Below are 57,671 nucleotides of genomic sequence, written 5' to 3'. Positions count from 1 at the left end.
TCCCGCCGCCGACCACCGCCACGACCGGGCCGGGCAGCTGCGTCGGGTTGCGGTACGCGCTGCTGTGCAGCTGGGTGACGCGGAGCCGGCCGGCCACCTCCGGCACCCGGGGCTTGTGGAACGCCCCGGCGGCGACCATCACGCGCTGGGCGTGCAGCGTCCCGGTCGACGTGTCGACGGTGAAGCCGCCCGCCGCGCCGGGGCGGACCGAGGTGACCCGGCAGCCGAGCCGCACCGGCAGGTTGAAGTGCGCGGCGTACGCGGCGAGGTAGTCGGCCACCTCGTCCTTGCCGGGGTGCCCGTCCGGGTCGCCGGGGAACGGCAGGCCCGGCAGGGCGGAGAACCGGCGCGGGGTGAACAGGGCCAGCGAGTCCCAGCGCTGCCGCCAGGCGTCGCCCACCCGGGCGTGCGCGTCGAGGATCGCGAAGGGCACGCCGGCGCGGCGCAGGTGGTGGCCGAGCGCCAGCCCGGCCTGACCACCGCCGACGATCACGGTGTCCAGGTCCATCGGTCCGCCTCCTCCCGCACTCAGGCGACCTGGTGGCCGGCCTCGCCGATCGCGGCCACGACGGCGGCCCGGTCGGCGTCGCCGTCGACCCGGACGGTACGGGTGGCCAGGTCGACGGCCACGGCCCGGACGCCGGCGACCAGGCCGACCTCCTCCCGGATGGCCTCGACGCAGCGGCCACAGCTGATCTTCGGCACGGAGAACACGAGCTGGGGCACGGTTCGCTCCTTCGTTCGGTGGGCCACCCCGTGGCGGCCCGGCAGCTCGAACCGTGCCGGTCGGCGCTGTCCGCGCCCTGTCGCGTACGCCCGAGGGGCCGACGGGTCGCGGACAGCGGGCGGACAGCGGCGGCCGGGAGCGTGGCGTCACCGGCCGCCGGACGGGCGGCAACCAGCCAGGGCGCCTGCGACGCCCGGTACGAGAGGAGCAGTGCGATGACGACACCGACGGTCGTCTCCGGCACGCTGGACATCGGCGGGATGACCTGTGCGTCCTGTGTGCGGCGGGTGGAACGGGCGCTCAGCCGGGTCGAGGGGGTGGCGCGGGCCGAGGTCAACCTGGCGACCGAGACGGCGACCGTGGCCTACGACCCGGCCCGGGTGAACCCGCCGGCGCTGACCGCGGCGGTGGAGCGCGCCGGCTACACGGCCACCGTCCAGGTTGACGAGCCCCGCCGGCCGGACGTCCCGGCCCCCGAGAGCGCGGACGACGACGCCGAGCGGGTCCGGGCCGAGGAGCGGGAGGTCACCCGGCTCAAGCGGATCTGGCAGCTGACCCTGGCCACCGGGCTGGCCATGATGGTGCTGATGTACCTGCCGCTGTCCATCGACGCGATGGACTGGCTGATGCCGGCGCTGCTGGTCGTCGCGACCGTGGTGCAGTTCGGCGCGGGCCGGCCCTTCTACCGGGCGGCCTGGGCGGCGGCCCGGCACGGCGGCGTCAACATGCACACCCTGGTCGCCCTCGGCACCACCGTCGCGTACGCCTACAGCGCCTTCGTCACGCTCTGGCCGGCGGCGGCCGAACGGCTCGGCCTGCCGCTGCACGTCTACTTCGAGATCTCCGTGGTGGTCATCGCGCTGGTGCTCACCGGCCGGTGGATGGAGGCCCGGGCCCGGCGGCAGACCGGCGCCGCGATCGGCGCGCTGCTCGGGCTGCGGCCGCGCACGGCCCGGGTGCTGCGCGACGGCGTGGAGACCGAGGTACCGGTGGACGCGGTCGTGGTCGGCGACCTGGTCCGGGTCCGCCCCGGCGAGAAGGTGCCGGTGGACGGCACGGTCACCGAGGGCGCCTCCACGGTGGACGAGAGCATGCTGACCGGCGAGAGCATGCCGGTGTCGAAGACGGTCGGGGACGTGCTCATCGGCTCGACCGTCAACCGGACCGGCTCGGTGGTGCTGCGGGCCACCGCGGTGGGCCAGGACACCACCCTCGCCCAGATCGTCCGGCTGGTCCGCGAGGCCCAGGGCGCCAAGGCACCCATGCAGCGGCTGGTCGACACGGTCTCCGCCTGGTTCGTCCCGGCGGTGATCGGGCTGGCCCTGCTCACCTTCGCCGTCTGGGCCGTCGCCGGACCCGACGACGGGCGGCTGACCTTCGGCATCGGCACCGCGATCGCGGTGCTCATCATCGCCTGCCCCTGCGCCCTCGGCCTGGCCACCCCGACCGCGATCATGGTCGGCACCGGCAAGGCCGCCGAGCTGGGCATCCTCATCTCCGGCGGGGAGGCGCTGGAGCAGGCCCGACGGATCACCACGGTGGTGCTGGACAAGACCGGCACACTCACCCGCGGCCGCCCGGACGTCACCGTGGTGCACGCCGCCGACGGCGTCGACGCCGACCAGCTGCTGGCGTACGCGGCGGCGGCCGAGACCGGCTCCGAGCACCCGCTCGGGGAAGCGATCGTCCGACACGCCCGCGCCCGCGACCTCGCCGTACCGGCGGCGGGCTCCTTCACGGCGCTGCCCGGACACGGCGTCGAGGCGGAGGTGGCCGGCCGCCGGGTGCTGATCGGCAACCCCGCGCTGCTGCGGCGGCACGGCGTCGACGTCGCCCCGCTGGCGGACGCGGCCGCCGCGGTGGCGGCGCGCGGCGGCACCCCCGTGCACGTGGCCCTCGACGGCCGGCTCGCCGGCGTCGTGGGGGTGGCCGACACCCTGCGCCCCGAGTCCCGGGAGGCGGTCGCCCAGCTCCGGGCGCTCGGCCTGCAGGTGTGGATGCTGACCGGCGACAACCAGGTCACCGCCGAGGTGGTCGCCCGCGAGGTCGGCATCGCGCACGTGATCGCCGACGTCCGGCCCGACGAGAAGGCCGCCCGGGTAGCCGCCCTGCAGGAGCGCGGCGCGGTGGTGGCGATGGTCGGCGACGGCATCAACGACGCGCCCGCGCTGGCCCGCGCGGACCTGGGCGTCGCCATCGGCACCGGCACCGACGTGGCCATCGCGGCCTCCGACATCACCCTGGTCGGCGGCGACCTGCGCGGCATCGTCTCGGCCATCGCGCTGTCCCGGCGTACGGTCACCACGATCAAGCAGGGGCTGGGCTGGGCGTTCGGCTACAACCTGCTGCTGATTCCGGTGGCCGCCGGGGTGCTCCACCCGGCCTGGGGGATCCTGCTCGACCCGTCGCTGGCCGCCGCCGCGATGGCGATGAGCTCGGTCAGCGTGGTCACCAACGCGCTGCGGCTGCGCCGCTTCCGCCGCCCGGAGACCGCCGCCGCGCTGCGGCCCCGGCTGGGCGCCCGGCTCGGCGAGTGGGCGTACCTGTTCGGGGTGGCCGCGCTCGCGCTCGCCGTGGGCGCCGGCTTCACCGCGCTGAGCCGTACCGACACCGCCGCGCGGGGCATGAACGGGGTGCTGGCCTGGACACAGGGCACCGGCATGCCGATGCGGCCGGCGATGAGCACCATGATGACCGCCGAGACGGAACCGGTGCCCGCCGCCGACGCCGGCGTCCGGGTCGACCTGCGGATGCCCGCCGAGGTGCTGCCCGGCCGGCCCACCACCGTGCGGGTCCGGATCACCGACGCCGAGACCGGCCGGCCGATCCGCGACGTGGGGCGCAGCCACGAGGCGTGGATGCACCTGATCGCCGTCCGCGACGACCTGGCCAGCTTCGCGCACGTTCACCCGCAGCCCGCGGGCCGGCCCGGCGAGTTCGACGTCACGCTCACCTTCCCCACCCCCGGGCGCTACCTCGTGCACACCGAGTTCCGCCGCAAGGGCGAGCTGACCGACGTGCTGCAGCGGCACGACGTGGCGGTCGGTGACCCGGCCGAGGTCATCCACCAGGCGGCGACGGTGTCCGGGCGGCAGCAGGTCGTCGACGGCGTCCGGGTGACCCTGGACGGGAGCGCGAAGGTCGGCGGCAGCCGCTTCACCTACCGCTTCGCCGACGCCGTCACCGGCCGGCCGGTGACCGGGCTGCGGCCGTACCTCGCCGCCGCCGGACACGTGGTGATCATGTCGGCGGCGGCTGACAGCTTCGCCCACGAGCACGCCGAGACCGAGGACGCCGAAGGCCGCCCGGTGTTCGCCCTGCCCGGCCAGACCTACGGGCCGGACCTGGACCTGCACGTCGACTTCCCGCGCCCGGGCCGCTACCGGCTCTGGGGGCAGTTCCGCCTCGCCGACGGCCACGTGATCACCGTCCCGTTCACCGTCGACGCCCGCTGATTGTCCGCCCCGCGGCTCCCGGCGTGCCCGGCCGGGAGCCGCCCGCCATCCGCCCCGGGGCGGGCCGGTCAGTGCCGGGCCACGTAGACGGTGTTCGCGGCCTCCCGGCGCTGCAGCGGGTTGGGGAAACGGACGACGTGCGCCACCGAGGTCGGAAACACCGCGGTCAGCACCCGCTGGAACGCCGGGTCGGGCGGGTCGTTCGACCAGAGCGCGAAGACGCCGTCGCGGTGCAGCAGCGCGGCGAGCCGGCGCAGCCCGTCCACCGTGTAGAAGGCGGCGTGGCTGGGGTGCAGCACCTGACGCGGCGAGTGGTCCACGTCGAGCAGCACCGCGTGGAACCGTCGGCCCGGCGACTCCGGGTCGAAGCCGGTGCCGCTGGCCACCGCCGCGAAGAAGTCCGCCCGGACGAACCGGGTACGCGGGTCGGCGGCCAGCCCGGCGGCGAACGGCAGCAGGTCCTGCCGGTGCCAGTCGATCACGTCCTCGATCGCCTCGACCACCAGCAGGGACCGGACCCGCGGGTCCTCCAGCGCGGTCCGCGCCGTGTAGCCGAGCCCCAGGCCGCCCACCACCACGTCCAGGGCGTCCCCGGTCAGCGGGGCCAGCCCGAGCCGGGCGAGCTCGATCTCCGCGACCGGGAACAGGCTGGACATCAGGTACTCGTCGTCGAGCTTCACCTCGTACACGTCGACGTCGAGCGAGGGCTCGCGGCGCCGCCGCAGGCTCAGCTCGCCGATCGGGGTCTCCCGCCAGGCCAGTTCTTCGAATCGCGCGCCCACCGGGTGATCCTCTCCGCCGGTCCCGTGAGGCGGATGTTACCGGCCCGTCCGGGCCCGGCCCGGCCGTCCGCCGGGCGCGGGCCCCTTTTTCCGCCGGCGGTGGCATCGCCCGCGCCACCCCGGGTACGCCTACGGCGACTCCAGCTCGGCTGGCGGCCCAACGCGGCCTCCGCGCCGCCAGGCGGCGCTCCGGACCGGACGCAGGCCGGTCTGACGCCGCGCAGCGACCTGGAGCCGTCGGGGCCGAGGACGGCGGAGGAAGGAGCCGAGCGTGGCGGAGATGCTGGCCGGACGGCTGCACCTGACCGAGCGGGCGCTGCGGATGGAATCGGTGCCGGTGCCCGAACCGGGCCGCGGCGAGGTCCGGATCCGGGTCGCGGCGGCCGGGGTGTGCCTGTCGGACGTGCACCTGATCGACGGCACCCTCACCCCGCTGTACCTGCCCGGCGACGTGGTGACCCTCGGTCACGAGGTGGCGGGCACCGTGGACGCGCTGGGCGAGGGGGTGCGGGGCTGGCAGCCGGGCCAGCGGGTGCTGCTCCAGGCGGGGGAGCGGGACCGGTTCGGCCTCGTGCTCACCCGTGGCGTCGACTACGACGGCGGCTGGGCCGAGTACGTCCTGGCCCGCGAGGACACCCTGGTCCCCGTTCCGGACCTGCTGCCGTTCGAGCAAGCGTGCATCATCCCGGACGCGGTCTCCACGCCTTGGGCCGCGGTGACCGACACCGGGCGGGTCCGGCCGGCGGAGGCGGTCGCGGTGTGGGGCCTCGGCGGCCTCGGCACGCACGCGGTGCAGCTGCTGATGCTGATCGGCGCGGCGCCGGTGATCGCCGTGGACCCGCTGCCGGCGGCCCGGGACCGGGCGGTCGCCCTCGGCGCGGACCTGGCCCTCGACCCGAAGGACGGCGGCTTCAAGGACGCGGTGTTGGAGCTGGTCGGCACCCGGGGGCTCGACGTCGCCTTCGACTTCGCCGGCGTCCCCGCGGTCCGCGAGCAGGCCATGACCGTGCTCGGCCGGCACGGCCGGCTGGTGGTCACCGGCATCGCCAACCAGCCGATCAGCATCCCGTCGGACAGCCGGTTCACCTACAACCGGCAGGCGGTGCTCGGCCACTACGGATCCGAGGCCGAACACGTCGGGCAGTTGGTGACGCTCACCGGGCTGGGCCGGCTCGACCTGTCCGCGTCAGTGAGCGACGTGCTGCCGCTGGCCGACGCGCCGGAGGCGGTGCGCCGGGTCCAGGAGAAGCAGGGCAACCCGATCCGCCTGATCCTGCGCCCGTGAGCCGCGGGGCACCGCCCCGCCGTCCGCGGATCAGGCGGCCGGCCGGGTCGCGACGACGACCGTGTCGAGGGCGTCGACGGTCCCGCCATCGCCGGTGGGCACCGGACGGCGGGCGGTCTCGGCCCGCTGGATGCGCAGCCCGGCGAGCCCGTCGACCACCCCCTCCGGGGTGAGCAGGATCGCCGGGTCCTGCGGGCCGCCGGTGCCGCCGGTGAGGTTGGCCCGGTCGTGCCCGACGACGACCAGGGTGCCGCCGGGCCGCAGCGCCTGCCGCGCCGCGTCGAGCACCCGCGCCAGGTCCTCGGCGGGCAGGTGGAGGTAGGCGATCAGGACCAGGTCGTAGCTGCCCGGCACCGGCCGGTACGTGGTCACGTCCGCGACCCGCCACTCCACCGGTACGCCCCGGCGGGCGGCCAGCTCGCGGCCCCGCTCGACGGCCACCGCCGAGAAGTCCACCGCGGTGACCCGCCAGCCGCGTTCGGCCAGCCAGCTCGCGTTGCGGCCCTCACCGGCCGCCAGGTCGAGCGCGCTGCCGGGGGCCAACCTGTCGACCGACTCGACGACGAACCGGTTCGGCTCAACGCCCCACACCAGATCTGGATTGCTCGCGTAGCGGGCGTCCCAGGCGCTGCTGTCCACTGTGTCTCCTCCTTCGGCGGCGTCGCCCCGCCGCGACGGTGACCGTACCGGCCACCGCCGACGCCGCCGCGGCGGCCAACCCCAGTCCCAGTTCGGGCGGGAGTTGCTGGGCGAGCACGAAGATGCCCATCACCACAACGAACCAGCCGAACGCCCGGCGCAGCAGGTCGGCCGGAACGCGTCCGGCGAGCCGTCCGCCGAGCACGCTGCCGACGATCGCTGCGACGGTGACAGCGAGGGCCAGGCCCCAGTCGATCTGCACGGTGGAGAGGTATCCGGCCAGGCCGGCGAAGGACTTCATCGCGATGACCACGAGCGAGGTGCCGACCGCGGCCGGCATCGGCAGGCCGCCGAGCAGGGCCAGGGCGGGCACCACCAGGAAGCCGCCGCCCGCGCCGACCAGGCCGGTGACCAGTCCGACCACCACGCCGTCGAGGATCACCCGGAAGACCGGCAGCTCGTGCGGCACGGGCCTCCCCTCGGTGGCGCGCCGGCCGCGGATCATCGCGACCGCGGTGGCCAGCATCATCACCGCGAACCCGGTGAGCAGGTACGCCGACGGGATGAACTCAGCGAGCCGACCGCCGGCGTAGGCGCCGGTCATGCCGGCGAGGCCGAAGATCAGGCCGGTACGCCAGCGGACCCGTCCCGACCGGGCGTGCGGCAGCAGCGCCACGGCGCTCGTGGCACCCACCACGAGCAGAGACGTCGCGATCGCCTCCTTCGCCGGCAGGCCGGCGACGTAGACCAGCAGCGGCACGGCGAGGATGGACCCGCCGCCGCCGAGCAGGCCGAGGCTGACGCCGATCAGGACGGCGAGGCCGACCGTGAGGACGACGGCCCCGCTCATGACCGCAGCTGGCCGACGATGGTGTCCAGATCGCAGCTCGCGCCCCGGTTGTACGGCAGCTTGCTCAGCAGCATGCCCATCGCGCAGGTGTTGGTCACCGCGGCGAAGGTGAGGCCGGCGCCGATGAACCCGGCGACCCACTTCAGGCCGGGCACGAGGATGGAGCCCAGGACGCTGGCCAGCACGATCGAGCCGGCGACGAGGCGGACCTGACGCTCCAGATCCCAGCGCTGCCTACCCTGCTTGACCGGAGCGTTCGCCGCCTGCCAGGCGAGCATGCCGCCGTTGAGCACCTTGAGGTTCGGCAGGCCCACTCCGGCGAGCGCCTGCTCGGCCTGGCTGGCCCGGGCGCCCGACCGGCAGATCAGGACGACGTCCTCGTCGAGGTGGTTGCGCAGCTCCGCGCGGTGCTCCTTGAGCAGGTCCAGCGGGACGTTGTAGGCGCCGGGGATGTGGAGGGTCTCGAACTCGGCCGGGGTGCGGACGTCGAGCAGGCGGGGCGACCGTCCCGACTCGATCAGTTCGCGCAGGCTGGTGGCGTCGAGGGTGGCCGGGCGAGTGGTTTCGGAAGCGCTCATTTCTCCTCGTTCAGGGATAAACCGCCATGCTTGACGGCAGGGTGATCCACCGGCCGGCGCGGATCGCGCCGGCCGGAACGGGACACGGGTCAGCTCTGCTCGGCCATCGCGACGCCGGCAGCCGCCGCGCGGTCGAACTTGTCGTCGATGACGACGACCTCGCGGCCGGCGTTCGCCAGCAGCGACGCCGCGGCGGTGGCCCGATAACCGGAGCCGCAGTGCACCCAGAGGACGCCGGCGGGTACGTCCGCGAGCCGCTGGGGCAGGTCGGGCAGCGGAACGTGCACCGCGCCCTCGACGTGGCCGGCGCGCCACTCGTAGGTCATCCGCACGTCGAGGACCACGTCCGGGGCGGGCAGTCCGGCGGGGATGTCACCCGCACGGGCGGCGGCCAGCGCCGAGAAGTCGACCCTCCGCAGCTCGCGCAGCTGGTCGGGCGTGGCCGCCCACTGCTCGGCCGCGCCGGTCGCCTGCGCGGCCGGCCGGTCGATGCCGATCCGGACCAGCTCCCGCTGGGCGGCGGCGACCTGCTCCGGCGTCTCCGCGAGCAGGGTGACCGGCATGCCCCAGTCGATCAGCCAGCCGAGCCAGGTCGACATCGGCCCGTCCAGCCCGAGGCTGACCGTGCCGGCCAGGTGCGAGGCCGCGTACGCCGTGCGGTGCCGCAGGTCCACCACCCACTGGCCGGCGGCGATCCGCTCGCGTAGCTGCGCCGCGTCGGCCCGGGCCACCGGGGTGAGGTCCACCGGGGCCGGCCCGGCGAGGTTCGCCACCCCCATGTGGGCGTAGTACGCCGGGTAGGCGTCGAGCCCGGCCAGGGTCTCGCTCACGAACTGATCCGCGGCGAGCCGCAGCACCGGGTTCGCCTGCTTCTCCCGGCCGATGGTCGAGTCGGGCGCGTCGGCCTGGGCGGCCGAGCAGAAGCTGCCGAAGCCGTGTGTGGGCCACACCTGGGCGCCGTCGGGCAGCAGGTCGGCCAGTCGCTTCGCGGAGGCGTGCTGCTGGTGGGCCAACTGGTGGGCGTGCTCGGGGCCGAGCAGGTCGGTGCGTCCGGTCGTGCCGAACAGCAGTGAACCACCGGTGAAGACCCCCGCGGGCTGCCAGCCCCCGTCGGTGGCCTCGTCGAGGACGTACGACAGGTGGTGGAAGGTGTGACCCGGGGTGGCCACCACCCGGAGGCGTAGGGCGTCCGAGATGGGCACCACGTCGCCGTCGGCGACCGACATCCGGTCGAAGTCGACCTCGTCGTCGGCGGCCACCAGGTAGCGGGCGCCGGTCAACCGGGCCAGTTCGAGCCCGCCCGAGACGTAGTCGTTGTGGATGTGCGTCTCCACGACGTGGGTGATCCGTACCCCCTTCGCCCCGGCGAGGTACAGGACGCGGTCGATGTCCCGTTGCGGGTCGACCACGATCGCGACCTGTCCGTCGGAGGCCAGGTAGCTGCGGTCGCCGAGCGAGGACGTCGCGATGACGGACGTCTCGACTGCCATGTGCCGTTCTCCTTTCCACGCCTTCCACATACCCCCCGGGGTATGTGGAAGGCACACTTCGGCCCCGGTTATGGGCGCGATTACCCGCCCATGCCGCACTCAGGCGGCATGGGCGTCGAATTCTTCGGTCAGGCCAGGGCGAGGAAGAGCTTCTCCAGCTCCTCCTCGGTCATCTCCGGTTGCTCGCCCCGGTCGCGGGCGGTGCCGCAGTGCCGCATCCCGGAAGCGATGATCTTGAAGCCCGCCCGGTCGATCGCCTTCGACACGGCGGCGAGCTGGGTCAGCGCCGCGCGGCAGTCCTCGCCGTTCTCCATCATCTCGATGACGGCGTTGAGCTGGCCCCGCGCCCGCTTGAGCCGGGTCAGCGCCTCGCTGGTCATCTCGGGCTGAAGCTTCATGGCGTTACCTCCCGGTCCCCAATATACCCCGGGGGGTACCCGTCCGCCACCGGGACGTCGTGTGGTCGCTCACCCGGCCCGTGGCCTACCCGGCGCCGCCGGACTCGGCGGCGCGACCCGCTGGGCGGAAACGACCCCCGGGTCCCGGAAGGCGTCGCTGCCTGATTCGCCCGGACCGGGCCCACCGCTGCCACGGAGGGTCCCCGAGAGATCGACGGAGCGCTTATCCTGTGCCCCGACGATCCAGGCGGAAGGGACCCGATGCCGTCGCGGCAGGACCAGCTCCACTCCTACCAGTTCGCCGTCCAGCGGGCGGTCGCCGCGCTGGTGATGCGGGAGACCGACCCCGCGCAGTCGCCCTTCCGGCGGTTGGCCGGTGCCGGCCTCGCCAGTGTGCTGGTCGCCGTGATCGCGCTCGGTGGCGTCGCCCTGTACGGCCTCTTCGCCGGCGGCGGCAGTTCCTGGCGCGACCCGACCGCGGTGATCGTGGAGAAGGAGTCCGGCGCGCGGTTCGTCTACCGCGAGGAGAAGCTCCACCCGGTGCTCAACTACGCCTCCGCGCTGTTGATCATCGGGGCGGAGCGGCCGAAGACCGTGCTGGTCTCCCGCCGCTCCATCGACGGGGTGCCGCGCGGCCTGCCGCTCGGCATCGCCGACGCCCCGGACTCGCTGCCCGCGCCGGGGCGGCTCGTCACCGGAGCGTGGACGGTCTGCTCGGTCAGCGCCACCCAGGCGGGGCGTACCGAGGCGCGGTCGGCGCTGCTGGTCGGGCGGGACGCCACCCGCGGTCGGCCCCTCGGCGAGCAGGCGCTGCTGCTACGCCACCCGGACGGCACCCTGTACCTGCTCTGGCACGACCGGCGCTACCTGCTCCGCGACCCCGACCGGGTGCTGGCCGCGCTGGCCGCGACCCGGGAACGGGCCGTACCGGTCGCCCCGGCGCTGCTGCGCACCGTGCCGGCCGGCGCCGACCTGGCCCCGCCTTCGGTACCCGGCCTCGGCGCGTCCTCCGACCGGGTCGCCGGTGCCACCGTCGGCGACGTCTACCTGGTCCGCAACTCCGGCGGTGGCCGGCAGTACGCGGTGGCCGAGCGGGGCGGGCTGGCCGGGGTCACCGAGCTCCAGGCCGCCTTGCTGCTCGCCCGCACCGGCCAGGGCGACCCGAAGCCGATCACCCTCGGCCGCTTCGCCGCCCTGCCCAAGCTCCCCGACCGGGTGCCCACCGGGCCCACCGCCCCACCGGCCGTGCCGCCCCGTTTGGCCACCGTGGACGGCGGGGCGCTCTGCGCCCGGATCGGCGACGACACCGGCGTACGCGACGTGCGGGTGGGCGCCACCGCGCCGGACCTCTCCGCCGCCACGGGTGGCCGGTCCGGGCTCGCCGACCACCTGCTGGTCGAACCGGGGCGGGGCGCCGTGGTCGAGTCCGTCGCGGCGCCCGGCGCGTCCGGCGGCACGGTGCACGTCGTCACCGACCTCGGCCGGCGGTACGCGCTCCCCGGCTCGGACGTGCTCGGCATGCTCGGCTACGCCGGAGTCCGCCCGGCCTGGCTGCCGGCCAGCCTGGTCAGCCTGGTCCCGGCCGGCAGCCCGCTCGACCCGGCCGCCGCCCGCACGGTCGCCGCCCCCGCCTGAGCGGCCTGCCACCCCCGCCGTCGCGTCCGACACTCGGCGAAGTGGCGGCATCAGGCACGCCGGAAGCCGCCACGTCGCGTCCGCCAGGTCGGCGAAGTGGTGGCTTCTGGGCGCCGCCAGCTCGCCGAAGTCGTGTCGCTCTCGCGAGTCCCGATCGCCGGCGGGGCGCCGGCTGGGGGGTCAGGCGGCCGGCTTGCGCAGGACGCTGACCGCGAAGTCGGCGTCCTCCAGCCAGGGGCGCAGGTCCCAGGTGGCGAAGCGGTGTTCCAGGCGGAGCCCGGCCGCCACCGCGTCGTCGTCGAAGTCGGCGAGCGGGTAGCCGCGGTCGGTGCCGAAGCCGACCACCACGAGCCCGTCCGGGCGGACGTGCGCGCCGATCCGGGTCAGCACCGCCCGCTCGGTGCCGGGGGCGACGAACGCCAGCACGTTGCCGGCGCACACGGCGGCATCGAACTGCTCCGGCTCCCCCTGCGCGGCCAGGTCCAGCTCGGCGAGGTCACCGACCAGCCAGCGCGGCCCGGGGTGGTCGACCTGGGCCGCCTCGATCAGGGCCGGGTCGGCGTCCACCCCGACGACGCGATGGCCGCGGGCGGCGAGGGCGGCACCGACCCGGCCGGTGCCGCTGCCGGCGTCCAGGATCCGGGCGCCGGGCGGGACCAGCGCATCCAGCAGTCGCGCCTCACCGGCCAGGTCGGCCCCCTCGGCCGCGAGCCGGCGGAACCGGTCGATGTACCACTGCGAATGTCCGGGCTGGGTGTCGGTCACCCAGCGGGTCGGCTTGCCCATGCCGCCACCGTAACTGATCTACAGGGTGCCCCCGGCAGGGCCCAGATCCCCGGAAGGGTGGCTGTTCGTCGCCCGGATGGCCGCGCTTTCCGGGAGCCAGACCGCACCGCCAGATGGATTCGGCGGGTTCAGGTGAGGGCGAGGAAGGTGCCGGCGGCGAGCGGGGCGCCGAGGGCGGTGCCGGCGGCGACCTGCGGCCAGGTGTGGTCCCGCAGCACCACCCGCGACCAGGCGACCGCGGCCACCAGCAGCCAGCCGACGTGCAGGGCCGGGCCGTGGAGCAGCACCAGGACGGCCGCGGAGGCGGCGGCCACGGCGGCGTGGATGCTCAGCTTCCACCAGTGGTTCACCAGGGTGCAGGCCGCGCCGACCACGAAGATCACGACGATCATGGCGAACAGTTCGGCCGGGGCGCGCAGCGCGACGAGCAGGCCCATGCCGACCGCCACCGAGGCCAGGCCCGTCAGCAGCGGGCGGGCCCGCTGGGTCCGGTCGCCGACGTGCCGGTCGGTGAGCCGGCCCCGGCGTACGCCGTGGACGATCACGCCGACCGGGATGACCGCGCAGAACAGCAGCGCGGTGCCGGCCCAGCGCAGGAAGCTGCCCAGGTCGTGGCTGGCCCCGGCGGCCACCAGCAGCGGCATCGCGGTCACCAGCACGCTCGGCGCGAGCACCTCGGTGATCAGTCGGGCCAGCCGCCCGCCGACCGTCCGTTCCGCGACCGCCCGCACCGGGCCATCCTGCGGGCCGCACCGGGCAAGGTCAAATCACCCTTTCTCCGCGCCGCTGGTGAGCCCCTCGGTGAGCAGTCGCTCGCTGGCGAAGAAGAGCACCACGATGGGCAGGGTGAGGATCGCCGACCCGGCCATCAGCACCGTCTTCGGGACCTCGACCCCGTCGGAGAGCAGCGACAGGCCCAGCGAGACGGTCCACCGGTTCGGCCGGTCGACGAGGAAGAGCAGCGCGAAGAGGAACTCGTTCCACGCGATCATGAAGTCGTACAGGGCGACCGCCATGACCGACGGCGCGGCGAGGGGGAGGCTGACCCGGCGGATGACGCCGAGGCGGCCGGCCCCGTCGATCGCGGCGGACTCCTCCAGGCTGACCGGGATGGTCTCGAAGTAGTTCTTGAGCATGTAGACCGAGACCGGCAGCGTCTGGGAGATGTAGACCAGCACCAGCCCGACCAGCGACCCGCGCAGCCCGGCCCGGGTGAAGACCACGAACAGCGGGATCGCGATGACGATCGACGGGAACAGGTACACCGCGAGGAAGAGCGCGTGGACCTGCCGCCGGCCGAAGAACCGCAGTCGGGACACCGCGTACGCGCCGGGGATGGCGACCACGAGGGTGAGCGCCGTGGCGGCCAGCGCGACGAGGCCGCTGTTGCGGATGAAGGTGAGGAAACCCTGCCCACCGTCCTCGGTGGCCCTGAGCACCTCGGCGTAGGTGGCGACGGTCAGCTCGCCGACCGGCACCAGCAGCGAGCCCGGGTCGAGCAGCAGCCGCTCCATGGGGCGGACCGAGAGCACCAGCATGTACCAGAACGGCAGCAGGGTGACCAGCAGGAAGACGGCGATCACCAGCCGGCGCAGCCAGCGCAGGCTGACCGTCTCGATCCGGTCCCGGTACATCACACCTCTCCTCGCCGGGCGAAGAAGCGCAGGTAGATCGCGACGAACACGATCAGCACCACGGCCAGCACGACCGCCTGCGCGGCAGCCGCGCCGATGTCGGTACGCGCGGTGAGGAACTGGTAGACCCGGACGCTGACCACCTCGGTGCCGGCCGAGCCGCCGGTGAGCAGGTAGACGTCGTCGAACTTGTTGAACGTCATGATGAACCGCAGCACCCCGAGCAGCGCGATCACCGGCATCAGCTGCGGCAGCAGGATGTGCCGAAACCGCTGGGTCGGGGTGGCCCCGTCGACCCGTGCCGCCTCCTCCAGCTCACCGGGTACGGCCTGGAGCCGGGCCAGCAGGAACAGGAAGGCGAACGGGAAGTAGCGCCACGCCTCGAACGCGATGACCGTCCAGAGCGCGGTGGAGTCCTGGGAGAGGAACGGGATCGGCGCGTCCCAGCCGAGGAACCGCCGTCCCCAGTCGTTGACGATCCCGAGCTGCGGGTCGAGCATCACCTGCCAGACGAAGGCCATCGCGACCACCGGCGCCACGTACGGCAGCAGCATGGACGCCCGGACCACGGTGCGGCCCCGGAACGGCCGGCGGACCACCAGCGCCGCCACGAGCCCGACCAGGATCGACCCGGCGGTGCCGCCGATGCTGTAGACCAGCGTGGTCCAGAGCGTGTCGGCGAAGCCGGGGGTGTGCAGCACCCGGTCGAAGTTGTCCAGCGTCAGCTCGCCGAACAGGCCGGTCCGGCGCAGGGTGGCCAGGCGTACCCGCTGGAAGGCCAGGACGATCGTCCAGACGATGGGGATGCCGATCACCGCCACCACGACGAGCAGTGTCGGGGTGACCAGCGCGAGCCCGGCGCGGGACTCGCGGCGGCGCAGGGTGAGCGGGCGTCGGCCGGGGCGGGGCCGCTCCCGGGTGGGGGAGCGGCCGGCCTCCGGCGCGGTGGTGGTCACTTGACGCCCTTGGCGATCGCCTCGACGTCCTTCTTCGCCCGGCTCGCGGCCGCGGCGGCGTCGGACTTGCCGGCGATCACGTCGGCGAGGGCCTTCGGCACGGGCAGTTCGCCGAGGATCGCCCCGACCAACTTGCCCTGGCCCTGGCTGAGCCCCCAGCGCTGGAAGGTGTCCGGGCTGCGGCGCAGGGTGGCCAGCACGTCCTCGCCGTACACCTGCGACAGCGGCTGCTTGGTGTCCACGCCGGCCTGGCTGGTGTTCCAGGCGGTGAGGAACTTCTCCTTGTCGTCGCCGGTGCCCTTGCGGACCGGGAAGCGGCCCTCGGGGGACATGCCGAACCAGCGCGGGTAGCCGTCGGAGAGCATGTACTCCACGAAGGACTTCGCGGGGTCGGCCGCGCCGTCGAGCACGGCCCACGAGCTGATCTCGCCGTACTGGGCGGGCTCGGTGCCGTTCGGCCCCTTGATCCCGGTGACGAAACCGCTGTTCTTCGCCAGGAACGCCGGGTCCCGCTGGCACTGCGGGCAGGTCGGCTTGGCGTCGTTGCGCAGCCCGGCCAGCTCGTCGAGGATGAACGGCGACCAGATCAGCATGGCCGCCTTGCCGGCGAAGTAGGTGGCCCGCGTGGTGTCCACGTCCTGTGCGCCCTTGACCGAGTGGTCGCGCATCAGCTCGCCGTAGAAGCGGAACGCCTCGACGCACTCGGGGGAGTCCAGCTTCACCGCGCCCGAGTCGTCGGTGAGCTGGCAGTTGTTGGCCAGGGCCAGGTGCTCGAAGGTCTGCTGGGTGAACACGTCGCCGGGGGCGGTGGCCGCGGTGATGCCGGCGACGCCGCCGGTGTTCAGCTTCGCCGCCGCGACGGCGATTTTCTCGTACGTGTCGGGGGCGGGCAGGCCGGCGGCGGCGAACAGGTCCTTGCGGTAGACCAGCAGCTGCCCCCACCCGTCGCTGGGGACGGCGAGCTGCTTGCCGCCGTCGGCGGTCAGCTCCAGTGCCCGCGGCGAGAAGGTGTCCCGACCCAGCTTGTCGACCACCTCCTGGTTGGCGTCCGGGTGCAGCAGTTCGTTGCCGGCGAGGGTGCGGACGCCGGCCAGCGGGACCGCCCCGACCACGTCGGGCAGGTCGCCGGCGGCGGCGCTGGACGCGATGAGGGACGGGAACTGGTCCTCGTTGACGGTGACCAGGTTGACCTTGACCCCGGTCTTCGCGGTGTAGTCGGCGATGATCGCCTTGGTGGCGGTGACCCGGTCGGCCACGTCCTCCAGGCTCCACACGGTCAGCTGGGAACTGTCGGTTTTCCGCGCGTCGTCGCCGCAGGCCACCACGATTGTCCCGGCAAATGCCATGATCAGGGTAGAAGCGAGGATCCGCATCGAGGGTGATGACATCGGTGGCACTCCTCTCGAAGGGTACATCAGGGATCTAACGCCCTCGATTGATCATCTACAAGACATTTACCAATATTTCGGCTTACACTTGGGCCCGGCACTTCCCTCGGAGCGACGCCATGGCCAACTGGGTTGTCTCTCTGGCCGGGCCCCGGCGCGTCAGCCTGGAGCCCTGCCCCCCGGACCCGCTCGGCCCCGGCCAGGTCCGCGTCCGCACCCGCTACTCCGGCATCTCTGCCGGCACCGAGCTGACCCTCTACCGGGGCAGCAACCCCCGGCTCAGCAAGGACTGGGACGCCGCCACCCGGATGTTCGTGCCCCGGCAGGCCGCGCCCGCGTACCCGGTGGTCGGCTTCGGCTACGAGGAGGTCGGCGAGGTCGTCGAGGTGGCCCCGGACGTCGCCGACCGTCGGCCCGGCCAGCTCGTCTGGGGCATCTGGGGGCACCGGGCCGAGGCCGTGGTGCCCGCCGGCACGGTCACCCCGCTCGCCCCCGGGCTCGACCCGCTCGCCGCCGTCTTCGCCCGCCCGGGCGCCATCGCGCTGACCGCCGTGCTCGCCGGCGACCTGCACCTCGGCGACTGGGTCGGGGTCTTCGGGCAGGGGGTGATCGGGCTGCTCGGCACCCGGCTCGCCGTCCTCTCCGGGGCCCGCGTCGTCGCGGTCGACCGGGTGCCGGCCCGGCTGGCGCACGCCGTCGCGCTCGGCGCCCGCCGGGTGGTCGACGCCGCCGTCGACTCGGCCGCCGCCGTGCTGCACGCGGCCACCGACGGCCGGGGCGCGGACGTCTGCCTGGAGCTGTCCGGGTCGTACCCGGCGCTGCACGAGGCGATCCGCGCCACCACCCACGCCGGCCGCGTCGTGGCCGCCGGCTTCTACCAGGGGTACGCCCACGGGCTGGGGCTCGGCGAGGAGTTCCACCACAACCGGATCCAGCTGGTGGCGGCCCAGGTCTCCGGGCCCGCCCCGGCACCCGGCACGGCCGGCCGGTGGACCGGGCCCCGGATCGCCCACACCTTCATGGACCTGGTGGCCGAGGGCAGCGTCGATCCGCTGCCGCTGGTGAGCCACGTCGTCGACGCGGGCGCGGTGGCCGACGCGCTGGCGTTGCTCGACCGCGGTGACGATGCCGTCCTCCAAGTGGTGCTGAGGTTCTGATGGCCATTCCACTCGCCTGCCAGGAGCAGTTGCTTCCCGGCGCCAGCCTGTCCGACAAGTACGCCCTCGCCGTCTCGCTCGGCTACCAGGGCATCGAGCTGCGCGGCCGCGGCGACCTGGCGTTCGCCCGCCGGCTGCCCGAGCTGCGCCGGGCCCGCGCCGACGGCGTGGTGCTGCCCACCGTCTGCGTCGAGATGGACCACTTCATCGGCGACTTCGACCCGGAGCGCTCCCGGGACGCGGTGCGCAACCTGCGCTCCCAGCTCTCGGTGATCGCCGAGATCGGCGGGATCGGCGCGATGACGCCCGCCGCCTGGGGGATGTTCTCCCGCCGGCTGCCGCCGTTCGAGCCGCCCCGCCCGCCCGCCGGCGACCGGCAGGTGCTCGTCGACGCCCTCGGCGAGCTGGGCGAGCACGCCCGCGCCGAGGGGGTGACCCTCTTCCTGGAGCCGCTGAACCGCTACGAGGACCACATGGTCAACCGCCTCGACGAGGCGGTCGCGCTGTGCCGGGCCGTCGGCCTGCCCTCGGTGCGCGTGGTCGCCGACACCTTCCACATGAACATCGAGGAGGACGACGTGCCCGCGGCGCTGCGCGCGGCCGCGCCGTACCTGGGGCACGTGCAGGTCAGCGACTCCAACCGCTACCAGCCCGGGGCCGGCCACCTGGACTGGCCGGAGCTGCTGCGCACCCTCGACGACCTCGGCTACGCCGGCTGGCTGGCCGTCGAGTGCCGGCTGCGCGGGGAGCCCGTCGCCGCGCTGCGCCAGGCGGCCACGGTGCTCGCCCAGGCCCGGCCCCGGCAGGCGGCCGCATGAGCGAGCGTGGTGAGCGAACCATGGGGCACGGCGCTGCTCGTGCGGCTGCCGAGCGGGCGCTGAGGCTCCCCGGCACACTCGCCGAGTCGCGGGCCGGCGACCCCCGCTCGACCGGCCCGGAACGCGCCGCCGCGCTGCGCCGGCTGGCGATCACCACCCTCGACGCCAACTGGGAACACGACCACACCGTGCCGTCGCGCACCCTCTACCCGCACCAGTGGAGCTGGGACTCGGCGTTCATCGCGGTCGGGCTGGCCCACTTCCGCCCGGATCGGGCCTGGCGGGAGCTGCACACCCTGTTCGCCGCGCAGTGGGCCGACGGGCGGGTGCCGCACATCGTGTTCAACCCCGCGCTGCGGGCCGGCTCGTACTTCCCCGGGCCGGAGTTCTGGGACACCGCCCGCGCCGCCGGCGCCCCCGCGGCGGCCACCTCCGGGATCGTCCAGCCACCGGTGCACGCCCCCGCCGCCTGGCTGGTGCACCGCCGCGCCCCCTCCGAGGCGTCGGTGCGGGCACTGCGCGGGCTCTACCCGCGGCTGGTCGCCCAGCAGCGCTACCTGACCGGCGCGCGGGACGTCGGCGGCGCCGGGCTGGCCGCCGTGGTGCACCCGTGGGAGTCCGGGCTGGACAACAGCCCCGCCTGGGACGCCCCGCTGGCCGCGGTGCCCGCCGACGCCGAGGTCATGCGGGCGTACCGCCGGCACGACACCGCGCACGCCGACGCGGCGCACCGCCCCACGGACCTGGACTACGCGCGCTACGTGGCGCTCGTCGACGCCTACCGGGCGGGGCGCTACCGGGACGAGGGCCTGCTCGGCCGGCACCCGTTCCTGGTGGAGTGCCCGCTGGTCAACGCGGCGCTCGGGCTGGCCGAGCACGCGCTGGCCCGGATCGCCGCGGTGGTCGGCGCCGACCCGGGGCCGCACCGGGAACGCGCGGCGCGGCTCACCCAGGCCCTGGTCGACCGGCTGTACGACCCGGCCACCAGCACCTTCCACCCGCGTGACGTGCGCACCGGCCGGCTGATCCCGGCCCGCACGGTGCTCGGGCTGATGCCGCTCATCCTGCCCGACCTGCCCGCCCGCCAGGTGCGGGCGGTGCTCGCCGAGGCGGGCTCGCCCCGGTTCGGGCTCGCCGCCCGGATGGACCGCCCGCTGCCCACCTACGACCGCACCGCGCCGGACTTCGAGCCGCTGCGCTACTGGCGCGGCCCGAGCTGGCTGAACACCAGCTGGCTGCTGTGGCGCGGGCTGCTCGCCCACCACCGCCCCGACCTGGCCGCCGGCCTGCGCGAGTCCATGCTGGCGATAGCCGCCCGCAGTGGCTGCCACGAATACTTCCACCCGGACACCGGGGCCGGGCTGGGCTCGCCGGCGTTCAGCTGGACCGCCGCCCTGCTGCTGGACGCCCTCGCCGAGGGGTGAACCGCCCCGCTGGCTATCCTGCGGCCATGGGTGACGTGCGGGTCCGGGCGATGCGCCCCGAGGACGCCGACCGGGTGCTGGCCATCTACCAGCAGGGGCTGGACGAGGGCGACGCCAGCTTCGAGACGGTCGCCCCCTCGTGGCCCGCGTTCGACGCGGCGAAGCTGCCCGCGTACCGCCTGGTCGCGGTGGACCCCGACGACCGGGTGCTCGGCTGGATCGCCGTCTCGCCGACCTCGACCCGCGCGGTCTACGCCGGGGTGGTCGAGCACTCGGTGTACGTCGACCCGGCCGCCCGGGGGCGGGGCGTGGCCCGCCGGCTGCTCGACGAGTTGATCGCCGCCACCGAGGCGGCCGGCGTGTGGACCATCCAGTCCGGGGTGTTCCCGGAGAACACGGCCAGCCTGGCGCTGCACGAGCGGGCCGGGTTCCGGGTGGTCGGCGTCCGCGAGCGGGTCGGCCGGCACCACGGCCGGTGGCGGGACGTGGTCCTGCTGGAACGGCGCAGCCGGGTGGTCGGCTGACCGCCGGCACGCCGCACCCGACGGCCCGGTCCGGCCGACGCACCCCGCCGGCTGACGCACCCGCCGGGACGCCGCCGGCCGCCTCATCCGGCCGGCACGGCCTCCGTCGGTCGTGGCACCGGCCCGGCCGGATCGTCCGTCGCCTCGCGGGGCGGCGGCGGCACGGCCTCGTCGTCCTGGGGCGGCTCCACCGTCAGCAGCGCGGCCAGCACCGGCTCGACCTCCACCCGGCAGTCGTGGAACGTCGGGGCGCCGCCCAGGTCGGCGTCGCGGACGGCGGTGACCGCGTTGACCGTGGCCCGGCCCGGGCTCAGCCGCGCCCAGTACGCCTTGTAGGTGAACGCCAGCCCGGGCCGCGTGGCGTCGTCCACGGCGACCGCCGCCAGGAACGCGCCCCGGTCGTTGTGGACCCGCACGGCGTCGCCGTCGGCGAGGCCACGCGCCGCCGCGTCGTCCGGGTGCAGGTGCACCCGGGGCGGCCCGGTCCGCCGGGCGTGCCAGGGCAGCGAGGCGAAGGTGGAGTTCATCAGATACCGGCCAGCCGGGGCGACGAGCACCAGCGGGAACCGGCGGGCCAGCGCCGGGTCGGCGGCCTCCACCGGCGGGGTGTAGCCGACGACCGGGTCCACCCCGCGCCGGGCCAATGCGGGGTCGTGCAGCCGGGCCCGACCGTCGGGGGTGGGGAAGCCGCCCTCGGCGTACGGGGCGGACCCGACCGCCACCCCGCTGGTCCGGCCGTACGTCCGCTCGCACAGCTCCTCGAAGCTGACCGGCGTGCCGCGCAACAGTTGCCGGGCCAGGTCCTCGTCGCTGTCCCGCAGCCGGGGATGGTCGATCCCGAGCGCGGCGGCGATCCGGCGGAAGATCTCGGTGTTGGGCAGCGCCTCGCCCGGCGCCCGGGTCACCGGCAGGTTGAGCGTCGTGTAGTGGTGCCCGTAGGAGGAGTGCAGGTCGAGGTGCTCGGGCTGCATGGTGGCCGGCAGCACCACGTCGGCGTAGTCGCAGGTGTCGGTCCAGCGTTGCTCCAGCACGACGGTGCACAGGTCGGCGCGGCGCAGGCCGGTGAGCAGCCGGGTCTGGTCGGGGGCGGTGGCGGCCGGGTTGGCGTTGAACACCACCAGCGAGGTCACCGGCGGGTCGGCCTCCCCGGTGAGCACCGCGGCGAGCCGGCTCATGTTCACCAGCCGGGCTCGCGGCGCGGGCATGCCCGGCGGCCGGATCACCGGTCCCTCGTCGATCGGGTGGTGCCCGCTGGTCGACACGAGCGCGCCGCCGCCCGGGTAGCGGAAATCGCCGGTGACCAGCGGCAGCGCGCAGATCGCCCGGATCGCCTGGCCCGCGCCGTGGTGCCGTTGCAGGCCCAGCCCGACCCGGACGGCGGTGGGCCGGGTGGTGGCGATGCGCTCGCCGAGGCGGCGGACCGCCTCGACCGGCAGGCCGCACTCCGCGGCCGCCCGCTCCACCGGCCACTCGCCGAGCCGGGCCGCCAACTCCGGCCAGCCGACCGTGTGCGCCGCCAGCCACTCCTCATCGGCCGCGCCGGCGTCGAGGACGTGCCGCATCAGCCCCAGCGCCAGGGCCGCGTCGGTGCCGGGCAGCGGCGCGACGTGCTCGTCGCTGCGCGCCGCGCTGTCGGTGCGCAGCGGGTCGATGGTGACCAGGTGCGCGCCGCGCTCCCGGGCCTGCTGCACGAACGGCCACAGGTGCAGGTTGGTGGCGAGCGGGTTGGCGCCCCACAGCACGATGAGCCGGGCGTCCACGATGGATTCCGGCTCGAAGCCGACCGAGCCGCCGTAGATCGAGCCCAGCGCGGCCCGCGAGGCGGCGGTGCAGATGGTGGTGTCCAGCCGTGACGCGCCCAGGTGGGCGAAGAGCCGGGGACCCATCGTCCAGCCCTGCACGTGGCCCATCGTGCCCGCGAAGTAGTACGGGAGGATCGCCTCCGGGCCGTGGCGGTCGATGCTCGCGCGCAGCCCGGCGGCCACCCGCTCGACCCCCTCGTCCCAGCTCGCCGGCCGGTAGGCGACCCGGCCGACGCCCTTCGGGCCGGTCCGGACGTACGGGGTGGTCAGCCGGTCGGGTCCGTTGACCGCGTCGAGGTAACGGTTGACCTTGCCGCACAGCGCGCCCCGGGTGAACGGGTGGTCGCGGTCGCCGCGCAGCGCGACGGCCCGGCCGTCCTCGACCGTGAGCTGCCAGACGCAGGTGTCCGGACAGTCCAGCGGGCAGGCGCCGGGATGGGTGGTGCGGGCCATGCGGGCAGCCTACTCAGCGGGTCCGATAGCGTGGTGCCGCAGCCGAGCCGGGGTTCCGGCTGTTGCCGGCTCAGTATGCATGAGTGCTCAGGAGTGCGCTAGAATGTGGGTGTGAACCTGAAGGAGTGGGCGGCGTCGCAGGGCGTGTCGTATGCGACCGCGCGGCGGTGGTTCGCGGCCGGGAAGCTGCCCGTTCCCGCCTACCAGACCGGCCGGCTGATCGTGATTGGCGAGCCGGCACCCCCTGCGCACGGACGACACGTGGTCGCGGTGTACGCCTGCGTGTCGTCGGTCGATCAGCGCGCCGACCTTGACCGGCAGGTTGCCCGGGTGACCGCCTGGGCTACCGGGCAGGGTCTGACGGTGGACCAGGTGGTCACCGAGATCGGTTCGGCCCTCGATGGGCGACGCAAGAAGTTCCTCGCGCTCCTAGCCGACAAGGCGGTATCCACGATCGTGGTGGAGCATCGGGACCGGTTCGCCCGGTTCGGTGCCGAGTACGTCGAAGCCGCGCTGTCCGCGCAGGGCCGCCGCCTGCTGGTGGTCGACCCGGCCGAGGTTGATGACGATCTGGTGCGCGACGTGACCGAGATCCTGACCTCGCTGTGCGCTCGCTTGTACGGGCGTCGGGCGGCAGCGGACCGGGCCCGCCGCGCGGTCGACGCCGCCACCGGCGGGGAGTGCGCCGCGTGAAGGTGGTGCAGGCGTACCGGTTCGCGTTGGATCTGACGCCGGCGCAGGAGCGTGAGGTGCTCGCCAACGCCGGCGCGGCCCGGGTGGCGTACAACTGGGCCCTGGCCCGGGTGAAGGCCGTCATGGACCAGCGCGCTGCGGAACGCACCTACGGTGTGCCTGAGGAGTTGCTGACCCCAACGGTCGGGTGGAATCTCGCACAGTTGCGCAAGGCGTGGAACCAGGCGAAGCCGGACGTGGCGCCGTGGTGGCCGGAGTGTTCCAAGGAGGCGTTCAACACCGGCCTGGATGCCCTGGCCTGCGGTTTGAAGAACTGGTCCGACTCGCGTACGGGCAAGCGGAAGGGGCGGCGAGTCGGGTTCCCGCGGTTCAAGTCCCGTCGCCGCAGCACGCCGAGCATCCGGTTCACCACGGGTGCGATCCGGGTGGAGCCGGACCGCCAGCACGTCGTACTGCCCCGGCTGGGCCGGCTCAAGCTGCACGAGTCCGCCCGTAAACTCGCCCGCCGTCTCGAGGCGGGCACGGCCCGGATCCTGTCCGCGACCGTGCGTCGTGACGGCGGACGGTGGCATGTCGCATTCTGCGTTGAAATCGAGCGGGCCGATCGGGCACCGTGGCGGCCGCGGGCGGTGCTCGGGGTGGACGTGGGGATCACTCACCTGGCGGTGCTGTCGACCGGCAAGATGATCCCCAACCCGCGTCACCTGGATGACGCGGCCAAGCGGATGCGGCGTCTGGCCCGGCGCATGTCCCGCCGGGTTGGCCCGGACCGGCGTACCGGTCAGCGGCCGTCGCAGCGGTGGGAACGGGCGCGGCGGCAGGTGGCCCGGGCGCATGCGCGGGTGGCGAACCTGCGCCGCGACGGACTGCACAAGCTCACCACCCGCCTCGCCCGCAAGTACGGCACGATCGTGGTCGAAGACCTCAACGTCGCCGGCATGCTGCGCAACCGGCGCCTGGCCCGGCGTGTCGCCGACGCGGGGTTCGGTGAAATCCGCCGGCAGGTGACCTATAAGACCGGATGGAACGGCGGCCGGCTGGTGGTGGCCGACCGGTGGTATCCCTCCAGCAAGACCTGCTCGGCATGTGGCACGGTGAAAGCCAAACTGGCCCTGTCCGCGCGTACCTACAAGTGCACCTCGTGCGGCCTGGTCCTCGACCGGGACCTCAACGCCGCACGTAACCTAGCCGCGATCGCGGCTGAGGCAACCACCGCCGGGAGTGGCCCGGTGGCAGGACGTGGAGCCGACCATAAGACCCGCCCCGGCGGGCCGGTGGCCGTGAAACGTCAACCCGGCACCGCCCAGGCGGGTGAGACCGGGACCGTCCCACCGTCAGGCGGGACTGCCGACCATGTGCTCACCAGAGCGCACTGATAGGTAACGGAGTGCCGTGGGCGAGATCGACAAGGTGGCCTGGATCCGGGTCGAGGACGGCCGGGTGTTGTGCGCCCGGTCCCGGGGAAAGGACGTCTGGTATCTGCCCGGCGGCAAGCGGGAGGCGGGTGAGACCGACCTGGAGACCCTGGCCCGGGAGGTCACCGAGGAACTGGGCGTGGCGATCGTGTCGGAGTCGGCCAGGCACGTGGGCACCTTCACCGCGCCGGCCCACGGGCGCGCCGCCGGGACGCTGGTGCGGATGACCTGTTACGCCGCCGACTACCGGGGCACGCTGCGGCCGGCCAGCGAGATCGAGGAGCTGGCCTGGCTCGGCTACGCCGACCGGCACCGGGTCTCCCCGGCGAACCAGCTCGTCTTCGACCACCTGTGGTCGACCGGCGCGTTGCGGTAGGTCCTAGCCCGGTCAGCCGGGCAGCAGCCAGGCCAGGGCGTGCAGCGCGGTGCGGACGGTGTCGCCGTCGGCGCTGAGGCTGACCCGCAGGCCGGGCGGGGTGGCACGCCGGGCGGCGAACTCGTCGGTGCCGGCGACCGCCACGCCGCGCCGGCGGGCGAGCGCAGGCTGCCACGCCCCCGGCGATGCTGTCCCGGATGACCGCGACCAGCCGGTTCGTGATCTGGGGAGCGATGCCGCTCGGTGCGGCCCTCGGCGGCGCGCTGACCGGGCTGCTGGGGGCGCCGGCGTACCTCGCGCTGGCTGCGGCCGGCATGGTGGGGCGGCGCTGGTCACCCGCTGGTCGCCGGTCTGGCGGACCCGGGATTTCCCGCGCCGGGAGGACCTGCCCCAACCGGCGGAGGCCGAGGCGGGGGTGCCCGCCGGGCGGTGAGCGCCGTTTGCCCCGCCGGGTCGCGGGTACCCACCGACGGCTCCAGATCGTCGCGCGGCGCCAGCCGCCCCGAGCTGGGGTCGTCGGCAACCCGGCGGCGCGCCGGCGACGACAGGAGGGCGGCGTGCGGTTTCCCCGATTCGTCGAGGCGGTGTCCCGCCGCGCCGAGCTGCCCGCCGAGCAGGCGGCCACGATCTGCCGGGCGGTGCTGCAGACGCTCGCCGAGCGGGTGACCGGGCATGAGTCGGCGGAGCTGGCCGCGCAGCTGCCGGACGAGCTGGGCAGCTATCTGGCCGCGCCGGCCGCGCCGGCCGGGGGCGGGGGAGCGGTCGCCTTCGTGCACCGGGTGGCCGAACGGGCCAAGGTGGATCCGGCGGTCGCCGAGGTGGGCACCCGCGCGGTGCTCATCACGTTGCGCGAGGCGGTGACGGTCGGCGAGTTCCAGGACCTGCTCGCGCAGCTGCCGAAGGGTTTCGACGCCATGGTGGACCCGATCCCGCGTCCGCCGTACGATGCGTGAGGAAGCTCCCCGGGATCCGGGTTGAGCAGCGACAGCGGCGCCCTGACGGCGAAGAATCCACGGCGTAGCGATATTTTCACCGGAAAATAACTCGTAGGTAGCCTTCTACGCCGAAAATCGTTTCCGCGCTAGAGGGATGATCGGACGAATTCTGCCGTCCGAGGTTCCAGGCCCTCGTCCCCCCTTCGGCTCGACCCTGATCGATCCCCTTCCCATCGAAAGATTGAGTCATATCCTGCATCCATTGTGTAGTCCTGGGGGGGATCATGATCACAAGCGTGGAACCCTGCGCGCCTGCCGCCTGTAGGGAAACATCCACTCCCTGACATGTCGACGTCGATAATCATCAATCGCTTCGGCGAGATGACGGCACGCCACGGTGATCGTCCGGCCCTGCTCGATGAGACCCACGAGGTCAGCTACGCCGAGCTGGCCGGCGCTGCCGGTGGGCACGCCGCCGCGCTCGCCGCCGCCGGCGTCCGACCCGGCGACCGGGTCGCCCTGCTCACCGCGCACGGCGCGCCGACCGTCGCCGCGCTCCTCGGCGCCCTCGCCGCGGGATGCGCGTACGTGCCGCTGGACCCGGGCTTCCCGGTCGACCGGCTGCGCCACATGCTCGCCGCCGCCGGGGTGAGCGCGATCGCCTGCGCTGCCGGGCACCGGGAGCTCGCCCGCGGGCTCGCCGACGGCCGGACCGTGGTGCCGCTGGACGACGTGCCGCCCGCCCCGCTGCGGCCGGTCCCGGTCGATCCGGACGCGCTCGCGTACGTGCTGTTCACCTCCGGCTCCACCGGGGTGCCCAAGGCGGTCGGGCAGACCCACCGCAACCTGGCGCACGTCGTCGACAACCAGATCGCCGCGCTGGCCATCGGTCCGACCGACCGGCTCAGCCTGCTCGCCTCGTTCAGCTTCGACGCCGCCATCCCGGACCTGTACCCGGCACTGCTCACCGGCGCCGCCGTGATCCCGGTCGACCTGCGCCGGCAGGGGCCCGCGTACGCGGTCGAACAGCTCGACCGGCACCGGGCGACCGTGCTGCACTGCACGCCCACGGTCTACCGGTTCCTGCTCGACACCCTCGGCGACCGGCGGCTCGACGCGGTCCGGGTGGTCCTGCTCGGCGGCGAGCAGGCCACGTACGCCGACGCGGCCCGCGGCCGGGGCCGTTTCGCGCCGGACTGCGAGCTGGTCAACGGCTACGGCGCCACCGAGATGACCTTCGTCGCGCGGTACGCCCTGCCGCTGTCCACCGTGGATCCGGCCGCCACCGGCCCGTTGCCGATCGGCGCCGCGTTCCCCGGCTACGAGCTGCACCTCGCCCCGGACACCGGGGAGATCGTGGTGCGCAGCCCGCACCTCGCCCCCGGCTACCTCAACCAGGACAGCGACCGGTTCACCGTGGCCGCCGACGGGGTGCGCGCGTACCGCACCGGCGACCTCGGCCGGCGGCTGCCCGGCGGCGACCTGGTCTGCCTCGGCCGGCTCGACCGGCAGGTCAAGGTACGCGGGCACCGGGTCGAGCTGACCGAGATCGAGGCGGTGCTCGCCGCCCAGCCCGGCGTGGCCGGCGTACGGGCCATCGCCCGGGACGGCGAGCTGCTGGCGTACGCCCGTCCGGCCGACGGGACCCGGCCGGACGCGGCGGCGCTGCGGGCCGCCCTCGCCGCGGCGCTGCCCGAGTACGCGCTGCCCCGCGCGGTGGTGGTGCTCGACGAGTTCCCGCTCACCGTCACCGGCAAGGTGGACGAGCGGGCGCTGCCCGACCCGGCCCGCGAGGTGCCCGCCGGCGCCGCGCCGACCACCGACACCGAGCGGATCGTGCACGACATCTGGTGCGCGGTGCTCGGCCGCGACGCGGTCGGGCGCGACGACAGCTTCTTCGACGTGGGCGGGCAGTCGCTGCTCCTCGGCCAGGTGCAGCAGCGGCTGGCCGAACACTTCGGGGTGCGGCTGCCGATGCTGCGCCTGTTCGACCACCCCACGGTGGCCGCCCAGGCGGCGCTGCTCGACGCCCCGTCCGAGGCGGTCCGCGCGCCGGTGCTGCCCGTGCCGGCCGCCCCGGCCGCCGCGCCCCGCGAGTACACCGGCGACGAGATCGCCGTGGTCGGGCTCGCCGGCCGCTTCCCCGGCGCCCCCGACGTGGCCACCTTCTGGTGGAACCTGTGCACCGGCGTCGACTCCATCCACGACCACACGGACGAGGAACTGGCCGCGCTCGGCGTCGGGCCGGGGCTGCGCAACGACCCACGGCACGTGCGGGCGGTCGGCCGGCTCGACGGGGTGGCCGACTTCGACGCCGAGTTCTTCGCCTTCGGCGCCGACGAGGCCGCCCGGACCGACCCGCAGCACCGACTCTTCCTGGAGACCGCCTGGGAGGCCCTGGAGGACGCCGGGCACGACCCCGCGCGGTTCCCCGGCCTGATCGGGGTCTACTCGGCCGCCTCCGCCAACCGGTACTTCCTGTTCCACCTGCTCGACAACCCCGCGGTGGTCGGCGACGTGGACCCGGACGACTGGGAGGCGCGGCTGATCGGCCGGCAGTTCACCGACCACCTGCCCGGGCAGGTCGCCTACCGGCTCGGGCTGACCGGGCCCGCGCTGGCCGTGCAGAGCGCCTGCTCCAGTTCCCTGGTCGCGGTCTGCCTCGCCGCGCAGAGCCTCGCCGACTACCAGTGCGACATCGCCCTCGCCGGCGGCGTCACCGTCACCTGGCCCCGGCACCGGCACACCCCGGGCGGGCTGGCTTCCCCGGATGGCCGGTGCCGCGCCTTCGACGAGGGCGCCAATGGGTCCGGCTTCGGCTCCGGGGTCGGCGTGGTCGCGCTGCGCCGGCTCGCCGACGCGCAGGCCGACGGGGACCGGATCTACGCGGTGCTGCCCGGCTGGGCGGTCACCAACGACGGTGCGGACCGGGCCGGCTTCGCCGTCCCCGGCCCGGCCGGGCAGGCCGCCGCCGTCGCGAACGCCCTCGCCACCGCCGAGGTCGCCCCCGGCGAGGTCCGCTTCGTCGAGGGCCACGGCAGCGGCACGCCCCTCGGCGACGCCATCGAGGTGGCCGCGCTGCACGAGGTGTACGCCGGCGGGCCCGCCGAGTCCTGCGCGCTCGGCTCGGTGAAGACCAACATCGGCCACCTCGACGCCGCCGCCGGCATCGCCGGGCTGATCAAGACGGTGCTCGCCGTACGGCACGGCGTGATCCCGCCGAACCTGCACTTCACCCGCCCGCACCCGGAGATCGACCTGGCCGCCGGCCCGTTCTACGTGCCCACCAAGGCACGGGACTGGCCGGAGGGCCCGCGCCGGGTGGCGGGGGTCAGCGCCTTCGGGCTCGGCGGCACCAACGCGCACGTGGTGGTGGAGCAGCCCCCGCCGGACGAGCCGCTGGACGCCCCAGCCGACGGCCCCTGGCTGCTGCCGGTGTCCGCGCGTACCCCGGTGGCGCTGCGGGCCGCGCTGACCCGGCTGCGGGCCCACCTGGCCGGCGCCGTGCCGGCGCTGCCCGAGGTCGCCGCCACCCTGGCGCTCGGCCGGCAGGCGTTCGCCCACCGGGCCGCCGTGGTCGCCGCCGACCTGCCGGGCGCGCTCGCCGCGCTGGACGTGCTGCTCGACACCGACGCCCGGATCGCCGGCGACGGTGGCCCGCTGCGTGAACTGGCGGCCGACTGGGTCGCCGGGCGGGACGTCGACTGGGACGTCCTGCATCCCGAGGGCACGGTCCGGCGTACCGGGCTGCCCACCTACCCGTTCCAGCGCCAGCGGTACTGGATCGACCCCGTGCAGAAAGGTCCACGGTGAACTGGTTCGTCTCCGCCGGAAGCCGACCCCAGGCGCCGGTGCGGTTGTTCTGCCTGCCCTACGCCGGAGCCGGCGCCAGCGCGTTCCGGCGGTGGCAGGAAGGGATCGGCCCGGACGTCGAGGTGCTGCCGGTGCAACTGCCCGGCCGGGAGAACCGGATCAGCGAGGACCCGCGCTTCGACGTGGCCGACGTCGCCGCCGCCATCGCCTCCCGGGCCGACCGCCCGTACGCCATCTACGGGCACTCGATGGGCGGCCGGGTCGGCTTCGAGGTGGTCCGGGAGCTGCGCCGGTCCGGCCGGCCGCTGCCGCTGCGCCTGTACGTCGGCGGCGCCCGCGCCCCGCACGTGGGCGCGCCCAGCCTCTTCGACGGGCTGTCCCGGGTGGACGACGAGGAACTGCTGCGCCGCCTCGGCGAGGGCGGCGGGCTCCCCGCCGAGCTGCTCGACCATCCCGAGCTGGTGGAGCTGCTGCTGCCGCTGCTGCGGGCCGACTTCGGCCGGGTGGACAGCTACCGGTACGTGGCCGGCGAGCCGCTGCCGGTGCCGATCGTCGCGTTCAGCGGCGTCCGTGACCGGGCGGTCACCCGCGAGCACAGCGCCGCCTGGGCGGAGCACACCGCCGCCGGGTTCACCCTGCACGAGATCGACGGCGGGCACTTCTTCCTGCACGACCAGCTCCCCGACGTGCTGGCCGCGATCCGCGCCGACCTGGCCGGCGCGCTGACCGTCGACGCCCCGGCGGTCGGCGGCCCGGCAGCCGGACGGGCCGCCGTCCCCGACGCGCACCGGGTGCCGCTGGGCGACACTGGGTGGTCGGTCTGGCGCGACGCGATCCTGCGCACCACCGGCTTCCCGGCCACCGGCCTCGACCTTCTCTCCGCCCCCCGGGCCGCCGCGGCGGCCGACGAACTACTGGCCACCGGTTCCTGTGAGGACCGGTACGACAAGGAGTTCGACGAGGCCGTCCGGGCCGCCGCCGACCGGCTGACCGAACTGGCCGCCGACCCGCTGCTGCGCGAGGCGGTCACCTGGCAGAACCGGGGTGCGCTGGTGGCGCTGGACGGCCTGGCGCGCGCCGGCGGCGACGCGCCCCGCAACGTGAAGCGCCGCGACCGGGAACGGGCGCTGCTCAAGTACTGGCAGCGCTACTGCGGCAAGAACGAGACGGTTGGCTTCTTCGGGCCCAGCTGCTGGGTCACCCTCGACCCCGATCAGCCGGAGGCCGTCCGGGTACGCGCCGGCGCGCAGCTCACCGCCCGCCGCTGGGTGTGGTTCGAGTCCTGGGCGCTGGCCGCGTACGCCGACCGGATCGGCGCGGACCTCGCGGTGCGCCGCTGGTGGCCACCGATGCTGCTGCCGCAGCTCGCCGTCCGGGACCGGACCGTGCTGCGCCCCGGGCGCCCGCCGCTGTCGCTGTCCCCGGTGGAGGCCGCGCTGCTCGCCGCGGCCGACGGCCGCCGGTCCGCCGCCGACCTGGTGACCGACCCGGCCGTCGGGCTGCGCCGGCCCGAGGACGGGTACGCGCTGCTCGACCGCCTGGTGGAACGGGAACTGATCACCTGGGACGCCGCCCTGCCGGTCAGCCCGGACGCCGAGCAGGTGCTCGCCGCCCGGATCGCCGCGATCGGTGACCAGGCGGCCCGCGCGAGCGCCCAGGCCGGGTTCGACCGGTTGCGCGTCGCGCGGGACGCCGTGGCCGCCGCGGCCGGGGACCCGGACCGGCTGCGCGCCGCCCTCGACGCCCTCGACGCCACCTTCACCGAGCTGACCGGCACCCCGGCCAGCCGCCGCGCCGGGCAGATGTACGCCGGCCGGACGATCTGCTACGAGGACACCGCCCGCGACCTGGCGGTGGTGTTCGGGGCGCCGCTGCTGGACGAGCTCGCCGCCCCGCTGGACGTGCTGCTGCGCGCCGCCCGCTGGATGGCCAACGCGCTGGCCGAGGCGTACGGGGAGGTGCTCCGGGGGCTCTACGAGGAGCTGCGCGCCGAGGCCGGTGGCGGCCCGGTCGCCCTGGCGGACCTGTGGTTCCTGACCCAGGGTCTGTTCTGGGGCGGCGGGGAGCGGCCGGTGGACGCCGTCGCCGCCGAGTTCGCCGCCCGCTGGGCCGGGCTGTTCGGGCTGGACGCGCTGCCCCCCGGCACCACCGACGTGCGGCTGCGCGCGGCCGACCTGGCCGACCGGATCGACGAGGTCTTCCCGGGCACCCGGCCGGACTGGTCCAACGCCGTGATGCACAGCCCCGACCTGCAGATCTGCGCCACCGACGCGGAGGCGTTGCGCCGGGGCGAGTACACGGTCGTCCTCGGTGAGCTGCACGCCGCCTGGTCGTCGTTCGACTGCGCGGTGTTCACCCCCTCGCACCCGGACGTCGAGCGGCTGCGCGCCGCGCTGGCCGAGGACCTGGGCCAGCGGCGGATCCGGCTGCTCTTCCCGAGTGACTGGCCGCGCCGGACCAGCCGTACCTCCGAGTCGCTGACCGGCCCGACCGACCGGCACCTCGCCTTCCAGACGGCCCCCGGCGGCGAGCCGGGTCGGCTGCTGCCCACCGTGGACCTGACGGTCAGCGACGTCGACGGGCAGTTCGTCGCCACCGCCTCCGACGGCCAGCGCTGGCCGCTCACCGAGGTCTTCGCCGAGCTGTTCAGCGCGCACGCGGTGGACGGGTTCAAGCTGGTCGCCGCCGCCCCGTACACGCCCCGGATCACCCTCGACAACGTGGTGGTGGCGCGGCAGACCTGGCGGACCACGGTGGGGGAGAGCGGCCTGGCCACGGTGACCGGCGAGCGGCAGCGGTTCCTCGCCGTCCGGGAGTGGCGCCGCCGGCTCGGCCTGCCCGAGCAGGTGTACGTCAAGCTCGGCACCGAGACCAAGCCCTGCTTCGTGGACCTGAGCAGCCCCGCCTTCGCGAACATGTGCTGTGCCATGGCCCGCGCCGCCCGGGTCGACGGCGGCGACGACGTGTCGCTGGTGGTCAGCGAGATGCTGCCCACCCCGGACCAGGCCTGGGTGCCCGACGCGGCCGGTCGCCGCTACTTCAGCGAGCTGCGGCTGCACATCGTGGACACCCACGGGAAGGAGCAATCGTGACCGCCCCCGCGAGCCACCTGCTGCCGCTCGGGCAGACCGGCTGGTCGGTCTGGCGCGACGTGGTGTTGCGCACGGCCGGTTTCCCGGCGGCCGGGCTCGACCGGTTCGCCGCGCCCGAGGCGGCGGCCGTCGCCGACGCGCTGCTCGCCGGCGCGAGCAGCCCGGAACTGCTGGACAAGACGCTGCGCGAGGCGTTCGCCGAGTCCTCCGCAGTGGCCAACGAGCTGGCCGCCGACCCGCTGCTGCGCGAGGCGGTCACCTGGCAGAACCCGGACATGCTCGTCGCGCTGGACGGCCTGCTGCGCACCGACCCGGAGGTGCGCAACGTACGCCGGCGCAAGCGCGAACTGAGCCTGCTGCGCTACTGGCAGCGCTACTGCGGCAAGGCGGAGACCATCGGCTTCTTCGGCCCGGTCTGCTGGGGCACCGTCGACCCGGAGCAGCCGGGTGTCCGGTTGTCGCCCGGCCCGGCGCTGGTCGACCGCCGGGAGGTGGTCTTCGAGGCGTGGGCGCTGATCGCGTACGCCGACCGGCTCGCCGACGACCTGGCGGTGCGGCGCTGGTGGGCCCCGGCGCTGCAACCGCACTTGACCGTCGAGGGGCGCCAGCTGCTCTGGCCGCTGCACCCGCCGATCGCGCTGACCCCGACCGAGGCCCGGCTGCTCGCCGCCTGCGACGGCCGGACCCCCGCGGTCGAGCTGGCCGAGCGGATGCGCGCTGCCGGCGAGGTGCACGGTGCCGACGACGTCTACCTGCTGCTCGACCGGTGGGTCGATCGCGGCCAGCTCATCTGGGGCGCGAACCTGCCGGTGAGCCCGGACGCCGAGCGGGTGCTCGCCGAGCGGATCGCGGCCATCGGCGACGACCGGGTGCGGGACGAGATGGGGGCGGGCTTCGCTCGGCTCCGCGCGGCCCGGGACGAGGTCGCCGCCGCGGCCGGCGACGCCGACCGGCTCGGCGCCGCCCTCGCCGCGCTGAACACCGAGTTCACCGCCGTCACCGGACGCCCGGCCACCCGGCACAGCGGCCAGATGTACGCCGGCCGCACCGTTTGCTACGAGGAGACGAGCCGGGACCTGGCGTTCGATGTCGGCTCCGCCGTCGTGGACGCGCTGGCCGCCCCGCTCGCCGTGGTGCTGCAGACCGCCCGCTGGTACACGATGGAGGTCGCGGCCCGGTGTGCCGAGCTCTTCGCCGACCTGCACGACGAACTGGCCGCCGACGGCCTGGTGCGGCTGGCCGACCTCTGGCTGCTGGCCCAGGGGACGCTGATCGCCCCGGACGGCCCGATCGGCCGGGCCGGGGTGGCGTTCACCGAGCGGTGGGCGCAGCTGTTCGGCCTGCACGACCTGCCCGCCGAGCAGACGGAGCTGCGGCTGCGCGCCGAGGATCTGGCCGACCGGGTCCGGCAGCTGTTCCCGGCCGGCCGCCCCGGCTGGCCGTCGGCCCGGCTGCACAACCCGGACGTCCAGCTCGGCGCGGCCTCACCCGAGGCAGTTGCTCGGGGCGACTTCCTGCTCGTCCTGGGCGAGCTGCACCCCGCCCACGTCGCCTACGACAGCGCCGTGCTGAGCCCGTTCCACCCCGACCCGGCGGCGCTGCGGGCCGCCCTCGACGCGGACCTGGGCCCGGCCCGGCTGCGGGTGCTCTGGCCGGAGAGCTTCCCCCGGCGGACCACCCGCACCACGTACGCCCTCACCGGGCCCGCGGACCGCCAGCTCGGCATCGACACCGCGCACGGCGCCGACGTCGACCGGCTGGTGCCGGCCACCGCGGTCACTGTCGAGCGTGACGGCGACCAACTGGTCGCGGTGTTCCCGGACGCCACCCGCTGGCCGCTCATGGAGGTCTTCGCCAGCCTGCTCGACTCGCTGCTGCTGGACGCGTTCAAGCTGCTCGATCCGGCCCCGCACACCCCCCGGATCACCATCGACCGGCTGGTGGTGGCCCGGCGTACCTGGCGCACCACGGCGGGCGAGTGCGGGCTGGCCGGGCACGCCGACGAGACCGCCCGCTACCTCGCGGTACGCCGGTGGCGGGCGGCCACCGGCCTGCCCGAGCGGGTGTTCGTCAAGGTCGGCACCGAGATCAAGCCCTGCTACGTCGACCTGACCGGCCCGCTGTACGCGCAGTCGCTCTGCGCCATGGTGGACGCCGCCCACCGGACCAGCCCGGACGTGCCGGTGGTGGTCAGCGAACTGCTGCCCGCCCCGGACGAGGCCTGGGTGACCGACGCGCAGGGACGCGGCTACGTCAGCGAACTGCGCCTCCAGATCACCGATCCAGCCACGGGAGACCACCGGTGACCGACATCCTGACCGCCAGCGCCGCCTCCGGCGAGGCCCTGCCCTGGCCGGACGCGACCCTCGCCGACCTGATCACCGCCCAGGCGGCCCGTACCCCGGACGCGGTGGCCGTCCGCCAGTGGGACGACCGGCTCAGCTACGCCGAACTCGTCGACCGGGCCGCCGGGGTGGCCGCCGCGCTGCGCGAGCGGGGCGTCGGGCGCGCCGACCGGGTGGGTGTCTGCGGCACCCGCACCCCAGACCTGGTGGTCACCGTGCTCGGGGTGCTCCTGGCCGGCGGCTGCTACGTGCCCCTCGAACCGGGCGGGCCGCGCGAGCGGCTGCGCGAGATCGCCCGCGACGCCGGCGTCCGGGTGGTGGTCGGTGACGCCGCCGCGGCCCAGTTCGGCGACGAGCCGGACGTCGAGACGGTCGGGCTGCCCGGCCCGGCCCCGCTCGCGCCCTGCCCGGCACGACCGGGCGACCCCGCGTACGTGCTGTTCACCTCCGGGTCGACCGGCCGGCCCAAGGGGGTGCTCACCACCCACCGCAACGCGGTCGAGTTCGTCACCGGGATCACCGCGCTGACCGGCGCCGACGCCGGCGTCCGCAGCCTCGGCATCGCCTCGCTTGGCTTCGACGCGGCCACCATGGACCTGTTCGTGCCGCTGCTGCTCGGCGGCGCCGTGCAGCTGCTCGGCGCCGACGACCGGGCCGACCCGGTCCGGCTGGCCCGGTTCATCGCCGCGCACGAGGTGACCTGGGGGTTCATCACCCCGACCGTGCTGGCCCTGCTCGATCCGGCGGAGGTGCCGTCCTGGCGGGTGGTGCTCTGCGGTGGCGAGGCGGTCCCGGCCGAGCTGGTCGCCCGCTGGGCCCCCGGCCGGCGTTTCCTCAACGGCTACGGCCCGACCGAGACCACCGTGCTGGCGGTCAGCGGTGACCTCACCGCCGCCGACGCCGACCCGGTGCCGATCGGCCTCCCGCTGCCCAACCACCGGGCGTACGTGGTGGACACCGAGCTGCGGCCGATGCCGCCGGGGGAGACCGGCGAGCTGCTGATCGGTGGGCCCGGCCTGGCCGACGGCTACCTCAACCGGCCCGGCCTCACCGCCGAGCGGTTCGTCCCCGACCCGTTCGGTGACCGGCCCGGCGAGCGGCTCTACCGCACCGGCGACCTGGTCCGCCAGGCGCCCGACGGCCGGATCGTCTACCTGGGCCGGGCCGACCGGCAGGTCAAGGTCCGCGGCCAGCGGATCGAGCTGGGCGAGGTCGAGGCGGTGCTGGCCGGGCATCCCGGCGTCGACGGGGTCGCCGTGGAGGCGGTACCCGGACCGGCCGGCACCGAGCTGGTCGCCTTCCTCATCCCCGCCGACGCCCCCGACGACGGCGCGCTGCGGGCGTACGCCAGGCCCCGGCTGACCACCGCGATGCTGCCGGCCCGGACGGTGCGGCTGGCCGCGCTGCCGGTCAGCCCGACCACCGGCAAGCTGGACCGGCCGGCGCTGCGCGCCCTGGCCACGTCCCTTCCGGATACCCCGGTGGACGACGCCGACGGCGGCGACCCGGTCGAGGCCACCGTCCGGCGGCTCTGGGCCCGGCTGCTCGGCGCGCCCCCACGCCCGGACAGCGACTTCCTCGCCGCCGGCGGCAACTCGATCGCCGCGATGCGGCTGGTCGCCGCGCTCCGCGCCGAGCTGGGCCGGCAGGTCGACACCCGGGACCTGTTCACCGGCCGCACCTTCGCCGCGCTGGTGGACCGGGTTCGCGCCGCCGCCCCCGCCGACGGCGACGGGTTCACCACCGGCAACCCGCCCACGCTCGCCCCGCCGCAGCGGCGGCTGTGGTTCATGGACCAGCTCGCCCCGTCCAGCGCGCCCTACAACATCGCGGTGGCGCACCGGCTGCGCGGGCCGCTGGACACCGCCGCGCTCGGCGCCGCGCTGCGCGCCGTGGTCGAGCGCCACGACGTGCTGCGCTGGCGCATCCCGCAGACCGGCGGCGTGCCGTACGCGGTCCGCGAGGAGCCGACCGACGTGGCCGTGCCGGTGGTGGACCTGACCGGCGCCGCCGACGCCGAGGCGGAGCTGGCCACCATGCTGGCCGCCGGGGCCGGGCACGCGTTCGACCTGGCCACCGGGCCGCCCTGGCAGGGGACCGTCTACCGGGTCGGCGCCGACGAGCACGTCCTCGCCCTGACCATGCACCACGCGGTCTTCGACGGCTGGTCCGAGGCGCTGCTCTACGACGACCTGGCCACCGCGTACGCCCGCGCGGTCGTCGGCGAGCCACCGACCCTGCCCGCGCTGCCCGCCACCTACGCCGACTACGCGGTCTGGCGAGCCGAGCGGGACCGCCGCCGGGGCGCGGCCGACCTGGCCTGGTGGACCGAGCACCTGGCCGGCGCGCCGACCGTGCTCGACCTGCCCCGGGACCGACCCCGCCCGGCCGTGCAGACGTACGCCGGCGCGGAGGCGGCGGTGGTGCTCGCCGAGGACGCCGACCGGGCGGTCCGCGAGCTGGCCGGCCGGCGCGGCACCACGGTCGCCGCGGTGCTGCTGGCCGGCTTCGGCGAGCTGCTGCGCCGGCTCACCGGGGCCGACGACCACGTGCTCGGCGCGATCGTCGCTGACCGGCGGCTGGCCGCCTTCGACGACGTCATCGGCTTCTTCATCGACACCGTGCCGGTCCGCGTCCGCAGCGGCGGCGCCAGCTTCGCCGAGCTGGTGGACCGCTGCGCCGCCGAACTGCACGAGGTCACCACGCACCCCGGCGCCCCGCTGGAACGGATCGTGGAGGCGCTCGGCGTGGGCCGGGACACCTCCCGCGCCCCGCTCGTGCAGGTGCTGTTCAACGTGCTCAACTTCGTGCCGCCCCGGCTCGCCCTGGCCGGCCTGGCCGTCGAGCCGGTGCCGGTGCCGAAGCCCGGCTCGCCCTTCGACATCACCGTCTACGTGGTGGAACGGGCCGGCCGGGCCGGGGTCGAGGTGGTGCACAACCCGGACCTGTTCGACGGCGACCGGATCGACGCGCTCCTGGCGGACCTGGCCGCGCTGGTCGGCGCCCTGGCCGCCGACCCGGACGCGCCGGCCGACCGGGTGGCCGCCGAGCTGCCGCGCCCGGCGGTCCGGGTGGCCGCCCTCGGCGCGATGACCGTCGCCGCCGCCGAGCCGGCCCGCGCCCCGCTGCCCGCCGGGCCCGACGCGCTCACCGAGACCGAGGAGCTGATCGCCGGCATCTGGCGGGAGGTGCTCGGCAAGGACCGGGTCGGGGTCGCCGAGAACTTCTTCGACATCGGCGGCCACTCGATGGCCCTCGCCGCGGTGCACGCCCGGCTCACCGAGGCCACCGGCCGCTCGCTCACCATGCTCGACCTGTTCCGCCACCCGACCGTGCGGGCCCTCGCGGCCAGCCTCGACGGCGCCGTCGACCGGCCGGAACTGGCCCGCGCCGCGTTGCGCGCCGCCGCCCGCCGCGGCCGGGCCCGCCGTACCCCACCCCGACGACCGCACCAGTGACGCCGCAACCCTCCCCGCCGGCCACCCCGGCACCCGCGTAAAGGACGACCCCGATGAACAACGACATCGCCACCGAGCACCCCGCCGACGAGGGAATCGAACCGATCGCCATCGTCGGCCTCGCCGCCCGCCTGCCCGGCGCCGCCGACGTGGCGGAGTTCTGGCGCAACCTGGTCGACGGCGTCGAGTCGGTCACCGAGCTGACCCGCGAGGAGCAGCTCGCCCGGGGCGCCTCCGCCGAGGAGGTCGACGACCCGGGCTGGGTGAACCGGGCCCCGCTGGTCGACGGCTATGACGAGTTCGACGCCGGCCTGTTCGGGATGACCGCCCGCGAGGCCGAGATCACCGACCCGCAGCACCGGCTCTTCCTGGAGAGCTGCTACACCGCGCTGCAGGACGCCGGCTACGACCCGGCCCGCTACGACGGCACCGTCGGCGTGTACGCGGGCACCGGCGGCAACACCTACCTGCACAAGTTCGTGCTGCGCAACAAGCGGGTCGGCGGCAACCCGCACGGCGCGGTCTCCCTCGCCACCGGCAACTCCCCGAACTACGTGGCCACCAACGTGTCGTACCGGCTGGACCTGCGCGGGCCGAGCCTGACCGTGCACACCGCCTGCTCCACCTCCCTGGTCGCGTTCCACCTGGCCTGCGAGGCGCTGCGCAACGGTGAGTGCGACATGGCGCTCGCGGGCGGCGTCAACATCGAGCTGCCGCACGTCGGCTACCTGGGCATGGACGGCTTCACCTCCCCGGACGGCCGGTGCCGCCCGTTCGACGCCGGCGCGAACGGCACGGTGTGGGGCAGCGGCGTCGGGGTGACGCTGCTCAAGCGCCTCTCCGACGCGATCGCCGACGGTGACACCATCCGCGCGGTGGTGCTCGGCAACGCGATCAACAACGACGGCGCCGGCAAGGTGGGCTTCACCGCCCCCAGCATCGACGGCCAGATGGAGGCGGTCGCCCAGGCGGTCGGCATGGCCGGCATCGACCCGCGCACCATCAGCTACGTCGAGGCGCACGGCACCGGCACCGCGCTGGGCGACCCGATCGAGGTCTCCGCCCTCTCCACCGTGTACACGAAGGACACCGACGACCGGGGCTGGTGCGGCATCGGCTCCGTGAAGTCCAACATCGGCCACCTCAGCCAGCCCTCCGGCATCGTCAGCGTGATCAAGACGGTGCTCGCCATGGAGCACGGCCTGATCCCGCCCACCATCAACTACGAGACGCCGAACCCGGCGATCGACTTCGCCGACACCCCGTTCTACGTGGCGAACACGCTGACCAAGTGGGACACCGACGGGGGGCCGCGTCGGGCCGGGGTGAGCTCCTTCGGCATCGGCGGCACCAACGCGCACGTGGTGCTGGAGGAGGCGCCGGCCGCGTACCGGGCCGAGCGGCGGGTCCGCCCGGCGCACCTGCTCCAGGTGTCGGCGAAGACCCCCACCGCGCTGGGCGCCGCGGTGCGGCGGCTCGCCGACCACCTGGAGAACGGCGGTGGCGCCGAGCCGCTGGGCAGCGTCGGAGGCGGCGCTGGGCTGCTCGCCGACGTCGCGCACACCCTGCGGGTCGGCCGCCAGGAGTACGCGCACCGCGCCGCCGTCGTCGCCGGCGACCCGCAGGCGGCGGTCGCCGCGCTGCGCGACGCCCGCAAGGGCCACCGGGGCGCTGCCGACGGCCCCGCGCCGCGGGTGGCGTTCCTGTTCTCCGGGCAGGGCTCCCAGTACGCCGGCATGGGCGCGCAGCTCTACGCCGAGGACCCGGCGTTCGCGGCCACCGTGGACGAGTGCGCCGAGCTGCTCCGTCCCGAGCTGGGCCTGGACCTGCGCGACCTGATCCTCGGCCGGGACCCGGAGGCGGGGGAGAAGCTCACCGAGACCCGCTACACCCAGCCGGCCCTGTTCACCATCGAGTACGCGCTCGCCACCGCCTGGCAGCGGGCCGGGGTGACCCCGGCTGCGATGATCGGCCACTCGATCGGCGAGTACGTCGCCGCCACCGTGGCCGGCGTGCTCACCCTGCCCGACGCGCTGCGGGTGGTGGCCGCCCGGGGCCGGCTGATGCACTCGCTGCCCGCCGGCTCGATGCTGGCCGTGGCGCTGGACGAGTCGGCCGTCGCCGACCGGCTGCCCGAGGGGCTGGCCATCGCCACCGTCAACGGTCCGGGCACCTGCGTGGTGGCCGGCGAGACGGCGGCCGTCGAGGAGTTCGCCGCCACCCTCAAGGGCAAGAGCAAGGTGCTGCGCACCTCGCACGCGTTCCACTCGCCGATGATGGAGCCGATCCTTGACGAGTTCACCGCGCTGATGGCCACCGTGCCGCTGCGCCCGCCAGCCGTGCCGTTCCTGTCCAACGTGACCGGCACCTGGATCACCGAGGCGCAGGCCACCGACCCGGCGTACTGGGCGGCGCACCTGCGCCAGCCGGTCCGCTTCGGCGCCTGCGTGGCCACCCTGCTCGCCGAGGGCACCTGGGCGCTGCTCGAGTGCGGCCCCGGCAGGCAGCTGGCCAACCTGGCCCGGATGCAGGTCGCCAAGGCCGGCGAGGCGCAGCGGAAGCTCACCCCGCTGGGCAGCCTGCCCGGCCCGGGCGAGTCCACCGGCGACCTGGCCACCCTGCTCGGCAGCGCCGGCGCGCTCTGGTGCGCGGGCGTGCCGGTGCGGCTGGCCGCCGACCCGGACGCCCGGCGGGTGCCGCTGCCCACGTACCCCTTCGAGCGTCGCCGCTACTGGGTGGATCCGGACCCGGTGGAGCAGGTGGCGGCGGCGCCGGTGGAGACCGGCCCCCGGCCCCTGCCGGAGTGGTTCGCGGTGCCGGTGTGGCGGCAGGCCGCCCCGGCCCGGGCCGCCACCCCGCTGGGCCGCTGCCTGGTCCTGGCCGACGGCCCGCGCGGCGAGGCGCTGGTCGCCGCGCTGCGCGCCGCCGGTGACGACCCGGTCGAGGTATGTGCCGGCGACGCCTTCGCCGCCACGCCCACCGGTTTCCGGTTGCGCCCCGGCGTCCGCGAGGACCACGACGCCCTGGTCGCCGCGCTCGGCGCGGACCTGCCCCGGCGTCTCGTGCACGCGTTCGCCCTCGACGGGGAGCCGGCCGGGACCGACCCGGACGCCGCCTGGGCCGCCCAGGACCGGGGCTTCTTCAGCGCACTGCACCTGGTGCAGGCGCTCGCCGGCGCCGGGCTGACCGGCGACGAGCCGGGCCTGACCCTCGACCTGGTCACCGCCGGCACCGCCGACGTGCGCGGCGACGACCTGGTCCGCCCGGAGCACGCCACCCTGGCCGGCCTGGCCCGGGTGCTGCCGGTGGAGCTGCCCGGCCTCACCGTCCGCCTGGTCGACGCGGACGCTGCCGCGCGGGGCGCCGCCGCCCTGGTCACCGAGCTGCGCAGCCCGGTCGACCCGGAGCACCCGGAGGTGGCGCTGCGTCGCGACCGGCGCTGGGTGGCCGGGTACGAGCAGGTCACCGTGGACGCCGAGGCCGAGCCGGGCGTGCTGCGTGAGGCGGGCCGCTACCTGATCACCGGCGGTCTCGGCGGCATCGGCATCACCCTGGCCGAGGACTTCGCCCGCCGGGCACGCGCCAAGCTGGTGCTGTTGGCCCGCTCCGGCCTGCCCGAGCGGGACCGCTGGGATGAGCACCTGGCGGTGCACGGCGGCGCCGACCGGGCCGGCCGGGCCATCGCCGCGATCCGCCGGATGGAGGCGGCCGGGGCCGAGGTGCTGGTGCTCGCGGCCGACGTCACCGACCCGGCCGACCTGTGCCGGGTACGCGAGGCCGCCGAGAGCCGCTTCGGCGGCCTGGACGGCATCGTGCACGCGGCTGGCCTGCCCGGCGGGGGCATGGCGGAGATCAAGGAGCGGGCCGAGGCGGAGCGGGTGCTCGCCCCGAAGCTGGCCGGCACCCTCGCCCTCGCCCAGGTCTTCGGCGACCTACCGCTGGACTTCGTCGCGCTGTGCTCCTCGATCACCGCGGTCATCGGCGGCTTCGGCCAGGTCGACTACTGCGCGGCGAACAACTTCCTGGACGCGTTCGCGCGGGCCGGCGCCGGCTTCCGGGCGCCGGTGGTGTCGCAGAACTGGGGCGGCTGGGCCGAGGTCGGCATGGCCGTGGAGACCAACGCGCCGGCCGCCTTCCGGGCCGCCGGCCGGGACACCGTCACCAGCCCGGTCGACCACCCGGTGCTGACCACCAAGGTGGCCGGGCCGGACGGCACCGTGCTGCACGGCCTGGTCTCCGCCAGCACCCACTGGCTGCTCGACGAGCACCGGATCGGCGGGGTGCCGGTGGTGCCGGGCACCGCCCACCTGGAGTCGGTGCGCGCCGCGGTGACCGCCGCGTTGCCCGCCCCCGGCCCGCAGGCGGCGGTGGAGCTGCGCGACGTGGTCTTCCTGGAGCCGTTCTCGGTGCCGGACGGCACGGTCGCCCAGTACCGGGTGGAGCTGACCCCCACCGAGGACGGGGTGGACTTCACCGTCGCCAGCCTGGCCGCCGGCCAGCTGCGTACCCACGTCCGGGGCGCCGCCGGCTGGACCGAGGAGCCCGCCCCGCCGGCGGGTACGCCCACGGTCACCGGCCGGCGGGTCGACGACGACGCGTCGTTCGGCCGGGGTCGGACCAGCATGCTCACCTTCGGGCCACGCTGGGCCGCGCTCGCTGAGCACCACCTCGCCGACGGGGAGGAGCTGGCCCGAATCGAGGCACCCGCCGCGGCGCTGGGCGACCTGCCCTCCTGGGGGCTGCACCCGGCCCTGCTGGACGTGGCCACCGCCTTCGGTCGGGGCCAGGGCTCCGGCACCTACCTGCCCCTGTCGTACGGCCGGATCGTGGTGCGCGGCGCGCTGCCGGCGTCCTTCCTCAGCCACCTGGGGCACCGGGCCAGCGCCACCGACGAGGTGGTGGCCGCCGACCTGTCCCTGGTGGACGCCGAGGGCCGGGAACTGGTCGCGATCAGCGACTTCGTGCTGCGCCGGGTGGACCAGGGCGCCGTCACCGGGGGCCTCACCGACACCCCGGCCGCCGCGGCCCCGGTGACCGAGGACATCCGGCCGGTGGACGGGGCGGAGGCGTTCCGGCGCAGCCTCACCGCCGGTCTTGGCGCGCAGGTGGTCATCGCCACCCGTACCGTCGCGGACATCCGCCGACGGGCCGCCCGGGTGACCACCGACAGCCTGGAGGTGGCGGCCGAGGCGGTCTCCGCGCCGACCGCCACCGGCGGCGGCTCGGCCGCGCCCTCAACCGAGCTGGAGAAGACCATCGCCCAGGTCTGGCGGGACGGCCTCGGCGTGGCCGAGGTCGGGGTGGACGACGACTTCTTCTCCCTCGGCGGCAACTCGCTGGTCGCGGTGCAGCTCATCGCCGCGATGCGCAAGGCCACCGGGGTGCGGCTGCCGATGCGCAGCCTCTTCGAGACCCCCACGGTCGCCGGGCTGGCCGCTCGGATCGAGGAGTTGCGCGCCAGTCAGCCCGCCGACGAGCCGGCCGCGCCGGCGACCATCCCAGCCATCCCGCGACTGCCCCGCGCCTGACCCGACGAACAGGAGAGCTGCACCATGAGCGACACGACCACACTCCCGGTGGTCATCGAGAACGACGGCCGGGCCCTGACCGACCTGATCGACGCCCGGCGAGCCGAACTGCGCGCCGCCCTCGTCGAGCACGGCGGGCTGCTCTTCCGCGGCTTCGACGTCGGCGGGGTGGACGGCTTCGACCGGGCGGTCCGCGCCCTCTCCGGCGAGCCGCTGACCTACACGGAGCGCTCCTCACCCCGGCACTCCATCAAGGGCCGGGTCTACACCTCGACCGACTACCCGCCGGACGAGGAGATCTTCCTGCACAACGAGAACTCGTATCAGGCGCGTTGGCCGCTGACCCTGTTCTTCTACTGCATCACCGCCCCGCAGACGCAGGGGGCCACCCCGCTCGCCGACGTGCGCCGGGTCTACCAGGAGATCGACCCAACGGTGCGCGAGGAGTTCATCCGGCGCCGCTGGATGCTGGTGCGCAACTTCCACGGCGACTTCGGCACCCGCTGGCAGGAGGTGTTCAACACCGAGAACCGGACCGAGGTCGAGGCGTACGCCGCGGCGAACGGGATCACCGTGGAGTGGGTCGGCAAGGACGGCCTGCGAACCCGCGCGGTCCGGGACGTGGTGCACCACCGGCCCGGCTCGGACACCCCGCGCTGGTTCAACCACGCCACGTTCTTCCACCTCAGCACCCTCCCGAAGGACTACCAGGAGGGGCTGCTGGCCATGTTCGGCCCCGACGGGCTGCCGTCGAACACCTACTACGGCGACGGCGGCGAGATCCCCGCCGACGTGATGGACCACCTGCGCGCCGCCTACCGGGCCGCCAGCGTCCGCTTCGACTACCAGCGCGACGACGTGCTGGTGGTGGACAACATGACCGCCGCGCACGGCCGGGAGCCGTTCACCGGCCCCCGCAAGATCGCCGTGGCGATGGCCGAGCCGCACACCCCCGACACCTCTGGAGCGAACTGACATGGCCGAACCCCGATTCCTGGTCGTGCGCAACGACGAGGAGCAGTACTCCATCTGGTCGGCCGACCGGGACCTCCCCGCGGGCTGGCACGACGCCGGCTTCGCCGGCACCCGGGAGGAGTGCCTGGCCCACGTCGAGACCGTCTGGACCGACATGCGGCCCCGCTCGGTACGCGAGGCGCAGTCATGACCCAGGAATGGACCTTCCCGGCCTCCTTCGCGCAGGAGCGGGTGTGGATGGCCAACCAGCTCGACGCCGGCTCGCCGGTCTACAACGTCTCCGTCCCGTGGCGCTTCCCGGCCGGGATCGACGCGGACGCCGCCGCCGGCATCGTCAACCAGGTGGTGGCCCGGCACGAGGCGCTCCGCACCTACCTACGGATCGACGACGGCGCCCTGGTGCAGGTGGTGCGGGCCCACGAAGCCGCCCCGATCCCGACCGACGACCTGCGGCACCTGCCGGAGGCGGAGCGCCTCGCGGCGTTCGAGGCGATCCGCGCGGAACTGGCCCGCAGCCCGATCCCGCTGGACGCCCCGCCGCTGTGGCGGGCCCGGCTGGTCCGCCTGGACGACACCTGGGCGCTGGTGTTCGTGGTGCACCACGCGGTCTTCGACAGCCACTCGGCGGTGCTGTTCCACCAGGAACTCGGCGCGTTCAGCCAGGCCGCGTCGACCAGCACCGAGCCCGCCGTGCCCGAGCTGCCCATCCAGTACGCCGACTTCGCGGTCTGGCAGCGCGACCAGCTCACCGGCGCGGAGCTGGACCGCCAGCTCGCCTTCTGGACCGGCCACCTGGCCGGCGCGCCGGCGGTCACCGGCCTGCCGCTGGACCGGCCCCGCCCGGCACAGCTCGGCTTCGCCGGCGACGAGGTGCGGTTCGAGCTGCCCGCGGGGCTGCTCGACCGGGTCGGCGCCCTCGCGACCGGCGCGGCGGCCACGCCGTACATGGTGCTGCTGGCCGGCTTCGCGGCGCTGCTGTCCCGGATCTCCGGCGACACCGACGTGGTGGTCGGCGTCTCCACCGCCGGTCGGGACAGCGCCGAGGTGGCCCCACTGATCGGCATGTTCGTCAACCCGGTGGCGCTGCGCTGCGACGTCTCCGGCGACCCGACCTTCGCCGAGCTGCTCGCCCGGGTCCGCGCCGGCCTGGTCGACGCGATCGAGCACGGGCAGACCCCGTTCCAGAAGATCGTCGAGGCGGTCGACCCGCAGCGCGACCCGTCAGTGCAGCCGATCTTCCAGACCGCGCTGAACTTCATCCCCGACTCCGGCCTGGACCCGGTGGAGCTGGGCACCACCAAGGACGACCTGGCGTTCGACATCACCACCGGCGAGAGCCGGCTGGTCTACCGCACGGCGCTGTTCGACCGCGCCACCGCCGAGTCGGTCGTCGACCGGTACGTCCGGCTGCTCGCCGCCGCCGTCGCCGACCCGCAGCGGCGGGTCGGCGCGCTGCCGCTGCTCGCCGACGCCGAGCGGGACCTGGTGCTGGGCGCCTGGAACGACACCGCGCACGAGGTGCCGCCGGCCACCGTGGTCGACGAGGTGCAGCGGCAGGCCGCGGCCACGCCGGACGCCATCGCGCTGGTCTGCGACGGCGTGCCGCTCACCTACGCCGAGCTGAACACCGCCGCGAACCGGCTGGCCCGGCTGCTGGTGGCCCGGGGCGCCGGCCCGGAGGCCCGGGTCGCGCTCGCCGTGCCCCGCTCCTGCGAGCTGGTGGTGGCCATCCTCGCGGTGCTCAAGTCCGGCGCGGCGTACGTGCCGGTGGACACCGCCTACCCGGCCGGGCGGATCGCGTACCTGCTGGACGACGCCGAGCCGGCCCTGGTGGTGGCGACCCCGGAGACCGCGGCCCTGGTGCCGGCCGGCGCGCTGGTGCTGGACGGGGAGGTGGGTTCCGACCAGGCCGACGGCGACCTCACCGACGCCGACCGGCTCACCCCGCTGCGCCCCGAGCACCCGGCGTACGTGCTCTACACCTCCGGCTCCACCGGCCGGCCCAAGGGCGTGGTGGTGGAGCACCGCGCGGTCACCGCCTACCTGGCCTGGGCCCGGCACACCTACCCGGGCCTGGCCGGCACCGCGCTGCTGCACTCGCCGGTCTCCTTCGACCTCACCGTCACCGGCCTGCTCGGCACGCTCACCGCCGGCGGCACGGTCCGGCTCGCCGCGATCGACGAGCCGGCGGCCCGGGTCGGCGGCCGGCCCACCTTCCTCAAGGTCACCCCCAGCCACCTGCCGCTGCTCGACGGCGAGCTGTCGCCCACCGCCGACCTGGTGATCGGCGGTGAGGCGCTCACCGGCGAGCAGCTCGCCGGGTGGCGAGCCGCGCACCCGGACGTCGCGGTGATCAACGAGTACGGCCCGACCGAGGCGACGGTCGGTTGCGTCGCCGCCCGGATCGCCCCGGGCGAACCGGTCCCGGCCGGGCCGGTGTCGATCGGCACGCCCACCTGGAACACCCGGGCGCTGCTGCTCGACGCGGCCCTGCAGCCGGTCCCGCCGGGTGTGGTCGGCGAGCTGTACGTCGCCGGCACCCAGCTCGCCCGCGGCTATCTGCGCCGTCCCGGCCTCACCGCCGAGCGTTTCCTGCCCTGCCCGTACGGCCCGCCCGGGGAGCGGATGTACGCCACCGGCGACCTGGCCCGCTGGCGTGCCGACGGCACGCTGGAATACCTGGGCCGCCGCGACGACCAGGTCAAGGTGCGCGGCATGCGGATCGAGCTGGGTGAGGTGGAGGCCGCGCTGCTGGCCCACCCGGACGTCCGGGCGGCCGCCGCGGCGGTGCGGACCGACTCGGGCGAGCCGACGCTGGTCGGCTACCTGGTCGGCCCGGCCCACGAGGACTCGGTCCGCGCCGAACTGGCCCGGGAGTTGCCCGCCCACCTGATCCCGGCGGCACTGGTCCGGCTCGACGCGCTGCCCCTGACGCCGAACGGCAAGCTGGACCGGGCCGCGCTGCCCGCGCCGGCCACCGCCGCGCCGGCCGAGGACGCCTACGTCGCCCCGCGCACCGAGGCCGAGGCCCTGGTCGCCGAGGTGTACGCCGAGATCCTCCAGGTGGAGAAGGTCGGCGCTCTGGACGACTTCTTCGCTCTCGGCGGCAACTCGCTGCGCGGCATGCGGGCGATGGCCCGGATCCGGGCCGAGGTGGACGTCGAACTGCCCATGCGGGCGCTGTTCAGCAGCCCCGTGGTGGCGGACCTGGCCGCCCAGATCGAGCAGCGGATCGCCGCCGAGCTCGACGGGCTCTCCGACACCGAGGTCGCCGCGCTGCTCGCGGCGGAAGAGGAGTGACCAGTTGTCGTTCTTCCCCGCATGTCCATCTATGGTTGCTTGTTGTGCGTAACATCTACCGGATCGGTGAGTACGCAGAGCGCCCCTTCGAGGAGGAACCCGAAGCGGGCCTGACCGGGGCTGGTCAGCGGTGAAGGTCACGCGGATCGCTTACTCGGCGGGTCTGAATCTGGGCAAGTACGCGGTGTTGCTTAAGCAGGCGCGTCGGTTGGGTCGGGTTCGTAGTGAGGTGTGGCAGCGGTACGGGTCGGTCGTCGGTGTCGGGTCCGGGCTGAAGGACCGGCAGGTGCGGGACCGGTGGATGGCTGACGGCACGTACGTCCAGTTTGGTGTGCTGGCGAATGCGTGGAAGGAAACCGTCCGCGACGCCATGGCCGACATCGCCGCGAGCCTGGCCTCAGCCAAGGTCGAGGTGCGCCGCGCGGTTTTCCGGCGCACCAGCGATCCGGCCGAGCGTCAGCGCATGCTGGCCGCGTTGAGGGCTGACCGGTGGGCTGACGACCCGTTCCTAGCTCGGCAGATGCGCGAGCACTGGAAGCGTGGCAAGAACCACACGCACGATCAGATCGTCGTACGCGCCGACCAGCACCACACGCTCACCGACGGGCGCGGCCGGTTGTGGCTGGCGGTTCCCGGCTTCAAGCCTCGCAAGATGGTCAGAATCCCGCTGTCTACGATGGTCGCTCCGACGGGCGCGCTGCGGCTGATCCTGCGCGGGGGTCGGGTCGAGGTGCACTACCAGATCGACGCATCGGAGATGCCGTCGTCGCGACGGCCCTGCGGCGAGCAAATGATCGGGGTGGACAAGGGCTACACCGAAGCCCTCACCGACTCCGACGGTGATCCACACGGAACCTGCCTCGGCGAGCTGCTGACCGTCGAGTCGGATCGGTTGAAGGAACGCAACCGGCGGCGGGCGAAGCTCCGCTCGATCGCCAACACCGCCGCCCGCAATGGTGATCACGCGAAGGCGCACCGGATCAAGGCCAACAACCTCGGCACGATCAAGCGGGACCGGCAGGCCGCCCGGCACCGGGCGCGGGTGCGTACGGAGATCTTCACCGCCGTGCACGAGGTCGTCGACAAGGCCGCCACCGTTGTCGCCGAAAACCTCACCAAACGCTTCACTAGCACCAAGAAACTCGGCAAGAACATCAACCGGCGCCTCGCGGCGTGGACCAAAGGAGTCACCGCCGAGGCGCTGAAAAGCGTGTCGGAGCGTAGAGGTTCTGCGCTCGTTCCCGTCAACGCCGCCTACACCTCACAAACCTGTCACCGCTGCGGCGACTTCGGTCGACGTAGTAGGGACCGGTTTCACTGCACCCGGTGCGGGGTGGTGTGGCAGGCCGACGTGAACGCCGCGATCAACATCCTGCACCGAGCCGGCGACCCCGACATCGCCCTGCACACCCCACACCACAGGGTGAAGCAGATCCTGCAGGACCGGACCGATCGCCGCCGGACCAGACTGCCGGTCCAGGACTCCAGCCCGGCACCAGCCGAGCGGAGAGCGAAACATCCGAACCGTTCGACAACGAGACGTGGTAGGAAGCAGGAAAGCAGCTGATGACCGACCTGAAGGATTCGACCCGGGAGGCGGCCCGGCAGGCGCTGATCGCCAGGCGGCTGCGCGCCCGGCAGGCCGCCCCCACGGCCCGGATCACGCCCCGGCCCGCCGACGCCGAGGTGCCGCTGTCCTACGCCCAGGAGCGGGTCTGGTTCATGGACCAGCTCGCTCCGGGCGAGGCGGCCTACCACATCGCGGTGCCGCTGCGGGTGCGCGGCCCGCTCGACGTGGCCGCGCTGCGTGCCGCCCTGGCCGCGCTGACCGCCCGGCACGAGTCGCTGCGGACCCGCTTCCCGGCCGACGCGGACGGGCGCCCCACCGTGGTGGTGGAGGAGACCGTCGAGGTGCCGCTGACCATCGTGGACGCCCCGGACGAGGCGACCGCGCAGGCGCTAGTCGACGGGGCCGCCGCCGAACCGTTCGACCTGGCGCACGGGCCGCTGCTGCGCGCCCTGCTGGTCCGGCTGGCCGCCGACGACCAGGTGCTCTTCCTCGGCAAGCACCACATCGTCGGGGACGGCTGGTCGGTGGACGTGCTGCTGCGCGACCTGATCACCCTCTACCGGGGCGGCGAGCTGCCCACCCTGCCCATCCAGTACGGCGACTTCGCCGTCTGGGAGGCGCAGGAGCTGGACGGCCCGCAGGCCCGGGCGCACGTCGACTACTGGAAGCAGCGGCTCGCCGGGATCACCCCGCTGGAGCTGCCGCTGGACCGGCCCCGCCCGGCCACCCAGACCTACCGGGGCGACTTCGTTGAGTTCCAGCTCGACCCGGCGGCCACCGAACGGCTCAACGACCTCACCCGGGACAGCGGCGGCACCCTGTTCATGACCCTGCTCGCCGCGTACCAGGTGCTGCTGGCCCGGCACTCCGGCCAGGACGACTTCGCCGTCGGCGCGTCGGTGGCCGGCCGCTCCGCGCCGGAGCTGGAGAACGTGGTCGGCATGTTCATCAACATGCTGCCGCTGCGGGCCGAGCTGGCCGGCGACCCCACCTTCCGCGACCTGCTGGAGCGCACCCGGCGCAACGTGCTGGACGGCTTCGAGCACGCCGAGGTGCCGTTCGCCAAGGTGGTCCACGAGCTGGGGCTGCCCCGCGACGTCAGCCGGTCCCCAGTCTTCCAGGCCATGTTCGTGCTGCAGAACTACGAGATGGGCCGGTTCACCGGCGTCTCGCGCGACGACGAGGTCAGCTTCGAGTGGACGCCGATGGAGCTGCGGGCCACCCGGTTCGACTTCGAGCTGCACGCCGTGGAGACCGTGGACGGGCTCTGGGGCAAGCTGGTCTTCAACACCGACCTGTTCACCCGGGACACCGTCGAGCGGATGGCCCGGCGCTGGACCGCCCTGCTGGCCGCGATCGTCGCCGCGCCGGACACCCCGGTCTCCCGGCTGGCGCTGCTGCCCGCGGAGGAGCGGACGCTGCTGGCGGCGTGGAACGACACCACCGCGGACTTCCCGCGTACGCAGACCCTGCACGGCCCGATCGAGGAGCGCGCCGCCGCCACCCCGGACGCGGTCGCCGTCACCATCGACGGCCGCAGCCTCACGTACGCCGAGCTGAACGGCGCCGCCAACCGGATCGCGCATCGGCTGCGCGCCGCCGGTGTCGGCCCGGAGACCCTGGTCGGCGTCTGCGCGGAGCGCTCCCTCGAACTGGTCGCCGGCCTGCTCGGCGTGCTCAAGGCCGGCGGGGCCTACCTGCCGTTGGACCCGGAGTATCCGGCGGACCGGCTGGCCTTCATGGTCACCGACGCGGACGCGCCGGTGGTGCTGGTCCAGGAACACCTGCGCGAGGTGCTGCCGGAGACGGCCGCCACCGTCCTCGCCCTGGACGACCCGGCCGGCTGGGCCGACCAGCCCACCACCGACCCGGAGCCGTCCGCCGGCCCCGAGCACCTCGCGTACGTCATCTACACCTCCGGCTCCACCGGCCGGCCCAAGGGGGTGCCGAACACGCACCGGGGCATCGTCAATCGGCTCGACTGGATGCAGAAGACGTACCGCCTCGGCGCCGACGACGCCGTGCTGCAGAAGACCCCGGCCAGCTTCGACGTGTCGGTGTGGGAGTTCTTCTGGCCGCTGCGCGAGGGCGCCCGCCTGGTGCTGGCCAAGCCGGGTGGCCACAAGGACGCCGGCTACCTGCGCGACCTGCTGGTCGCCGAGCGGATCACCACCGCGCACTTCGTGCCGTCCATGCTCACCGTCTTCCTCGCCGAGGACGGGATCGAGGCGGCCACCGCGCTGCGCCGGGTGATCTGCTCCGGCGAGGAGCTGCCGCTGGCGTCCGCGGTCGACTTCACCGCCCGGCTGCCCTGGTGCGGCCTGCACAACCTGTACGGCCCGACCGAGGCGGCCATCGACGTCACCGCCTGGCCGTGCGACCCGGCGCTGCTGGCCGGCCTCACCGGCGTCCCGATCGGCGCGCCGATCGCCAACCTGCGGCTGCACGTGCTCGACCCGGCGGGCAACGAGTGCCCGCTGGGCGTCGCCGGTGAGCTGCACATCGGCGGCGTCGGGCTGGCCCGCGGCTACCACCGCCGGCCGGCGCTGACCGCCGAGAAGTTCGTTCCCGACCCGTTCTCCGGTGAACCCGGCGCCCGCCTGTACCGCACCGGCGACCTGGCCCGCTGGGTGCTCGCGCCCGGGACGGACGACCTGGCGCGGCCCGCCGGCGTGATCGAGTTCCTCGGCCGGATCGACCATCAGGTCAAGCTGCGCGGCCTGCGCATCGAGCTGGGCGAGATCGAGAGCGCGCTGCGCGAGCAGCCCGGGGTGACCGAGGCGGCGGTGATCGTCCGCGAGGACAGCCCCGGCGACAAGCGGCTCACCGCCTACCTGGTCGGGCCCGCCGAGCACGCCGCGCTGAAGACCGCACTGAAGGACACCCTGCCGGAGTACATGGTGCCGGCCGCGTTCGTCACCCTCGACGCGCTGCCGCTGACCCCCAACGGGAAGCTCGACCGCAAGGCGCTGCCCGCCCCGGTGGTCACCCGCGAGGCGTCGGTGGCGCTGGTCGAGCCGCGCGACGACACCGAACGCACGCTCGCCGCCATCTGGTCGGAGGTGCTGGGCGTGGACGCGCTCGGCATCGACGACGACTTCTTCGATCTGGGCGGGCACTCCATGCTCGCCACCCAGGTGGTCGCGAAGATCCGCAAGGCCGAGCTGGGCGGCCGGCCGGTCGGCGTGATGGACCTGTTCCAGCAGCGGACCATCCGCGACCTGGCCGCGTTCATCTCCGGCGGTGCCGCCGAGGAGGGGCCGCGCCGGCTGCTCTACGAGCTGACCAAGCCGATTCCCGCCGGCAAACGGGTGCTGTCCTACGTCTGCGTCCCGTACGGCGGCGGCAGCGCCATCGTCTACCAGCCGCTCGCCGACGCGCTGCCGGCCGGGCACGCCGTCTGGTCGCTGGCCATCCCCGGGCACGACGTCGGCCTCAGCGAGGACGCGCTGCCCTTCGACGACCTGACCACCCGGGTCGCCGACGAGATCCTGGAGCGGGTCGAGGGCCCGATCGCGCTCTACGGCCACTGCGGCGTGGGCAGTGCGATCATCGCCGAGGTGGCCCGAAAGGTCGAGGCTGCCGGCCGCGACATCGAGGCCGTCTACATCGGCGCGATGTTCCCGTTCGCCCGGCCGAAGGGCCTCTTCGCGCGGATGCGCAACCGGCTGGAGCAGCTGCGCAGCAACCGGCACTACGCGAGCTGGCTCAAGTCGATGGGCGTGGACACCGACGAGCTGGACCCGGAGCAGGCCGACCGGATCATCAGCAACATGCGGGCCGACTCCCGCGCCTCCGAGGAGTACTTCACCCGCCTGCTCGACCAGCGGGCGATGAAGCTGCGCGCCCCGATCATCTCGGTGGTCGGCTCCGAGGACCCGGTCACCGACTACTACCGCGAGCGGTACGCCGAGTGGCAGTTCCTCAGCGACACCCTCGGGCTGGTCGTCCTCGACCAGGCCGGCCACTTCTTCCTGAAGTACCGCGCCGAGGAACTGGCCGAGATCGTCACCCGGGTCCACCCGGTGGTCGTCGCCGGGGACACTACGGCGCTCACCCCCGACGCGCGGGGCGAGGACGCCGGCTGGGCGGTCCTCGACCACCTGCGGGTGGGCGCGGCGGAGGGGTCGGCCCGGGCCACCGTCAAACCCAGCATGGGCCGCTTCCTGGCGGTCACCGTCGGGCAGCTCGTCTCCAGCACCGGCTCCGCGCTGACCGCGTTCGCCCTGCCGATCTGGCTGTTCAACCGGACCGGGTCGGTGGCCGACCTCGGCCTGCTCTGGGCGCTCGCGCTGATCTGCGGCGTGCTGATGCTCCCGGTGGCCGGCGCGATCGTCGACCGGGTCAGCCGACGCCGGATCATGATGCTGGCCAGCTCCATCGCCGGGTCGATCCAGTTGGTCCTGGCCGCGCTGCTGTGGACCGACAGCCTGGTGCTCTGGCACATCTACCTCCTGGTCGCGCTCAGCTCGGTGGCCGGGTCGTTCCAGCGCATCGCGTTCCAGTCGGCGGTGCCCCAGCTCGTGCCGAAGCGCTACCTCGGCCACGCGATGGGCATCACCCAGCTCTCCACCGGCGTCGCCACCCTGCTCATGCCGGTCTTCGCGGCCGGCCTGCTCGCCGCGATCGAGCTCAAGGGCATCCTGCTCGTCGACGTGGCCAGCTATGTGGTCGCGGTGACCACCCTGGCCGTGGTCCGCTTCCCCGACCTGCTCGGCTGGCGGCCCCGGGAACGGCTCCTGGTCGCCATCGCCAACGGCCTGCGCTACTCCTGGCAGCACAAGGGCTTCCGGCTGATGCTCGGCTACTTCGCGCTAGGCAATATCTTCCTGGCCCCCGCCCTGGTGCTCACCACCCCGCTGGTGCTCTCCTTCGGCACCCCCACCCAGGTGGCCCAGGTGGCCCTCGCCGAGGCGGTCGGCGCGGTGGCCGGTGGCGTGCTCATGTCGCTCTGGGGCGGCCCACGTCGGCGACGGATGATCGGCGTGCTCGTCGCCAACCTCGGCACCGCGATCGGCTGCGTGCTGATCGGCCTGGACGCCTCGGTGGCGATGATCTGCGTCGGCATGGGCTGGCTGGCCATGGCGATGACCACCGCGCAGTCGATCTACGCGACCATCGTCCAGGTCAAGGTGCCGCAGCGGTTCCACGGCCGGGTGTTCAGCCTCAACCAGACCATCGCCTGGTCGACGCTCCCGATCGGCTTCGCGCTGCTGGCACCGGGCGCCACCGCCCTGTTCGAGCCGATGCTCGCCCCGGGTGGGGCGCTCGCCGGGTCGGTGGGCGCGGTGATCGGCACCGGTCCCGGCCGCGGCATCGGCTTCGCGTACGTCTGCTTCGGGCTGGCCCTCGTGCTGGTCACCCTCGGCGGGTTCGCGATCCGGCTGCTGCGCCGGTTCGACATCGAGGTGGCGGACTCCCTCCCGGACGACCTGATCGGCGCCCAGGAGCGGGAACGCCGGCTCGCCGCCCGGGCCGCCGAACGCGAACCGGTCGCGGTGTAAGGAAGGGCCCTTCTCAACGCCTCCGGGTTCCCCCTTCACGCGCGTGGCGCGCGGGGCCTCCGGCCGCACGGCCGGAGGCCCCGCCTCACCACTGTCGGGGCGGGTCCGCCAGCTCGTCCTCGGGCAGTTCCTGTGGCTCCGCCACCCAGGCCGAGTAAACCGGCAGGCCGTGCCACGGCCCGCCCGCGCTGTCGGTGGCCACCGCCACCACGGCGTACGGGTGGCCGAACCGCAGCTCCGCCACCCGGGCGACGCCCTCCGGCGGCAGTCCGGTCGCCACCGCGAACGCGGTCACCGCGGCGGCCTCGAAGCCGTACCGCCCGTAGCGGGCCACCGCCGACTGGACCGCCTCGTGCTGCGGGTTCGCCAGCCCCATGAGCATCCCGAGCGCCCGGGCGGCGGCGTCGAAGCCGAACCCGGCCCGCGTCAGGTCGTGCCGGCTCTCCGCCGACCAGCAGGGCAGCACGGCCCTGGTCCGCTCCTCCCGGCCGTCGCGCGCGAACGTGCGTACCGTCTCCTCCCGCAGCGTCCACAGCGGGGTGTCGCCGAGCGGCAGGTCGAACAGGGACCGCTGGCGGGGCCGGTACCCGTCCGGTGCGGTGGCGGTCCGTGCGGCGATCTCCTGGGCGGCGGCGAGGACGTCGACCGGCGGCACGTCCGGTGCGGCGGCGACCGACACCACCAGCATCCCGGCCTCGCCGCCGGCGGTCGACACCGGTCGGGCGGGCGCGGCGTGCACCGCGACGTCACCGGCCCGCGCGGTCGTCGCGATCCAGCACAGGTGGCCGTGCCACGGGGTGCGCAACACCCGATCGAGCCGGCCTGCCCAGGCGCTGCCCGATCCGAGCTGGTCGGCTGGAGCCACCTGGAAGGGCTCCGCCCAGGACACCTTGGTGGCCAGCGCGCTGGCCAGGATCAGCAGGATCTGCGGTCGGACGGTGATCGGGAACCGGTCGATCAGACCGTACGTGTGCTCCCGGGCCCAGGCGTCGAGCGCCGCCTGGTCGGGCAGCGGGCCGCGCTGCGTCCGCTCCGGCAGGCCGGCCCGCCAACCGGCCAGGCCCTCGAAGGGCTGGCGCTCCCACACCGCGCTGGCGGAGGCCATCAACGGGTGCGGCGCCGACAGCAACGCCCCTGCCACCTCCGCCGCCACGTCCACGTCGGTGCCGAGCGCCTCGGTTAGTTCGTCACGGGTGCCGCCGGTGGCGGCGGGGCCGGTGAGCGCGAGGAGCAGCCAGGCGCCGAGCGGGGAGGCGACGTGGTGCGTGTCGCCGGCGGCGCGGTGCAGCCGCTCGGCGTAGTGGGCGAGAGGTCCGTGGATTCGGGTCACCGCTCCACTGTGCCGGTTGACGGCGGATTCGTCATGACCACAGCTCGAACGGCTCGTCGATCTCCTCGCCGGCCAGGAACGCCGGCAGTAGCTCGGGCAGCCGCCCCGGATAGCAGCGCGGCCGCACGCCGACGATCTCGGTGACCGGCCACCAGCGGAACCCGAAGTAGTCCTCCACCTCGTAGTCCAGCCGGTTCGCCTCATCCACGTCTGGTCCCGGCCCCGGCAGCCGTACCGGGACGATCACCTCGTCCTGCAGGTGGCGCCACTGCCGGTGGATGAAGCTGGCCCGCCGCCGCCAGGTCGGCGGGCCCACGTCGGCCGGCGCGACCACGATGCCGGTCTCCTCGCGCAACTCCCGTACGGCCGCCTCCAGATACGTCTCCCCGGCGTCGAGCCCGCCGCCGGGCAGCTCCCACCAGACCCCGAGGCGGGGGTGCTCCGGGTCCCGGGTGTGGAACAGCAGCACCCGCTCGGCGGCGTCGAGCACCACCACCCTCACCGCCCGACGCTCCAACACCGGCAGGTCGCGGGGCAGCTCGGGGAGCATTGGTTC

General features: G+C 74.6%; 38 protein-coding genes (1 of these 38 running past the window's edge). 21 read left to right on the top strand and 17 right to left on the bottom strand.

Translation table 11 applies throughout. From position 1 onward, the window contains the following. Together FXF52_RS17710 and FXF52_RS17705 are read right to left on the bottom strand one after the other, a co-directional pair. Positions 1 to 508 carry the 5' end (the start) of an NAD(P)/FAD-dependent oxidoreductase gene (locus FXF52_RS17710; RefSeq protein ID WP_148798022.1) on the bottom strand. Its footprint begins 563 nt before the window's first position, so the window shows 508 of its 1,071 coding nt (coding positions 1–508); it begins with the start codon at positions 506 to 508; the stop codon falls past the left edge of the window. Positions 509 to 528: 20 nt separating this feature from the next. Next, positions 529 to 726 (bottom strand): heavy-metal-associated domain-containing protein, encoded by a 198-nt coding sequence (locus FXF52_RS17705; RefSeq protein ID WP_148798021.1) that lies wholly within the window; start codon positions 724 to 726, stop codon positions 529 to 531. A gap of 216 nt (positions 727 to 942) precedes the next feature. On the opposite strand from FXF52_RS17705, the gene FXF52_RS17700 reads away from it, so the two are divergent. Next, the gene (locus FXF52_RS17700) at positions 943 to 4,182 is read left to right on the top strand and encodes a cation-translocating P-type ATPase (protein ID WP_148798020.1); all 3,240 of its coding nucleotides are present in this window, start codon (positions 943 to 945) and stop codon (positions 4,180 to 4,182) included. A gap of 68 nt (positions 4,183 to 4,250) precedes the next feature. On the opposite strand, the gene FXF52_RS17695 is transcribed toward FXF52_RS17700, so the two are convergent. Next, positions 4,251 to 4,964: a spermidine synthase gene (locus FXF52_RS17695; protein WP_148798019.1), complete on the bottom strand. Its 714-nt coding sequence runs from the start codon at positions 4,962 to 4,964 to the stop codon at positions 4,251 to 4,253. Positions 4,965 to 5,244: 280 nt separating this feature from the next. On the opposite strand from FXF52_RS17695, the gene FXF52_RS17690 reads away from it, so the two are divergent. Next, positions 5,245 to 6,249 carry a zinc-binding dehydrogenase gene (locus FXF52_RS17690; RefSeq protein ID WP_222870556.1) on the top strand — a complete coding sequence of 335 codons (1,005 nt, stop codon included), beginning with the start codon at positions 5,245 to 5,247 and terminating at the stop codon, positions 6,247 to 6,249. 30 nt (positions 6,250 to 6,279) lie between these two features. Here the strand turns inward: FXF52_RS17690 and FXF52_RS17685 are convergent, their stop codons facing one another. The 5 genes from FXF52_RS17685 to FXF52_RS17665 form a co-directional block, all read right to left on the bottom strand. Next, positions 6,280 to 6,888 (bottom strand): class I SAM-dependent methyltransferase, encoded by a 609-nt coding sequence (locus tag FXF52_RS17685; protein WP_148798017.1) that lies wholly within the window; start codon positions 6,886 to 6,888, stop codon positions 6,280 to 6,282. Then, positions 6,827 to 7,738: a sulfite exporter TauE/SafE family protein gene (locus FXF52_RS17680; RefSeq protein WP_148798016.1), complete on the bottom strand. Its 912-nt coding sequence runs from the start codon at positions 7,736 to 7,738 to the stop codon at positions 6,827 to 6,829. The genes FXF52_RS17685 and FXF52_RS17680 overlap by 62 nt, the downstream gene beginning before the upstream one ends. Next, positions 7,735 to 8,316, bottom strand: a complete 582-nt coding sequence (locus FXF52_RS17675) for a rhodanese-like domain-containing protein (RefSeq protein WP_148798015.1) — start codon at positions 8,314 to 8,316, stop codon at positions 7,735 to 7,737. Before FXF52_RS17675 ends, FXF52_RS17680 begins: the two co-directional genes overlap by 4 nt. 89 nt (positions 8,317 to 8,405) lie before the next feature. After that, complete coding sequence (locus tag FXF52_RS17670; RefSeq protein WP_148798014.1) at positions 8,406 to 9,806, bottom strand: MBL fold metallo-hydrolase; 1,401 nt, start codon at positions 9,804 to 9,806, stop codon at positions 8,406 to 8,408. A 128-nt stretch (positions 9,807 to 9,934) separates the two neighbouring features. Next, positions 9,935 to 10,204, bottom strand: coding sequence for a metal-sensitive transcriptional regulator (locus FXF52_RS17665; protein WP_148798013.1), 270 nt, complete (start codon positions 10,202 to 10,204; stop codon positions 9,935 to 9,937). A 261-nt stretch (positions 10,205 to 10,465) separates the two neighbouring features. Between FXF52_RS17665 and eccB the strand changes: the two genes are divergently transcribed. After that, on the top strand, positions 10,466 to 11,839 hold the full coding sequence (eccB, locus tag FXF52_RS17660) for a type VII secretion protein EccB (protein ID WP_148798012.1): 1,374 nt from the start codon (positions 10,466 to 10,468) through the stop codon (positions 11,837 to 11,839). 180 nt (positions 11,840 to 12,019) lie between these two features. Here the strand turns inward: eccB and FXF52_RS17655 are convergent, their stop codons facing one another. From FXF52_RS17655 to FXF52_RS17635, 5 genes are all read right to left on the bottom strand, one after another. Next, on the bottom strand, positions 12,020 to 12,625 hold the full coding sequence (locus tag FXF52_RS17655) for a bifunctional 2-polyprenyl-6-hydroxyphenol methylase/3-demethylubiquinol 3-O-methyltransferase UbiG (protein WP_148798011.1): 606 nt from the start codon (positions 12,623 to 12,625) through the stop codon (positions 12,020 to 12,022). 128 nt (positions 12,626 to 12,753) lie between these two features. Beyond that, positions 12,754 to 13,356 carry a phosphoesterase PA-phosphatase gene (locus tag FXF52_RS17650; protein ID WP_148798010.1) on the bottom strand — a complete coding sequence of 201 codons (603 nt, stop codon included), beginning with the start codon at positions 13,354 to 13,356 and terminating at the stop codon, positions 12,754 to 12,756. A gap of 36 nt (positions 13,357 to 13,392) precedes the next feature. After that, positions 13,393 to 14,259: a carbohydrate ABC transporter permease gene (locus FXF52_RS17645; protein WP_148798009.1), complete on the bottom strand. Its 867-nt coding sequence runs from the start codon at positions 14,257 to 14,259 to the stop codon at positions 13,393 to 13,395. Next, positions 14,259 to 15,215 (bottom strand): carbohydrate ABC transporter permease, encoded by a 957-nt coding sequence (locus FXF52_RS17640; RefSeq protein ID WP_148798008.1) that lies wholly within the window; start codon positions 15,213 to 15,215, stop codon positions 14,259 to 14,261. The genes FXF52_RS17645 and FXF52_RS17640 overlap by 1 nt, the downstream gene beginning before the upstream one ends. After that, on the bottom strand, positions 15,212 to 16,603 hold the full coding sequence (locus tag FXF52_RS17635) for an ABC transporter substrate-binding protein (protein WP_148798007.1): 1,392 nt from the start codon (positions 16,601 to 16,603) through the stop codon (positions 15,212 to 15,214). Before FXF52_RS17635 ends, FXF52_RS17640 begins: the two co-directional genes overlap by 4 nt. Positions 16,604 to 16,722: 119 nt before the next feature. Here FXF52_RS17635 and FXF52_RS17630 point away from each other — a divergent pair, with 119 nt between their 5' ends. The 4 genes from FXF52_RS17630 to FXF52_RS17615 are packed head-to-tail and all read left to right on the top strand — an operon-like array spanning position 16,723 to position 20,526. Continuing rightward, positions 16,723 to 17,760 carry a zinc-binding alcohol dehydrogenase gene (locus FXF52_RS17630; protein WP_148798006.1) on the top strand — a complete coding sequence of 346 codons (1,038 nt, stop codon included), beginning with the start codon at positions 16,723 to 16,725 and terminating at the stop codon, positions 17,758 to 17,760. Next, positions 17,760 to 18,578 (top strand): sugar phosphate isomerase/epimerase family protein, encoded by an 819-nt coding sequence (locus tag FXF52_RS17625; RefSeq protein ID WP_148798005.1) that lies wholly within the window; start codon positions 17,760 to 17,762, stop codon positions 18,576 to 18,578. The genes FXF52_RS17630 and FXF52_RS17625 overlap by 1 nt, the downstream gene beginning before the upstream one ends. Continuing rightward, complete coding sequence (locus FXF52_RS17620; protein ID WP_255472064.1) at positions 18,575 to 20,002, top strand: hypothetical protein; 1,428 nt, start codon at positions 18,575 to 18,577, stop codon at positions 20,000 to 20,002. The genes FXF52_RS17625 and FXF52_RS17620 overlap by 4 nt, the downstream gene beginning before the upstream one ends. 26 nt (positions 20,003 to 20,028) lie before the next feature. Then, positions 20,029 to 20,526 carry a GNAT family N-acetyltransferase gene (locus FXF52_RS17615; protein WP_148798004.1) on the top strand — a complete coding sequence of 166 codons (498 nt, stop codon included), beginning with the start codon at positions 20,029 to 20,031 and terminating at the stop codon, positions 20,524 to 20,526. Positions 20,527 to 20,609: 83 nt separating this feature from the next. Here FXF52_RS17615 and FXF52_RS17610 read toward each other — a convergent pair whose 3' ends face one another. Then, on the bottom strand, positions 20,610 to 22,781 hold the full coding sequence (locus FXF52_RS17610) for a molybdopterin-dependent oxidoreductase (protein WP_148798003.1): 2,172 nt from the start codon (positions 22,779 to 22,781) through the stop codon (positions 20,610 to 20,612). 111 nt (positions 22,782 to 22,892) lie between these two features. On the opposite strand from FXF52_RS17610, the gene FXF52_RS17605 reads away from it, so the two are divergent. The 3 genes from FXF52_RS17605 to FXF52_RS17595 are packed head-to-tail and all read left to right on the top strand — an operon-like array spanning position 22,893 to position 25,265. Next, positions 22,893 to 23,474, top strand: coding sequence for an IS607 family transposase (locus FXF52_RS17605; protein WP_148798002.1), 582 nt, complete (start codon positions 22,893 to 22,895; stop codon positions 23,472 to 23,474). Further along, complete coding sequence (gene tnpB, locus FXF52_RS17600) at positions 23,471 to 24,850, top strand: IS607 family element RNA-guided endonuclease TnpB (RefSeq protein ID WP_148798001.1); 1,380 nt, start codon at positions 23,471 to 23,473, stop codon at positions 24,848 to 24,850. Before FXF52_RS17605 ends, tnpB begins: the two co-directional genes overlap by 4 nt. Positions 24,851 to 24,866: 16 nt before the next feature. After that, positions 24,867 to 25,265 carry an NUDIX domain-containing protein gene (locus FXF52_RS17595; protein WP_148798000.1) on the top strand — a complete coding sequence of 133 codons (399 nt, stop codon included), beginning with the start codon at positions 24,867 to 24,869 and terminating at the stop codon, positions 25,263 to 25,265. Between the two features lie 12 nt (positions 25,266 to 25,277). Here FXF52_RS17595 and FXF52_RS43125 read toward each other — a convergent pair whose 3' ends face one another. Continuing rightward, positions 25,278 to 25,409: a hypothetical protein gene (locus tag FXF52_RS43125; RefSeq protein WP_255472061.1), complete on the bottom strand. Its 132-nt coding sequence runs from the start codon at positions 25,407 to 25,409 to the stop codon at positions 25,278 to 25,280. A gap of 413 nt (positions 25,410 to 25,822) precedes the next feature. Here FXF52_RS43125 and FXF52_RS17590 point away from each other — a divergent pair, with 413 nt between their 5' ends. From FXF52_RS17590 to FXF52_RS17540, 11 genes are all read left to right on the top strand, one after another. Next, positions 25,823 to 26,218 (top strand): DUF2267 domain-containing protein, encoded by a 396-nt coding sequence (locus FXF52_RS17590; protein WP_148797999.1) that lies wholly within the window; start codon positions 25,823 to 25,825, stop codon positions 26,216 to 26,218. 327 nt (positions 26,219 to 26,545) lie between these two features. After that, positions 26,546 to 30,013, top strand: a complete 3,468-nt coding sequence (locus FXF52_RS17585; protein WP_148797998.1) for an AMP-binding protein — start codon at positions 26,546 to 26,548, stop codon at positions 30,011 to 30,013. Beyond that, the gene (locus FXF52_RS17580) at positions 30,010 to 33,105 is read left to right on the top strand and encodes a thioesterase domain-containing protein (protein WP_148797997.1); all 3,096 of its coding nucleotides are present in this window, start codon (positions 30,010 to 30,012) and stop codon (positions 33,103 to 33,105) included. Before FXF52_RS17585 ends, FXF52_RS17580 begins: the two co-directional genes overlap by 4 nt. Next, positions 33,102 to 35,411 carry a lantibiotic dehydratase gene (locus tag FXF52_RS17575; protein ID WP_148797996.1) on the top strand — a complete coding sequence of 770 codons (2,310 nt, stop codon included), beginning with the start codon at positions 33,102 to 33,104 and terminating at the stop codon, positions 35,409 to 35,411. The genes FXF52_RS17580 and FXF52_RS17575 overlap by 4 nt, the downstream gene beginning before the upstream one ends. After that, positions 35,408 to 38,908, top strand: coding sequence for a non-ribosomal peptide synthetase (locus tag FXF52_RS17570; RefSeq protein ID WP_148797995.1), 3,501 nt, complete (start codon positions 35,408 to 35,410; stop codon positions 38,906 to 38,908). The genes FXF52_RS17575 and FXF52_RS17570 overlap by 4 nt, the downstream gene beginning before the upstream one ends. A gap of 53 nt (positions 38,909 to 38,961) precedes the next feature. Beyond that, positions 38,962 to 44,436 (top strand): type I polyketide synthase, encoded by a 5,475-nt coding sequence (locus tag FXF52_RS17565; RefSeq protein WP_148797994.1) that lies wholly within the window; start codon positions 38,962 to 38,964, stop codon positions 44,434 to 44,436. Positions 44,437 to 44,460: 24 nt separating this feature from the next. Next, complete coding sequence (locus FXF52_RS17560; protein WP_148797993.1) at positions 44,461 to 45,411, top strand: TauD/TfdA family dioxygenase; 951 nt, start codon at positions 44,461 to 44,463, stop codon at positions 45,409 to 45,411. A gap of 1 nt (position 45,412) precedes the next feature. Continuing rightward, positions 45,413 to 45,601: an MbtH family NRPS accessory protein gene (locus tag FXF52_RS17555; protein ID WP_148797992.1), complete on the top strand. Its 189-nt coding sequence runs from the start codon at positions 45,413 to 45,415 to the stop codon at positions 45,599 to 45,601. Then, positions 45,598 to 48,711: a non-ribosomal peptide synthetase gene (locus FXF52_RS17550; protein ID WP_148797991.1), complete on the top strand. Its 3,114-nt coding sequence runs from the start codon at positions 45,598 to 45,600 to the stop codon at positions 48,709 to 48,711. Before FXF52_RS17555 ends, FXF52_RS17550 begins: the two co-directional genes overlap by 4 nt. A gap of 130 nt (positions 48,712 to 48,841) precedes the next feature. Beyond that, on the top strand, positions 48,842 to 50,278 hold the full coding sequence (locus tag FXF52_RS17545; protein WP_148797990.1) for an RNA-guided endonuclease TnpB family protein: 1,437 nt from the start codon (positions 48,842 to 48,844) through the stop codon (positions 50,276 to 50,278). After that, positions 50,278 to 55,785, top strand: coding sequence for a non-ribosomal peptide synthetase/MFS transporter (locus FXF52_RS17540; protein ID WP_148797989.1), 5,508 nt, complete (start codon positions 50,278 to 50,280; stop codon positions 55,783 to 55,785). Before FXF52_RS17545 ends, FXF52_RS17540 begins: the two co-directional genes overlap by 1 nt. Positions 55,786 to 55,870: 85 nt before the next feature. Here FXF52_RS17540 and FXF52_RS17535 read toward each other — a convergent pair whose 3' ends face one another. Together FXF52_RS17535 and FXF52_RS17530 are read right to left on the bottom strand one after the other, a co-directional pair. Then, positions 55,871 to 57,115 carry a hypothetical protein gene (locus tag FXF52_RS17535; protein ID WP_148797988.1) on the bottom strand — a complete coding sequence of 415 codons (1,245 nt, stop codon included), beginning with the start codon at positions 57,113 to 57,115 and terminating at the stop codon, positions 55,871 to 55,873. A 31-nt stretch (positions 57,116 to 57,146) separates the two neighbouring features. Continuing rightward, positions 57,147 to 57,665, bottom strand: a complete 519-nt coding sequence (locus tag FXF52_RS17530; RefSeq protein ID WP_148798048.1) for an NUDIX hydrolase — start codon at positions 57,663 to 57,665, stop codon at positions 57,147 to 57,149. Positions 57,666 to 57,671 lie beyond the last annotated feature (6 nt).

This window comes from Micromonospora sp. MP36, assembly GCF_008119785.1.
Taxonomy (GTDB): domain Bacteria; phylum Actinomycetota; class Actinomycetes; order Mycobacteriales; family Micromonosporaceae; genus Micromonospora.
This window is presented reverse-complemented; position numbering and strand designations above follow the sequence as displayed.

Excerpts from the sequence above, each read along its gene's own strand:
- FXF52_RS17700 (WP_148798020.1), top strand. The coding sequence starts at position 943 with ATGACGACACCGACGGTCGTCTCCGGCACGCTGGACATCGGCGGGATG.
- FXF52_RS17690 (WP_222870556.1), top strand. The coding sequence starts at position 5,245 with ATGCTGGCCGGACGGCTGCACCTGACCGAGCGGGCGCTGCGGATGGAA.
- FXF52_RS17680 (WP_148798016.1), bottom strand. The coding sequence starts at position 7,738 with ATGAGCGGGGCCGTCGTCCTCACGGTCGGCCTCGCCGTCCTGATCGGC.
- FXF52_RS17675 (WP_148798015.1), bottom strand. The coding sequence starts at position 8,316 with ATGAGCGCTTCCGAAACCACTCGCCCGGCCACCCTCGACGCCACCAGC.
- FXF52_RS17670 (WP_148798014.1), bottom strand. The coding sequence starts at position 9,806 with ATGGCAGTCGAGACGTCCGTCATCGCGACGTCCTCGCTCGGCGACCGC.
- FXF52_RS17665 (WP_148798013.1), bottom strand. The coding sequence starts at position 10,204 with ATGAAGCTTCAGCCCGAGATGACCAGCGAGGCGCTGACCCGGCTCAAG.
- eccB (WP_148798012.1), top strand. The coding sequence starts at position 10,466 with ATGCCGTCGCGGCAGGACCAGCTCCACTCCTACCAGTTCGCCGTCCAG.
- FXF52_RS17655 (WP_148798011.1), bottom strand. The coding sequence starts at position 12,625 with ATGGGCAAGCCGACCCGCTGGGTGACCGACACCCAGCCCGGACATTCG.
- FXF52_RS17645 (WP_148798009.1), bottom strand. The coding sequence starts at position 14,259 with ATGTACCGGGACCGGATCGAGACGGTCAGCCTGCGCTGGCTGCGCCGG.
- FXF52_RS17635 (WP_148798007.1), bottom strand. The coding sequence starts at position 16,603 with ATGTCATCACCCTCGATGCGGATCCTCGCTTCTACCCTGATCATGGCA.
- FXF52_RS17630 (WP_148798006.1), top strand. The coding sequence starts at position 16,723 with ATGGCCAACTGGGTTGTCTCTCTGGCCGGGCCCCGGCGCGTCAGCCTG.
- FXF52_RS17625 (WP_148798005.1), top strand. The coding sequence starts at position 17,760 with ATGGCCATTCCACTCGCCTGCCAGGAGCAGTTGCTTCCCGGCGCCAGC.
- FXF52_RS17620 (WP_255472064.1), top strand. The coding sequence starts at position 18,575 with ATGAGCGAGCGTGGTGAGCGAACCATGGGGCACGGCGCTGCTCGTGCG.
- FXF52_RS17615 (WP_148798004.1), top strand. The coding sequence starts at position 20,029 with ATGGGTGACGTGCGGGTCCGGGCGATGCGCCCCGAGGACGCCGACCGG.
- FXF52_RS17610 (WP_148798003.1), bottom strand. The coding sequence starts at position 22,781 with ATGGCCCGCACCACCCATCCCGGCGCCTGCCCGCTGGACTGTCCGGAC.
- FXF52_RS17585 (WP_148797998.1), top strand. The coding sequence starts at position 26,546 with ATGTCGACGTCGATAATCATCAATCGCTTCGGCGAGATGACGGCACGC.
- FXF52_RS17565 (WP_148797994.1), top strand. The coding sequence starts at position 38,962 with ATGAACAACGACATCGCCACCGAGCACCCCGCCGACGAGGGAATCGAA.
- FXF52_RS17560 (WP_148797993.1), top strand. The coding sequence starts at position 44,461 with ATGAGCGACACGACCACACTCCCGGTGGTCATCGAGAACGACGGCCGG.
- FXF52_RS17555 (WP_148797992.1), top strand. The coding sequence starts at position 45,413 with ATGGCCGAACCCCGATTCCTGGTCGTGCGCAACGACGAGGAGCAGTAC.
- FXF52_RS17550 (WP_148797991.1), top strand. The coding sequence starts at position 45,598 with ATGACCCAGGAATGGACCTTCCCGGCCTCCTTCGCGCAGGAGCGGGTG.
- FXF52_RS17540 (WP_148797989.1), top strand. The coding sequence starts at position 50,278 with ATGACCGACCTGAAGGATTCGACCCGGGAGGCGGCCCGGCAGGCGCTG.
- FXF52_RS17530 (WP_148798048.1), bottom strand. The coding sequence starts at position 57,665 with ATGCTCCCCGAGCTGCCCCGCGACCTGCCGGTGTTGGAGCGTCGGGCG.